At 37.3% G+C, this 57,671-nt stretch carries 46 protein-coding genes, 4 tRNA genes, 2 rRNA genes and 5 pseudogenes (2 of these 57 only partly in view); 34 read left to right on the top strand and 23 right to left on the bottom strand.

Translation table 11 applies throughout. The features are described 5' to 3' along the window. The 7 genes and pseudogenes from dnaB to mnmA all read right to left on the bottom strand — a co-directional run. A protein-coding gene (dnaB, locus tag EL097_RS03235; RefSeq protein ID WP_003045827.1) for a replicative DNA helicase crosses the window boundary here: on the bottom strand, positions 1-728 show its 5' portion. 634 nt of this gene lie to the left of the window's left edge; 728 of the gene's 1,362 nt are visible here — the first part of the coding sequence; its start codon is at positions 726-728; its stop codon lies beyond the left edge, outside the window. A gap of 34 nt (positions 729-762) precedes the next feature. After that, positions 763-1,215 (bottom strand): 50S ribosomal protein L9, encoded by a 453-nt coding sequence (gene rplI, locus EL097_RS03230; protein WP_003045828.1) that lies wholly within the window; start codon positions 1,213-1,215, stop codon positions 763-765. Beyond that, the gene (locus EL097_RS03225; RefSeq protein WP_003045829.1) at positions 1,212-3,188 is read right to left on the bottom strand and encodes a DHH family phosphoesterase; all 1,977 of its coding nucleotides are present in this window, start codon (positions 3,186-3,188) and stop codon (positions 1,212-1,214) included. Before EL097_RS03225 ends, rplI begins: the two co-directional genes overlap by 4 nt. A 90-nt stretch (positions 3,189-3,278) precedes the next feature. After that, positions 3,279-5,177, bottom strand: a complete 1,899-nt coding sequence (gene mnmG / locus EL097_RS03220; protein ID WP_003045830.1) for a tRNA uridine-5-carboxymethylaminomethyl(34) synthesis enzyme MnmG — start codon at positions 5,175-5,177, stop codon at positions 3,279-3,281. 51 nt (positions 5,178-5,228) lie between these two features. Then, positions 5,229-5,678, bottom strand: a pseudogene (locus tag EL097_RS03215) (NUDIX hydrolase). A gap of 202 nt (positions 5,679-5,880) precedes the next feature. Further along, positions 5,881-6,308: pseudogene (locus EL097_RS03210) on the bottom strand (MarC family protein). 58 nt (positions 6,309-6,366) lie between these two features. Then, the gene (mnmA, locus tag EL097_RS03205; protein ID WP_003045833.1) at positions 6,367-7,488 is read right to left on the bottom strand and encodes a tRNA 2-thiouridine(34) synthase MnmA; all 1,122 of its coding nucleotides are present in this window, start codon (positions 7,486-7,488) and stop codon (positions 6,367-6,369) included. Positions 7,489-7,782: 294 nt separating this feature from the next. Between mnmA and sdaAB the strand changes: the two genes are divergently transcribed. The 3 genes from sdaAB to EL097_RS10835 are packed head-to-tail and all read left to right on the top strand — an operon-like array spanning position 7,783 to position 9,538. Continuing rightward, positions 7,783-8,454, top strand: a complete 672-nt coding sequence (gene sdaAB, locus EL097_RS03200; RefSeq protein ID WP_003045834.1) for an L-serine ammonia-lyase, iron-sulfur-dependent subunit beta — start codon at positions 7,783-7,785, stop codon at positions 8,452-8,454. An 11-nt stretch (positions 8,455-8,465) separates the two neighbouring features. Further along, positions 8,466-9,338: an L-serine ammonia-lyase, iron-sulfur-dependent, subunit alpha gene (sdaAA, locus tag EL097_RS03195; protein WP_003045835.1), complete on the top strand. Its 873-nt coding sequence runs from the start codon at positions 8,466-8,468 to the stop codon at positions 9,336-9,338. A 17-nt stretch (positions 9,339-9,355) separates the two neighbouring features. Next, positions 9,356-9,538: an HAD hydrolase-like protein gene (locus EL097_RS10835; protein WP_003045836.1), complete on the top strand. Its 183-nt coding sequence runs from the start codon at positions 9,356-9,358 to the stop codon at positions 9,536-9,538. A gap of 520 nt (positions 9,539-10,058) precedes the next feature. Here the strand turns inward: EL097_RS10835 and EL097_RS03185 are convergent. The 8 genes from EL097_RS03185 to yfmF all read right to left on the bottom strand — a co-directional run bounded on the left by EL097_RS03185 (position 10,059) and on the right by yfmF (position 17,458). Then, positions 10,059-10,667, bottom strand: coding sequence for a transglycosylase SLT domain-containing protein (locus EL097_RS03185; protein ID WP_003045837.1), 609 nt, complete (start codon positions 10,665-10,667; stop codon positions 10,059-10,061). Between the two features lie 174 nt (positions 10,668-10,841). Beyond that, complete coding sequence (locus EL097_RS03180) at positions 10,842-11,642, bottom strand: energy-coupling factor transporter transmembrane component T family protein (RefSeq protein ID WP_003045838.1); 801 nt, start codon at positions 11,640-11,642, stop codon at positions 10,842-10,844. Continuing rightward, positions 11,635-12,477 carry an energy-coupling factor transporter ATPase gene (locus EL097_RS03175; RefSeq protein WP_003045839.1) on the bottom strand — a complete coding sequence of 281 codons (843 nt, stop codon included), beginning with the start codon at positions 12,475-12,477 and terminating at the stop codon, positions 11,635-11,637. Before EL097_RS03175 ends, EL097_RS03180 begins: the two co-directional genes overlap by 8 nt. Next, positions 12,453-13,292: an energy-coupling factor ABC transporter ATP-binding protein gene (locus EL097_RS03170; RefSeq protein ID WP_003045840.1), complete on the bottom strand. Its 840-nt coding sequence runs from the start codon at positions 13,290-13,292 to the stop codon at positions 12,453-12,455. The genes EL097_RS03175 and EL097_RS03170 overlap by 25 nt, the downstream gene beginning before the upstream one ends. Positions 13,293-13,294: 2 nt before the next feature. Next, positions 13,295-13,837, bottom strand: a complete 543-nt coding sequence (pgsA, locus tag EL097_RS03165; RefSeq protein ID WP_003045841.1) for a CDP-diacylglycerol--glycerol-3-phosphate 3-phosphatidyltransferase — start codon at positions 13,835-13,837, stop codon at positions 13,295-13,297. Positions 13,838-13,850: 13 nt separating this feature from the next. Then, positions 13,851-14,879, bottom strand: coding sequence for a helix-turn-helix domain-containing protein (locus tag EL097_RS03160; RefSeq protein WP_003045842.1), 1,029 nt, complete (start codon positions 14,877-14,879; stop codon positions 13,851-13,853). 49 nt (positions 14,880-14,928) lie between these two features. After that, positions 14,929-16,212: an EF-P 5-aminopentanol modification-associated protein YfmH gene (gene yfmH, locus EL097_RS03155; protein WP_003045843.1), complete on the bottom strand. Its 1,284-nt coding sequence runs from the start codon at positions 16,210-16,212 to the stop codon at positions 14,929-14,931. Between the two features lies 1 nt (position 16,213). Further along, positions 16,214-17,458: an EF-P 5-aminopentanol modification-associated protein YfmF gene (gene yfmF / locus EL097_RS03150; RefSeq protein ID WP_003045845.1), complete on the bottom strand. Its 1,245-nt coding sequence runs from the start codon at positions 17,456-17,458 to the stop codon at positions 16,214-16,216. A 426-nt stretch (positions 17,459-17,884) separates the two neighbouring features. On the opposite strand from yfmF, the gene EL097_RS03145 reads away from it, so the two are divergent. After that, positions 17,885-17,956 (top strand) — tRNA-Glu (locus tag EL097_RS03145). Between the two features lie 33 nt (positions 17,957-17,989). Next, positions 17,990-18,063, top strand: a tRNA-Asn gene (locus EL097_RS03140). A gap of 138 nt (positions 18,064-18,201) precedes the next feature. On the opposite strand, the gene EL097_RS03135 is transcribed toward EL097_RS03140, so the two are convergent. The 3 genes from EL097_RS03135 to EL097_RS03125 all read right to left on the bottom strand — a co-directional run bounded on the left by EL097_RS03135 (position 18,202) and on the right by EL097_RS03125 (position 23,434). Then, positions 18,202-20,778, bottom strand: coding sequence for a YfhO family protein (locus EL097_RS03135; RefSeq protein WP_003045847.1), 2,577 nt, complete (start codon positions 20,776-20,778; stop codon positions 18,202-18,204). A gap of 82 nt (positions 20,779-20,860) precedes the next feature. Beyond that, entirely contained in the window at positions 20,861-22,480 is a 1,620-nt protein-coding gene (locus EL097_RS03130) for an ATP-binding cassette domain-containing protein (protein WP_003045849.1), read from the bottom strand. A gap of 81 nt (positions 22,481-22,561) precedes the next feature. Next, positions 22,562-23,434 (bottom strand): YitT family protein, encoded by an 873-nt coding sequence (locus tag EL097_RS03125; RefSeq protein ID WP_003045851.1) that lies wholly within the window; start codon positions 23,432-23,434, stop codon positions 22,562-22,564. A 420-nt stretch (positions 23,435-23,854) separates the two neighbouring features. Between EL097_RS03125 and trpS the strand changes: the two genes are divergently transcribed. The 3 genes from trpS (at position 23,855) to EL097_RS03110 (ending at position 27,760) form a co-directional block, all read left to right on the top strand. Continuing rightward, complete coding sequence (trpS, locus tag EL097_RS03120; protein WP_129544933.1) at positions 23,855-24,877, top strand: tryptophan--tRNA ligase; 1,023 nt, start codon at positions 23,855-23,857, stop codon at positions 24,875-24,877. Positions 24,878-25,252: 375 nt separating this feature from the next. After that, positions 25,253-26,734 (top strand): IMP dehydrogenase, encoded by a 1,482-nt coding sequence (gene guaB / locus EL097_RS03115; protein ID WP_003045855.1) that lies wholly within the window; start codon positions 25,253-25,255, stop codon positions 26,732-26,734. A gap of 162 nt (positions 26,735-26,896) precedes the next feature. Next, positions 26,897-27,760 carry a GRP family sugar transporter gene (locus EL097_RS03110; RefSeq protein WP_003045857.1) on the top strand — a complete coding sequence of 288 codons (864 nt, stop codon included), beginning with the start codon at positions 26,897-26,899 and terminating at the stop codon, positions 27,758-27,760. Between the two features lie 111 nt (positions 27,761-27,871). Here EL097_RS03110 and recF read toward each other — a convergent pair whose 3' ends face one another. The 4 genes and pseudogenes from recF to EL097_RS03090 form a co-directional block, all read right to left on the bottom strand. Beyond that, positions 27,872-28,975 carry a DNA replication/repair protein RecF gene (gene recF / locus EL097_RS03105; protein ID WP_003045859.1) on the bottom strand — a complete coding sequence of 368 codons (1,104 nt, stop codon included), beginning with the start codon at positions 28,973-28,975 and terminating at the stop codon, positions 27,872-27,874. Between the two features lies 1 nt (position 28,976). Next, positions 28,977-29,390: a S4 domain-containing protein YaaA gene (gene yaaA / locus EL097_RS03100; protein WP_003045861.1), complete on the bottom strand. Its 414-nt coding sequence runs from the start codon at positions 29,388-29,390 to the stop codon at positions 28,977-28,979. 79 nt (positions 29,391-29,469) lie between these two features. After that, positions 29,470-30,370 (bottom strand): annotated as a pseudogene (locus tag EL097_RS03095) (IS30 family transposase). Between the two features lie 225 nt (positions 30,371-30,595). After that, positions 30,596-31,420: pseudogene (locus tag EL097_RS03090) on the bottom strand (DDE-type integrase/transposase/recombinase). Between the two features lie 167 nt (positions 31,421-31,587). Between EL097_RS03090 and EL097_RS03085 the strand changes: the two are divergent. Beyond that, positions 31,588-31,661 (top strand) — tRNA-Arg (locus EL097_RS03085). A gap of 78 nt (positions 31,662-31,739) precedes the next feature. On the opposite strand, the gene rlmH is transcribed toward EL097_RS03085, so the two are convergent. After that, entirely contained in the window at positions 31,740-32,219 is a 480-nt protein-coding gene (rlmH, locus tag EL097_RS03080; protein ID WP_003045866.1) for a 23S rRNA (pseudouridine(1915)-N(3))-methyltransferase RlmH, read from the bottom strand. A 212-nt stretch (positions 32,220-32,431) separates the two neighbouring features. Here rlmH and EL097_RS03075 point away from each other — a divergent pair, with 212 nt between their 5' ends. From EL097_RS03075 to EL097_RS02950, 25 genes and pseudogenes are all read left to right on the top strand, one after another. After that, positions 32,432-33,655, top strand: coding sequence for a S1C family serine protease (locus EL097_RS03075; RefSeq protein ID WP_099983153.1), 1,224 nt, complete (start codon positions 32,432-32,434; stop codon positions 33,653-33,655). A gap of 96 nt (positions 33,656-33,751) precedes the next feature. After that, complete coding sequence (locus EL097_RS03070) at positions 33,752-34,519, top strand: ParB/RepB/Spo0J family partition protein (protein ID WP_003045869.1); 768 nt, start codon at positions 33,752-33,754, stop codon at positions 34,517-34,519. A gap of 233 nt (positions 34,520-34,752) precedes the next feature. After that, entirely contained in the window at positions 34,753-36,108 is a 1,356-nt protein-coding gene (gene dnaA / locus EL097_RS03065; RefSeq protein WP_099983154.1) for a chromosomal replication initiator protein DnaA, read from the top strand. A 153-nt stretch (positions 36,109-36,261) separates the two neighbouring features. Beyond that, on the top strand, positions 36,262-37,398 hold the full coding sequence (dnaN, locus tag EL097_RS03060; protein ID WP_003043739.1) for a DNA polymerase III subunit beta: 1,137 nt from the start codon (positions 36,262-36,264) through the stop codon (positions 37,396-37,398). A gap of 72 nt (positions 37,399-37,470) precedes the next feature. Continuing rightward, complete coding sequence (locus tag EL097_RS03055) at positions 37,471-37,662, top strand: DUF951 domain-containing protein (protein ID WP_003043741.1); 192 nt, start codon at positions 37,471-37,473, stop codon at positions 37,660-37,662. Positions 37,663-37,789: 127 nt separating this feature from the next. Then, complete coding sequence (locus tag EL097_RS03050; RefSeq protein WP_003043743.1) at positions 37,790-38,188, top strand: helix-turn-helix domain-containing protein; 399 nt, start codon at positions 37,790-37,792, stop codon at positions 38,186-38,188. Between the two features lie 95 nt (positions 38,189-38,283). Continuing rightward, a complete protein-coding gene (ychF, locus tag EL097_RS03045; protein ID WP_003043745.1) occupies positions 38,284-39,399 on the top strand; it encodes a redox-regulated ATPase YchF in 1,116 nt (371 codons plus the stop codon). Positions 39,400-39,468: 69 nt separating this feature from the next. Further along, positions 39,469-40,038 (top strand): aminoacyl-tRNA hydrolase, encoded by a 570-nt coding sequence (pth, locus tag EL097_RS03040; RefSeq protein ID WP_003043747.1) that lies wholly within the window; start codon positions 39,469-39,471, stop codon positions 40,036-40,038. Positions 40,039-40,040: 2 nt separating this feature from the next. After that, positions 40,041-43,541 (top strand): transcription-repair coupling factor, encoded by a 3,501-nt coding sequence (gene mfd, locus EL097_RS03035; RefSeq protein ID WP_129544932.1) that lies wholly within the window; start codon positions 40,041-40,043, stop codon positions 43,539-43,541. After that, positions 43,504-45,009, top strand: a complete 1,506-nt coding sequence (locus tag EL097_RS03030; protein WP_003043750.1) for an oligosaccharide flippase family protein — start codon at positions 43,504-43,506, stop codon at positions 45,007-45,009. The genes mfd and EL097_RS03030 overlap by 38 nt, the downstream gene beginning before the upstream one ends. Positions 45,010-45,043: 34 nt before the next feature. Next, positions 45,044-45,316, top strand: a complete 273-nt coding sequence (locus tag EL097_RS03025) for an RNA-binding S4 domain-containing protein (protein WP_003043753.1) — start codon at positions 45,044-45,046, stop codon at positions 45,314-45,316. Further along, positions 45,303-45,674, top strand: coding sequence for an FtsB family cell division protein (locus EL097_RS03020; RefSeq protein WP_003043756.1), 372 nt, complete (start codon positions 45,303-45,305; stop codon positions 45,672-45,674). Before EL097_RS03025 ends, EL097_RS03020 begins: the two co-directional genes overlap by 14 nt. Further along, entirely contained in the window at positions 45,674-45,796 is a 123-nt protein-coding gene (locus tag EL097_RS11020) for an SP_0009 family protein (RefSeq protein ID WP_003043758.1), read from the top strand. The genes EL097_RS03020 and EL097_RS11020 overlap by 1 nt, the downstream gene beginning before the upstream one ends. A 12-nt stretch (positions 45,797-45,808) precedes the next feature. Next, positions 45,809-47,095, top strand: a complete 1,287-nt coding sequence (locus EL097_RS03015; protein ID WP_003043761.1) for a serine hydrolase — start codon at positions 45,809-45,811, stop codon at positions 47,093-47,095. Continuing rightward, positions 47,092-48,378 (top strand): tRNA lysidine(34) synthetase TilS, encoded by a 1,287-nt coding sequence (gene tilS / locus EL097_RS03010; RefSeq protein ID WP_003043766.1) that lies wholly within the window; start codon positions 47,092-47,094, stop codon positions 48,376-48,378. Before EL097_RS03015 ends, tilS begins: the two co-directional genes overlap by 4 nt. 4 nt (positions 48,379-48,382) lie before the next feature. Beyond that, on the top strand, positions 48,383-48,925 hold the full coding sequence (gene hpt, locus EL097_RS03005) for a hypoxanthine phosphoribosyltransferase (RefSeq protein WP_003043769.1): 543 nt from the start codon (positions 48,383-48,385) through the stop codon (positions 48,923-48,925). A gap of 21 nt (positions 48,926-48,946) precedes the next feature. Continuing rightward, a complete protein-coding gene (gene ftsH, locus EL097_RS03000) occupies positions 48,947-50,926 on the top strand; it encodes an ATP-dependent zinc metalloprotease FtsH (protein ID WP_003043772.1) in 1,980 nt (659 codons plus the stop codon). A 156-nt stretch (positions 50,927-51,082) separates the two neighbouring features. Beyond that, positions 51,083-52,474, top strand: coding sequence for an APC family permease (locus EL097_RS02995; protein ID WP_003043775.1), 1,392 nt, complete (start codon positions 51,083-51,085; stop codon positions 52,472-52,474). A 210-nt stretch (positions 52,475-52,684) separates the two neighbouring features. Beyond that, complete coding sequence (locus tag EL097_RS02990; protein WP_003043778.1) at positions 52,685-52,870, top strand: hypothetical protein; 186 nt, start codon at positions 52,685-52,687, stop codon at positions 52,868-52,870. Further along, positions 52,851-53,201, top strand: coding sequence for an IS66 family insertion sequence element accessory protein TnpB (gene tnpB / locus EL097_RS02985; protein ID WP_003043781.1), 351 nt, complete (start codon positions 52,851-52,853; stop codon positions 53,199-53,201). Before EL097_RS02990 ends, tnpB begins: the two co-directional genes overlap by 20 nt. Before the next feature lie 50 nt (positions 53,202-53,251). After that, on the top strand, positions 53,252-53,479 hold the full coding sequence (locus tag EL097_RS02980; RefSeq protein ID WP_003043784.1) for an IS66 family transposase: 228 nt from the start codon (positions 53,252-53,254) through the stop codon (positions 53,477-53,479). Next, a pseudogene (gene tnpC / locus EL097_RS10830) lies at positions 53,412-54,509 on the top strand (IS66 family transposase). The gene EL097_RS02980 and the pseudogene tnpC overlap by 68 nt, the downstream one beginning before the upstream one ends. Before the next feature lie 462 nt (positions 54,510-54,971). After that, positions 54,972-56,520: ribosomal RNA gene (locus EL097_RS02960) — 16S ribosomal RNA — on the top strand. A gap of 53 nt (positions 56,521-56,573) precedes the next feature. Continuing rightward, a tRNA-Ala gene (locus EL097_RS02955) sits at positions 56,574-56,646 on the top strand. 161 nt (positions 56,647-56,807) lie between these two features. Then, positions 56,808-57,671 (top strand): 23S ribosomal RNA (locus EL097_RS02950) (it continues 2,039 nt past the right edge of the window). The 16S and 23S rRNA genes sit together here with 1 tRNA gene alongside, the layout of an rRNA operon.

The raw sequence follows: 57,671 nt of genomic DNA, 5'->3' as shown, positions 1-57,671 counted from the left end.
CCCATCTCCAAAGAAAAAATAGCCACGGCCCTTTTTTGCTTGGTTCCAACATTCTGGGCAATATTCAGCACAAAAGCTGTTTTACCAACTGCTGGACGAGCTGCTAAAATAATTAACTGATCAGGGTGTAAACCTGTTGTAATCTTGTCAAGATCTCTAAAACCAGTTGGTAAACCTGTAACGTCTGAGGTCTGCTTGGAGCGAACTTCTAAGTTTTCATAATTAACTTTTAAAACGTCGGAAATTTTTCGAAAACCGCTACGATTACTATGCTCTTTAATCTCAATGAGCGCTTTTTCAGCTCCAGCGATAATATCTTCTGGACCAGAAGCACCCTCATAAGCTAGGTTGACAGTATCTGTCAATCTGGCAATAATTTCGCGTAACATTGCCTTCTCAGCTACAATTTTAGCATAATATTCCGCATTGGCACTTGTTGGGACACTATTAACTAATTCAACTATATAGGAGAGACCACCAATGTTTTGCAGGTCTCCCTGATTATCTAAAATCGCTCTAACAGTTGTTGCATCAATGGCATCATTGCGATCACTGAGGGTAATCATTGCCCGAAAAATAATTTTATGAGCATACTTGTAAAAATCGTCTGAGCTGATAAATTCTCTCACTGCAATGAGCTTATCAGGTGAGATAAAGATTGAGCCTAGGACAGATTGTTCCGCTAGTAAATCTTGCGGTTGAACTCGTAATTCAGCTACTTCAGGCAACCTCAACACCTCCAAATCTTATTTCATTTATGCATTATGCTTCTGTAATGGCTAATTTAATTTCAGCTGTCACTTCCTTGTGTAGTTTAACAGGAACCTCAACTAACCCAATGGCACGAATAGGGTGATCCAAGATAATATGGCGTTTATCAATTTTTAGTCCAAATTGCTTTTTCAACTCTTCTGAAATCTTTTTAGCGGTAATTGAACCGAATGTTCTCCCATCTGGGCCAACCTTTTCTTGAAATTGAACGCGTGTTTTTTCATCATCCAAAGCAGCTTTTACGGCTTTAGCTTCTGCTAAAATTTCAGCTTGGGCCTTTTCTTCCGCCTTTTGTTTTCCTTTTAACTCACCAATACTTTGATTTGTAGCTTCTTTAGCTAGGTTTTTCTTAATAAGGAAATTTTGAGCATAACCTGTTGGAACTTCTTTGATTTCTCCTTTTTTTCCTTTTCCTTTGACATCTGCTAAGAAAATAACTTTCATGATTCCACCTCTCCTGTTTCTTTCATTGTACTATCAATCGTTTCTAATAATAACGCTTTAGCTTGGGGGAGGCTAATATTAGTTAACTGACAAGCAGCCAGATTAAAGTGTCCTCCGCCTCCTAATTTTTCCATCACCCGCTGAACATTAATCTTACTTCGACTTCTAGCTGAAATAGCAATCTTATGAGATGCTGTCTCAACCAAGACAAAACTAGCTTCAACGTGAGCCATTGACAAGATAGTGTCCGCTGCTTTGCTGGCAATCACATTACTGTAAAGATTACCATTATCTCCTGCTGCCACAATGATGCTATCACCAAGGCGCTCGCCACGTAAGATGATTTCATTAACCTGCTTATACTCATCAAAATCAGTTGCTGATATTGTCTGAATTTCGACGCTGTCACTTCCTTTACTTCTCAAATAGCTAGCAACATCAAAGGTTCGGCTCGTTACCCTAGTAGAAAAGTTTTTAGTATCAAGCATAATACCAGCCATCAAAACACTGGCTTGTATTTTATTCAAGCGTTTTTTCGCATTTTGAAATTGAATTAATTCAGTTACCAGCTCAGCTGCACTACTTGCTCCACTTTCGATAAAGGTTAAAATGGCATTGTCAGGAAAGTCATCATCTCTTCTATGATGATCCACGACGATAACATCCTCAAATTGTTCATAAAACTCCTTAGAGAGCGTCAGTGATATTTTAGAGTGGTCAACCATTACCAAAAGGGATCTTGGGGTTACCAAGCCCATGGCTTGCGAAATGCTAATGAGACGAGTTTTTCCATCAGCTTGAAGGCGTTCGATAGCTCTCTCAATATCGGGACTCATTTCATCTGGATTGTAAACAGCAAAGCTATTTTCAATGATATTACTTGCAAAGAATTGCATCCCAACAGCAGACCCCAGAGCGTCCATATCAAGCTTTCTATGTCCGACAATAAAGACGTTATCCACCATTTTAATACGGTCTGAAATAGCCGTCATCATCGCCCGGGTACGTGTTCTTGAACGTTTAACGGTTGACACAGAGCCTCCACCAAAATAAACTGGATTGGTATGATCGGCATTTTCCCGAATAACAATCTGATCCCCACCACGAACAAGAGCGATATTGAGATTCTCAAGCGCTACCTGACCAATTTGGCTATGTTTCTTCTCGCCAAATGAAATCCCCATACTTAGGGTTAAGGGACGCTGAGCTTCCTGAGCTTCTTTGCGGAATTCTTCCAGAACAGAAAATTTATCATCCATTAAACCTTTTAACGTTTTAAAATCCGTAAAGAAGTAATAACGATCCATGTTGACACGACGGTAAAAAATCTGTTTTGACTCCATAAACTCATCAATGAAATTCGCCACAAATGAATTGATTTTGGAAGTATCTGCATCAGATAAACCATCGGTAATGTCATCATAATTATCAACAGAGATAATACCGACAACAGGCCTTAGCATACTAGCATCAGCAGATTGTCGATTCCCTACAAAACTATCAAAAAAGTAGAAAATCCCTGATGTCACATCAATGTAGGACGTATACTTATTACCAGAGACTTCAAATGTCTGCGAAATATCTCCTCGACGCTTTTCAGTGAGTATTTGTTGTATTAAATGATTTTGCAAAAGGCCATCTTCTGTTGTAAAAATCAATTCTGCATAAGGATTATACCACTCAACAGCATTGGTCTCTTGATCAAATTGAACCACCCCAACAGGCATTTTATCTAAAAGTGTTTTTAGATTATCTTCAGTCTGCTCATTTAATAATTCAATATGGTCTAAATCTGATAATTCATAAACTTCTTTTTGATACCAAAGAAGTGCAACAACAAATAATAAAACGAGAAAAATGGCTGATAATATCAGCATTTTTGATTGCATGATTCTAACACAAAGTGCTAGTAATCCAAATAAAATCAAGCCCATCATAATTAAATGAATGGTTTCAAAACGAAATCTTTTCATCCTCTAACCTCTTAAGCCCTTATTATACCATAAAACAGCCCTGAAATACAGAGCTGTCAGTCGCTTTGAGATTACAATTTCATGTCTGATTTAGGGTTTACGACGTGCCTTGCTATTTCCTTCTAAATAGACCATTAAAATACTAATATCAGCAGGATTTACCCCTGAAATACGGCTAGCTTGACCAATAGTTTCGGGATTAATCTTTTTAAATTTTTGACGCGCTTCAGTCGCAATGGAATCAATAGCATCCCAATCAATATTAGCAGGAATACGTTTTTCTTCCATGCGTTTCATCTTAGCAACCTGATCTAAGGCTTTGCGAATATAACCTTCATATTTGATTTCTGTTTCCAAAAGTTCAATAATTTTAGCATCTAAATCCTCAGCCGCAGGGCCAACAAAAGAAACTGCCGTAGCATAATCAATTTCTGGACGACGCATAAACTCTTTAGCTGTCATCGCATCGGTTAGTGGTTTAAACCCAAGTTCCTGCACACGATCATTCGTTGCTTTTACTGGTTTTAATTTGATACTGTCCAGACGTTTTAGTTCGTTATCAAATTGGTTTTTCTTAATTTCAAAAGCATTCCAACGGTCATCATCAACCAACCCAATTTTGCGGCCAATCTCTGTCAACCGCATGTCAGCATTATCATGACGTAAAATCAAACGGTACTCTGCGCGTGATGTCAATAAACGGTAAGGTTCCAAGGTTCCTTTCGTAACCAAATCATCAATCATAACACCAATATAAGCATCACTTCGCTTCAAAATAAGTTCTGGCTTACCTTGAACTTTAAGGGCAGCATTGATACCAGCAATAATCCCTTGACCAGCAGCCTCCTCATAACCAGATGTTCCATTGGTTTGCCCAGCTGTAAAGAGTCCTGAAATTAATTTGGTTTCAAGTGTCGCACGTAATTGATGAGGCAAAACAATATCATATTCAATAGCATAACCAGTGCGCATCATTTCAGCCTTCTCAAGTCCCTTGATAGAATGAATCAATTCTTTTTGAACATCTTCTGGAAGACTCGTTGACAACCCTTGAACATACACTTCCTCTGTATCACGTCCTTCTGGCTCTAGGAAAAGTTGATGACGTTCTTTATCAGCAAAGCGAACAATCTTATCCTCAATAGATGGGCAATAACGAGGGCCTACACCCTTAACAATCCCAGAAAACATCGGAGCTCTGTAAAGGTTCTGATTAATAATATCATGACTGGTTTGATTCGTATAAGTCAACCAGCATGGAATTTGATCTTTGAGATAGTCAGCATCTTTTGACATAAATGAAAAATGATTAGGTTTGTCATCGCCTGGCTGAATTTCCGTTTGATCGTAATCAATAGAAGATGCTTTGACACGAGGAGGCGTTCCTGTTTTGAATCTACCGATTTCTAAGCCAAGTTTTTTCAAATTATCTGCCAAGGTCACTGACGCTAAACTGTTATTAGGCCCAGATGAATATTTGAGTTCTCCTAAAATAATTTCCCCACGTAGAGCTGTTCCTGTTGTCACTACAACAGCCTTAGCCGCAAATTTTTGCCCTGTGGCTGTTAAAACACCTACAACTCGTCCATCTTCAACCAGAATATCATCAATCATGGTCTGACGAAGAGTCAAATTGTCTTGTTTTTCAACCGTATGTTTCATTTCACGAGCATAGAGAGATTTGTCTGCCTGAGCGCGTAGGGCACGAACAGCTGGACCCTTACCTGTATTAAGCATTTTCATCTGGATGTAAGTTTTATCAATATTTTTCCCCATCTCACCGCCAAGAGCATCAATCTCTCTTACCACTATCCCTTTGGCAGATCCTCCAATGGAAGGATTACACGGCATAAAAGCCAACATATCCAGATTAATTGTTGCTAGTAAAGTTTTACAGCCCATACGACTGGTAGCTAAACTCGCTTCAACACCCGCATGACCTGCTCCTACGACAATAACATCATAGCTTTCTGTAAATTCATGTGTCATTTTTTCAAATCCTTTATTTAAGTCTATTAATTAAAAATAATGTTCTTCAGTTTACCCTTCAATATGAACAATATGACCCGACCATTTAGCCAACTCGGTTTGTAAAAACTCAGGGACTAAATTAATCTGATCCAGCTCATGAATTGGAACCTATTCACAAACCTGTTGCTTGGTATTCTCCATCATCTCAAGTTTGGGTTCTTCTAAAGGCCGTACAAGATAATGAAATTCAATATTGTGCCAAAAAACATCGTTGATATAAAACCGATTTTCAACAACAAAAGCTAATTGTTCCACTTCAATGGAGATACCAATTTCTTCCAAAGTTTCACGTAAAACAGTCTCACGTGTTTTTTCACCTACTAGGCTTGCACCACCAATCGTGTAATATTTACCAGTTGCATCTCTGGTTAAAAAAATCTTATCATCTCTAACAATCAAAGCACTAGCTCGTAAACTAAAAGTTGTTTTGCCCCGAGTCGTTCTAAAATCTTGTTTCATTTGTTTCCTCGCTACATAGACCAAACCATAAAAAGAGCCAAAACCCGAGAAGATTGCAGGACAAAAAACCTACAATTTTCATGAGCTTTGACCATCATTCCGATTGTTACAATCTATTCTAAAGAATTACTTGGTAATTGTCAATCTTGGCTATTGTTAAATGGTTGACAATTCTATCAACCCTGTTTACAACTGTGTCAAGTTATTTAAATACACCTTGAATACCAATCAGGAGCATTTGAACTCCTATGACTGTTAACATCAAGCCCATCTTTCGTGTGATAACGCCCGTGATATTTTTGCCTAAAAAGTGAGCAATTTGTTTAGCACTGAGCAAAAGAAGATAGGTTAATAAACAAAGGAGCAAAAAACTGTCAATGTTAGGATACGGTATTCCCAATCTCCTTGAAATAAGGTAATAGCAGTTGCTATTGTACCAAATCCAGCAAATAATAGTATGTCCAAAGAAAAAATAGCATGCTCTGTCAATACAACCACTGCTATAATCACAAAAGCAATGGTTAAACTCTTACCAGCTATCCTTTTTGAAATCATCTGGTCATCATCTGTCTCAAGGAAAATGTAAGCTGGTAAATTAGACAAAGGATGCATAATGGTAAAGAAAACCATAAAGGTCAGGATAAATCTTGAAACCTTCTATATCTCCTCTTATCTCACGATGACAGTCTTAAATGTATTGACAAGCTTGTCCATCTTTATAGGCTATATCAATCATACCGCCACCAAGGCATTCTTCCCCATCATAGAAAACAACAGCTTGACCAGGAGTGATTGCTCGTTGAGGCTCTGCAAAAACAACTTCTGCCTTATCTCCTCTAACATGGACCGTCACTTGTGAATCTGGTTGACGATAGCGAAATTTAGCCGTACATTCTAATGTAAACTCTTCTGGCATATCACGTGTAAAGTGGATGACTGAGGCGTCAAGACTAGTTGACATCAAAGATTCATGGTAGAAACCTTGACCAACGTATAAAATGTTTTGTGATAAATCTTTACCAACAACAAACCATGGTTGATTATCACCACCATGCTGACCACCAATGCCCAGACCACCACGCTGACCAATAGTATAATACATGAGACCGGCATGTTCTCCCATATCACGACCATCAACAGTCATCATGCGACCTTTTTGTGCCGGTAAATATTGACTCAAAAATTGTTTAAAATTCTTTTCACCAATAAAACAAATACCTGTTGAATCTTTCTTTTTAGCCGTTGCAAGCCCTGCTCTCTCAGCAATTTCCCTAACTTCTGGCTTTTGCAAATGACCAAGGGGGAATAACGTTTTTTGTAGTTGTTCCTGTGACAGTTGGCTTAGAAAGTAGGTTTGATCTTTGCCATTATCAGCCCCACGTAACATGTGAACCGTACCATTTTCATCACGCTTGACTTGAGCATAGTGTCCCGTTGCTACATAATCTGCTCCTAAAGTCATTGCATAGTCAAGGAAAGCTTTAAATTTAATTTCCTTATTACACATGACATCGGGATTTGGGGTACGGCCTGCTCGGTATTCAGCCAAGAAATATTCAAATACTCTATCCCAATATTCTTTTTCAAAATTTACAGAGTAATAAGGAATGCCAATTTGATCAGCAACAGCTGCTACGTCTTTATAATCCTCAGTTGCCGTGCACACACCAAATTCATCTGTATCGTCCCAGTTTTTCATGAAGACACCGATAACATCGTAACCTTGTTCCTTTAAAAGCAGAGCTGTTACAGATGAGTCAACGCCACCACTCATACCAACGACAACACGTGTCTTTGAGTTATCTGTCATAAAAAATTCTCCCATCAATATAAGATAGAAAAAGATAATCATCATACAATAAATATATGATTCTTTTTCTTATCAGTTAACGTACGATTGAAGGTCGTCGTTTTCAAAAGTCGATTTGAAGGTCGATTTTGAAGCGCCGTTAGCGCAAATCTTATTATAACAATTACTGGTTGGAATGCCAATCATTTTACTGCTCGATAATTTTTTATTATAAAAATAATTTTTTATAATAAAATTGATATTTTTTGACTTTTTTCTGTTATAATAAACGTAGAAATAAAAACGGAGTTGCCTATGAACACACAAAAATTTCAATCAGTTTTTGACATCATTGGACCAGTTATGATTGGCCCATCAAGTAGTCACACCGCTGGTGCTGTCAGAATCGGCAGAGTAGTTCATTCCATCTTTGGAGAAATTCCTGATGAAGTGACCTTCCACCTCTACAATTCTTTTGCCAAAACCTACCAAGGACATGGCACTGACAAGGCACTTGTGGCAGGAATTATGGGAATGGATACTGATAATCCCGACATCAAACATTCTATGGAGATTGCCTATCAAAAAGGAATTAAGATTTACTGGGACATTTTAAAAGACAGTAATGCGCCTCATCCCAATACCGTTAAAATCAGTGTTAAAAAGGGTGATAAAAGCATGAGTGTTACTGGTGTTTCAATTGGTGGAGGAAATATCCAAGTGACAGAACTAAATGGTTTTTCTGTCTCGCTATCCATGAATACTCCTACTATCATTACAGTTCATCAAGATATTCCTGGAATGATTGCTAAAGTGACCGACATCTTATCTTCCAATGATATTAACATTGCGACTATGACTGTTACTCGTGAATCTGCTGGCGAAAAGGCCATCATGATCATGGAAGTTGATTCTAGAGAGTGTCAAGAAGTTGTCAAGCTTATTGCCAAAATCCCTAATATTCACAATGTCAACTTCTTTGACTAGAAAGGAAAGTTATGTTTTATACCATTGAAGAACTTGTCAAACAAGCTGACCAACAATTTGGTGGGAATGTTGCTGAATTAATGATTGCTACAGAAATCGAGATGACTGGTCGAAGTCGACAGGACATCGTTACGATAATGTCACGCAATTTGCAGGTCATGAAAGACTCTGTCAAGGAAGGTTTAACCTCAACAAAATCCATTAGTGGTCTAACAGGTGGTGATGCCCTTAAAATGGATAACTATATTAAGAGAGAAAAAAGTCTTGCTGACAAAACCGTCCTTAATGCTGTTAGAAATGCTATGGCTGTCAATGAATTAAATGCCAAAATGGGGCTAGTTTGTGCAACACCAACTGCTGGTAGTGCAGGATGCTTGCCTGCTGTCCTTGCCACAGCAATTGACAAACTTGACTTATCAGAAAAAGAACAATTAGAATTTCTTTTCACAGCTGGTGCCTTTGGCCTTGTTATCGGGAACAATGCATCTATTTCTGGTGCAGAGGGTGGTTGTCAAGCAGAAGTTGGTTCTGCATCTGCCATGAGCGCTGCAGCTCTTGTTAAAGCAGCAGGTGGAACAGCTTACCAAGCTAGTCAAGCTATTGCCTTTGTCATTAAAAACTTATTGGGACTTATCTGTGATCCTGTCGCTGGCCTAGTAGAAGTTCCTTGCGTCAAACGCAATGCTCTTGGAGCAAGTTTTGCCCTCGTCGCTGCTGATATGGCTTTGGCTAATATTGAGTCTCAAATTCCTGTCGATGAAGTTATTGACGCTATGTATCAAGTCGGATCTGCGATGCCAACTGCCTTTCGTGAAACAGCTGAGGGAGGTCTTGCAGCAACTCCAACTGGTCGCCGTTACACTAAAGACATTTTTGGAGAATAGCAAAGCCCTAGAAGATTATGTTGAAAGCCATTTTATTTGATTTAGACGGTACCTTGGTCGATTCAAGCTCTGGGATTTTAAATGCTTTTAGATACACATTTGACAACATGAATCAAATGTGCCCGACCAATAAAGTTCTGTCAACCTATATCGGTCCACCTTTAGAAACAACTTTTAAAGAATTTTTTGAAACCAAATAACCAATTGAGCAAGCTATCTCCTATTTTAGAATCTTTTATCAAAAACTGGCATTGAATAAGTAAGCTCTCTATGAAGGAATTGAAGCACTTTTAAAAGCTTCATTGAAGCTGACTTTGACCTATAGGTAACGACTAGTAAACATGAGTCGATGGCTATCCAAACGTTGACTAATCTAGACGTTGACAACTACTTTACAGCTATCTTTGGTCGCACTCCCAATCGTTGCCACAAGGTGATTCTTATCAAAGCTTGTTTAAAAACATGTCACTCAAAATGAAAGCGCACTCATTTTTGGTGACACTAATTTTGACTTTATTGGAGAAAAACAAGCTGAGATTAAAACACTTGGCATCACACGGGGGGACGTCAAGAAGAATTAGAAGTTAGTAGGGAGACTATATTATCACGCATCCCAATGATATTCTAAGTCTTATTAAATCCCTATAACAACATAATCTAAAAAAAGCCTACCATCAATTAATTTTTGATGATAGACTTTTTTGTTGGTATTACTTTTTCTTAGTAACCCCAAGCTGACAACCCTTGTGCACGATAAGCATTCAAAGCTGAATTCACTTGGTCTTGAACAGTTGCTGTTGAACCCCAGCCTGGCATCGTTTGGAATAAACCTGATGCACCAGAAGCATTGGCTGCACTCGGATTTCCATTTGACTCACGCGCAATGATGTGCTCCCATGTTGATTGTGGTACACCTGTTGCAGCTGCCATTTGTGCCGCTGCTTGACTCCCTACAGCGCCAGCAGTGTTCCCATTTGAAAGAACAACACCGCCTCCACTATAAGCAACTGGAGCTGCTGTGTATTGAACAGCCTGAGTGGCTTCTTGTTGTACCACTTGAGTTTCTTGTGTTGCTGCAGTCACTGTTGTTTCAGGAGTTGGAGCTGCCTCTGAAGAGGCACTTGTTGGTGCTTCTTTAGGTTCTTCCTTAGTCATTTCTGGGCTAGATTTTTTAGTTTTTTTGACGACTTTAGTTTCAGATTTCTTAGCGTATGATTCAGTATCAACATTTTTACTTGAAAAAGCAAAAATCACAGCTAACATAGCTACAGCAAATGCTATAACCCCAAAACTAAAATAACGTTGTTTTAAATTTTCTTTTTTAAACATTTAAATAAATACCTCACTTTTCTCTGTTATCCATAATATCTTTTAATTATTACCTCACCGTTGAAGATATATTAAAAATATTACAGAAATATTGATATTACAAGAATTTCTGGGGTATTTAAAAACCCTTCTATTCCTTTAAATGAAATTGAAGAGCTTTACTATTATTTAGAGTTATAGGGGATTCTTTAAGAAAAAAAGAAGACTCCCTAATAAGAAAACGGAACTAACTGCTAAACTATCTTTCAGTTGCCAATTTAATTGACGGTATTTCGTACGACCTTCTCCCCCCTGATAACCTCTTGCTTCCATAGCAACGGCTAAGGCATCAGCTCTTTTAAAACTTGATGCAAAGAGTGGAATTAAAATAGGGATAATAGACTTTACTTTTTGAATCAGATTCCCCTCACCAAAATCAACACCGCGCGCTTTTTGAGCATTCATGATACGAGTTGTATCATCCATTAAAGTTGGCACAAACCGTAAACTTAAAGAAAGCATTAACCCAATTTCATGAGCTGGAACCCTAAATCTTACCAAAGGGTTTAACAAAGATTCTACTGCATCGGATAAACTTAAAGGGGTTGTCGTTAATGTTAACAATGTTGAAAAGAAAATAATTAAAACAAAGCGCATAAAAATTAAAATGGCTTGACTTAATCCTAAATTAGTAATAATCAGTATTCCCAAACGAAAGATAACGATTCCTCCTTGGGTAAAAAACATCTGAAATAAAGTGGTAAAGAGGATAATACCAATCATTGGTTTCACCCCATTTAAAAAGAAAGATAATTTAATTTTTGATAAACAAACAATGACTAAGGTAAAGGTCAGTATCAATACATTTGTTACGACATTATTAGCCCAAAAGATAATGATAATATAAATAATCATTGCTAACAATTTACTTCTTGGGTCAAGACGATGAATGATAGAATTCCCAGGAATATAACGACCAAGAATCAATTTATCCATGCTTCAATACCTCTCTCAATTCTTCTAAAGTAACAGGTAAAGAAGAGATAGGCATACCTCTGTCAACCAGTCTTTGAGCAAATTTAGTCACCTTAGGAACACCTAACTGTTTTTCCTCCAAAAAATGAACTCGCTGAAAAACAGACTTAGGTCTACCTGATAAAATAATTTTTCCCTCTTCAAGCACATAGACAAAATCTGCATAATTCGCCACATCATCCATCAAATGAGTTACCAAAACAATGGTCATTCCTAATTGATGAAGCTTTTTAAACAGAGTCATTAACTCCTTGCGACCTTTTGGATCAAGACCAGCAGTTGGCTCATCTAAAACCAAAACATTCGGTTGCATTGCCAAGATGCCAGCAATAGCTACACGTCGCATTTGCCCTCCTGAGAGTTCAAAGGGATTCTTTTCAAAAAGATTTTCTGAAATCCCAACAAGAGCTAGTTTTTCACGTGCTAAAGCTTCTGCTTTCTCCTGAGAGACTCCGAAATTTTGAGGTCCAAAGGCCACATCTTTCAAAACTGTCTCTTCAAATAGCTGACTTTCTGGAAATTGAAACACCAGCCCCACATGCTTACGAACAGACTTGATTTCTTTATTTTTAGACTGATTAGTAATTTCCTGCTTGCCAACCCTAACAGTTCCCTGTGTCGGAATATGTAGCCCATTTAACAATTGCATAATGGTTGACTTTCCAGACCCCGTATGTCCAATAAAAGCTGTGTAAGAGTTATCTAAAATATCTAAATCAATGTCAAAAAGGGCACGCCCTTCAAAAGGAGTCCCTACTTGATATGTATAACTTACATTTTGGAAATTAATTGACATAATTGATTTTCTAATTCCTTTTCTGTGAGATAGTCAGCCTCAATCGGGTACCCCTCTTCTTTAAGCATTCGCACAACCGAAGCGGTAAAGGGAATATCAAGTCCCAACTGGAGAAGGTCATCCCCTCTTGCAAATAATTGTTCTGGTGTGGATGCCGATTCTACTTGTCCATCTTTCATTACTAAAACTCTGTCACTAAGAGCGACTTCATCTAAATCATGGGTAATGGAAATCACTGTTAACTGATAATCCTCACGAATCGACTGAATGGTCCGAATCAACTCTAAGCGTCCCTTAGGATCAAGCATACTAGTGGCTTCATCTAAAATAATGATTTTTGGCCTCATAGCAACAGCCCCTGCGATAGCAACACGCTGTTTTTGTCCACCAGACAAACGAGATGGTTCTCTATGTTTGAAATCTTGCATACCCACGAGTTGTAACGCATGGTTGACACGTTCTTTCATCTCTTGATGAGGAATTCCTTTATTTTCAAGACCAAAAGCAACATCATCTTCAACTGTTGCCCCTACAAATTGGTTATCAGGGTTCTGGAATACCATACCAATCTTATGACGAATGTCCCAGATATTTTTTTTCGTTAACAAATCGCCATCAACAAAAATGTCTCCGGACTCTGGCTCTAATAGACCATCAATCAAACGGACAGTAGTTGATTTTCCAGAACCATTGTGCCCAATAATAGATAACCATTCGCCTTGTTTCACATGAAACGAAACCTGATTTAACGTTGGCTTTTCTTGGTTAGGGTTGTAGCTAAATGTGACTTGCTTGAGTTCAATAATAGTTGTCATGGTTATTTAAAGGTATCCTTAAAAAGAAAGCTTGCTCCTTTGAAATAGTCATAACCAGAGTAAATGGTAAAGAAAAGAGCAATGTAGAGGAAGACATTTCCTAGAAATGTCCAATGGCACAGTAAGAAAATGACAGATAGCATTTGTGTCGTTGTCTTGATTTTTCCCGGCATAGCAGCAGCAAGAACCTTTCCACCTGTTTCAACAAGTAATAATCGAAGGCCTGTTACTGCCAATTCTCGACAAATAATAACAGCTGATACCCACGCAGGAGACAAGTCAAGTCCAACTAACATGATAAAAGCGGTCATGACAAGCATCTTATCTGCTAAAGGATCGGCAAACTTCCCAAAATTAGTAACCACATGCCACTTCCTTGCAAGATACCCATCTAAATAGTCTGTCAAGCTAGCAATTGCAAAAATAATCGCCGCAAAAATATGCCACCCAATTTCGCTAGAGAAAGAAGTAACAAGAAGAAAGAGGGGAACCATGATAATGCGAACAAGCGTTAATAAATTGGGAATGTTTTCTTTTTTTGTCATTTTCGTACCTTAATTATTGAATCTTAAATGTAATATAACTTAAATCAGTACTTGTCAAAGCAGATAAATCAACAGGTTGCCCATCAACAGTCACAGAGACACCTTTTGTAATACCAAGTGTCAAGAGAGACTCTGTGACGTCAGCAGGTAAAGTTGCAGTGTAAGTTGGAGAATCTTGTGTTAAGGTGATGCCACTTTCACCAATTTCCGAATTTGTTAAAGAAATCCAGCTATTTTCCGCCTCTGTCAATGAAACCGTAATGTCAACAGTTTCTTTTGATTTAGTAATTGTTGCTTCCAAATAGTTATCGGCACCTTCAGTCGTAATCTGAGTTTTAGGCTCACTGGAACTTGCTTTTGATGCTTCTTTGGCCTTTTTAGAAGCTTTCATTAAAGCTATTTCAGCCTCTTTAGCTCGTTGACCTTTTTCAAATTGCTGCCAAACAGCAAAAAAGATAAAGCTCACGATAGCCAAAGCAACCAAGCTTAAAATAACAACTGGAATTACCGTTTTTTTAGACCTATCATCATTGCTATAACGGCTTAAACGTGACACCTTTGCCTTCTTAGGAACTAAACGGTCATCCGCTTTAAAATGACTCATCGATGGCATAACCTTAGGAGGTGTTTTAGAATCCAAACCAACAGTTTTCACAGGAATAACCAGCGTTTCTTGAGCTTTAGAAGTCTCTGACAGCTTCACATATTCCGTACGCTGCTCGGCGGCTCGTTTTTCCTGCAAACGTTTCTGGCTCAACTTCTCTTCAACAATTTCTGTTACGGACTTGGTATCACTATTTTTTTTAGCGTTCACTTGATAATGATAACGCCGCTTTAAAGTAATAAAATCTAATTCGACAATATCAGCGTATTCTTTCAAAAATTGATCAAACTTTTCTTCTGGAATAATCTTAAATTGATCTAATTCCATCGCTAACAAGTAATGGGAAGAAATCCCCGTTTTCGATTCGATGTCATCTAGCGTGATATTTTTTCCAACACGTGATTCTCTTAAAACTTCACCGAGACTTTTGTCACTCATACAGGTACCTCAAAAATATTATAATAACTCCATTATAGCAGATTTTAACCTATTTTGGAAAGACAGTGAAATCTGAAATATCTGCTTTCTCAAAAAAGGCTTTACCAATAGCTAAAATATCTTTCAAGGTTATGGATTCTATAATTCTTGGAAGATCAAAATAAGTTTCTTTATCCGTCAAGTAAAGATTGAACTGACTGGTTAAGTGTTCAATAGAATCTAAGCTTTGAATAAAATCACCATACATTTCTTGCTTCAAGAGGATTAGATGCTTAGCAGTCAAATCTTTTGAATGGTTCAAATGTGTTAATTGTCGTCGAATCTGGTTAGACATGGCAATTGGTTCAGCAGTGTCAAGTGATACTAACACAAACTGAAATTTATCTTGAATATCAACTTCAATATCAAAAGAATCATCTATTTTCCCATCCTCATACCACTCATGATAGGTTTTAGAAGTCCATCCCAAAAGCATCGCCAACAATAGCTTTAAAGCTACACGATAAGTTAGTAAAGAATACTGATCTAAAGCTAAATGTCCTCGGAAACCAACTACTAATTTGGCAGTCGTGACCTCCATATCAATAGAAGATGATGTGACAACAGGATAATAATGTAGGGGCTCGATAGCAACCATCTTCTTCTCAGGACAAGGAAGAGTCTCTTGAAAGGTTTTAATGGCTAAAAAGTTTGCTTCAACATCAATGTCACCAACCACTAATAAACTCATATTGGAAGGGTGGTAAAAGTAAGAATGATGTGTGTCCAATAAACGTTTCGTTATCTCTTGAATAGAGTCCTTAGTCCCAGCAATATCATGAGCTAAACTTGTCTTTGGAAATAAATTTTGGAGGATACCGCTATAAGCCCGATAGTCAGGATCATCCTGATACATATCAATTTCTTGTTCAATGATTTTCCTTTCTCGATTAACAGACTCATCTGTAAAATTAGCAGATAGAACAAAAGACTGAAGAAGCTCTAAGCCTTTTTGAAACTCTTTAGCTGTTGAAAAGAAATAACTAGTTTGTTCAAAGGTGGTAAAGGCATTTGTTTCTGCTCCTAACTGTGTAAACTTTAGTGAGATATCCTCACCAGCCTTATCTTCAAAGAGTTTATGTTCTAAAAAGTGAGCAATGCCTTCTGGAGCATTTTGTAGTTTACCATCAACTGTCAACTTATTATCAAGCGAACCAAAATCGACTGTCAACATAGCCATTTTTTCTGAGTACCCTGATTTCTTTATAAAATAGACTGTTAAGCCATTAACCAGCCTTCCATAATAGAGAGTTTCGTCAATATTAGGATAATCTATCTTTACTAATTGTGTCATCTTATTTCCCCTCTAAAAAGTAAACCGTCTGGAGTTTTAAAAGATTCGCCATCTTAATGATATCTATTTTACTAACCTTGTCAATCTCCTCCATCCATTTTTCAATAGAGTAAGTTGGATCAATATAAGAAGACATATAGACCATCTCAATCATCGTTTTACTATAATCTTCTGATAGTAAGGCATTGCTCACCAGCATCAACTTTGTTTTTTTAACGAGTTGTCCTGAAAATCGGCCCATTTTAATATCATTTAATTCCTTGACAATTAATTGTAGGGTTTTGGTTCGATTTTGACTGTCAATCCCTGCGTAAACATCAAATAAACCTGTGTAAACATCAAAACGACACCCTATACTGTAAGCAAGTCCCTCCTCTTCTCTAATTTTTGTAAAAAAACGAGAATGTGCAAAGGAACCTAACAAACCATTTAAGACCACCAAAGCATAGTATTCTCTTTGTCCAAAAACCAAGGGAAAATGATAGGCTAGCTGTAAAATCGATTGGTTAACTGCTTTCTTTTCAATAGATTCTCTGATAAGATTACCCGCATCTTGTAAATAAAAGAAGTCTAATTTTTTCTTTCGGTTGTTAAAAGGAAATTGATGAAGTAATTGAACAACACGATAGTCATCGAAATCTCCTAGAACAAAAATATCAATCTGATCTTCATTGAGCATTTTATGAAATTCTTGATAGCTAGTATAGGCAGTTTCTTTCGCTATTAATTCAGGACTACCATATTTTGATACCTGTAAATCCTTATTAAGGTAAAACAACTCTTTTGCCTTGAGAGAACTGTAATAAAAAGAATCTTCTTTGTCCGATTCGACGTAACTAATTAAATTAGCTTTCTCAATATCAAAAACTTTAGGTTGGTACTGAGCAATTGACAACAAAGGAGAAAATAAAATGTCTTTTAACAAGTGAATCATCTCATCTAATACTTTCTCCCCCTGGAAGGCATATTTGTCTTGGACAAAGGTAATATCAATATCAACAATGTGTACTAACCCTTTAGTTGACACATTAGTTGACAGACTGGCACCATAAAGTTGTGCCAATTTCTCTCTAAAAAGTTTAGCGGTAGGGTAACTGTCATTAGCTGTTGCTAACATTTGGGCAACTAAGACCCTTTTTGCCACTGTCTTTTGGTTCAAATCACCCGAAAAGCGAAAAGTAATATGATTCGTTTTAAAACGTTTAGTCTTTATCAGATGAAGTTGAACTCCCTGAACAATTTTCATAATGTTTCCTTAATAAATAGTATGATCCTTACGATTATACCATTTTTATTCAACTTAGGTGAGTGATAACCTTCCCAATCCTTTACTCCTAAATAAAAAAGAAGCAGACTACTCGCTTCTTAGGTTTACTATAAAACAAGGACAATAACGCCTCTTAAAAAGTTCAAGATACTTTTTATTTTTAAAAATACAGACTATATTATATCAAATAAATTCTCACTTGGAAATAGGTTAATTCACTTCTTTTTTAGTTTATTTTGACTGGTTAAATTCTCAGTATAATTTCTAGTTTTCAACGACACCTAGAAGTTACTTTGAGATTTAACCTGTACAAAAAGTTTAAACTTTTTTTAAAAAAAGTATAGACAAATAGAATTAATCTGCTATAATAATAAGAGTGTTAAGGAGAACTTCTCTAAAACTTCTGGTCCGTTGGTCAAGGGGTTAAGACACCGCCTTTTCACGGCGGTAACACGGGTTCGAATCCCGTACGGACTATCAGAATTGTCATCGTGGCAATTTTTTTATTTTTCCGGCATAGCTCAGTTGGTAGTAGCGCATGACTGTTAATCATGATGTCGTAGGTTCGAGTCCTACTGCCGGAGTGATAAGACATTTCCTGAGATTTTCTTAGGATTTTTTTATTTAGTAAGACTAAGATAAAAGAGGTTATTCAATGTGAACAGCCTCTTTTATGCTATGCAAAACAAATAGAAGAAGCTATTCTTATTCGTTTCATCAAGTCACTTAAGATTCTTTCTTCTTCTCTGATAAAAAGTAAAAAAATAGTATAAGGTCATTCCTAGACAGGAAAAGAATAATCCTAATTTAAAACCATTTGGAATAAAAGTAAGAATGACTTGTCCGCTTCCTTTGGGGACAGTAATTTTGAGAAAGCCTCCTTGAGCTTTAGTAATAGGAATGACTTTTCCATCTTTTTGAGCTGACCACCCCTTATCATAAGGAATTGTAAAGACAAGTGAGCCAACTGATTTAGTCTTATAATTAGCAACAATCTTATTAGCTCTAGTCTGAACACGGACATCTTTTTGATTAATTTGATTAACAGCTTTGAGATATGATGCAATAGATAAACTATAAAAATGAGGTTCTTTAAAGCTAATCTGTTTGTTTTTTGGGAAAATAAAGGAGACTGTCGCCATCTTAGCTTCTTTAAAATAACCTAAATCAAAAAAGGAATAGGCATTATCTGTGGTGTATATGTAGCTATGATTATCAATACGGACACGGACCTCCTTTGTATCTGGATTTGAAAAAATAATATGAGGCATGCTCACATAGAGCTGACTGTGTTTGGGAATACTAACCTGATAAGTAATAATAGTTGATTGCTGAAAATTAGAAGCTTGTCCCGATACTTGTTGATTCAGCTGTTTAGCACCTGATACCAGATGAGAAGGTTGAAGATGAAAATAAGATAATGATTGGCCACTTAATTGGTTTAACAATCTGGTCTGGTTGTCAAGTGTGTTGACACTTAAATTGACATCTTTGTAAACACCATCTGTAAGCAAAGCTAAAGGACTACTATAATGATTTTGTGATAAAATCATGTTGCCACTGGTAGTCACTTTCGTAAACCCGAATTTAGTGATGGGTTTGTCACTAAGATTATATTTGACACCGAGTAAACTATCCATAATAAGGGTGTTGTTCTGGTACCTAAGGTTTAAATTTGTTCCTAGAGATTGAAAACCTAATCGATCGAGCAAAGAACTGGACAGGCGATTTCGAACAGACGAAAATTGTGATATTCCATGATAGTTATATTTCATGCTATCATTTCCGGTTTGAGGGGTTAACAGTTCCATCCTAAAAAAAGGTTGACTCTGTTTTGACACTGACTTAACAAGTTTATCAATGTCTTTTAGGTGTCTATTATAACCTTGACGGGTAGGAAATCCCCATTCTTGATGGATGCCGTTGAGTTGGTAGTAGGTATTTAAACTAGCTTCTAAGACTGTAAAGATAAGTGTAAAACTTATTAAAAAAGAGAGAGGGATCTGTTTATTTTTTGAGGCAATTAATAAAATAATATAGGCTGTTAGAAAAGCAAAATTAAGGAAAAAAAGACTAGGTGTTAAGAAATCATAATGTTGAGTGAAAAAATAAGGACTTGTCAATAGGAGACTTAGAAGAAGAAAAGCAATCCCTATTTTTTGTCTAGTAAATTCTTCTTGTCTTGAAAGGGCCTCACAAGCTAGTAGGATAAGTATTACCGAAAAAGCCCAGGCGTAACGATGTAAAAACATGTTTGGAGCATGCATGCCCTGCCAGAAAAGGTCTAAAGGTTGTAAATAGAAACTTGACACAATGAAAGCTAATAAAATGGCATTAGCTAATTTGACTTTTAAAGGAACACTTTTCAAAGTAAAATAAATGAGACTGAGTAGGAGAGGAAATAAACCTGTGTAGATCATAGGAAGAGCATTGAATTTGGTAGTATCATAAACTCCTAAAGACAGCTTAGCAGGAATATCTAAATACCAAGCATTACTAGTGATTAATTGTTTGATGGGAGAAAAAGTTTCTCCGTAGCTTGATAAATCTAAATAGGTAGGAAGTAGCATGACAGCACTTGTTAAGACAGCCATTAGTGACACTGTTGTAAATCTCAAAAAAGCAGTTAAGGCTAGTTTGAAACTTTTGAGTTGTAGAAGACAAATAAGAGCATATAGCAAAGAGAAGATAGCAACCATATAGCCAAAGTAGTAATTTTGGATAAATAATAGGCTGATGCTGAAGTAATATAAGTTCGTTTTCTTTTCTATGATGAGTTTAGTTAGCCCTAACAAAATCAATGGAAGAAGAATAAAAACGTCCAACCAAGAATTGAGTTCAAGTTGACTAGTTAAAAAACTCATTAAACTATAGGAAAGAGAGAGGGTCACTATTAAATAAGCTTTTATAGTAGGATAAAGCTTATGGAAAGCATAACAAGCTGTTAAACCAATGAGCCCAAATTTTATTAAGGTAAAAAAGTAGAGGGCGTCAGGCATAGAAGTTAAATTGAAAAAGAAAAGAAGAGGAGAAAGAAAACTCCCTAAATAATAACTTATTAGAGCATAAAAGTTTAGGCCTAAGCCGCTGGTAAAAGTGTAAAAGAGACTGTCAGAACCATGAAGAATATTTCTAAAATTTTGAGCAAAAATAACATATTGGTGAAAGGCATCGCTGGCTAGAATCGTTTTGTCACCATGATAAGTAATCCCCATTGATAGTAAAACAATAAACATGATGCTTAATGGTAAAAAGAAACTAGCAAAACCAGCAATTACCCATTTATGACGATGTTTCATAAGCTAGATAATCTTTCATTAAAGAGATTTAAAAAAGAGGCTAGGAAGAAGTCTTCTTAGCCACCTAATTTGTCGTAAGGTTTTATTTCCAAAGTTCCGCAACTCGAGTTTGAACTTCTGGATTGTCAAGGAATTCATCATAAGTTTCGTCAATACGGTCGATAACACCATTTTTGGAAATGACAACGATATGGTTAGCAATAGTTTGAATAAATTCATGGTCATGACTGGCAAAGATAACAGATTCTTTGAAGTCTTTGATACCATCGTTAAGACTTGAAATAGATTCTAAATCTAAGTGATTTGTTGGATCATCAAGAATAAGAACGTTTGATTTCAATAGCATCAACTTAGAGAGCATGACACGGACTTTCTCACCACCAGAAAGAACGTTAACTGATTTTTTAACTTCATCTCCAGAAAAGAGCATTCGTCCTAAGAACCCACGTAAAAAGGTGTCATCGTCTTCCCCTTTTGAGGCAAATTGACGTAACCATTCAAGAATAGATTCTTCCGTGGCAAAATCTTTTGAATTATCTTTTGGAAGGTAAGAACGGCTTGTTGTTACTCCCCATTTGATAGTTCCTTCGTAATCAATGTCACCAGCAAGGGCACGCATGAGAGCAGTTGTTTGGATATCATTTTGTCCAATAATAGCAGTTTTATCACCTGGACGTAGAATAAAACTAATATTATCAATGATTTTTTCACCATCAACAGTGACAGAAAGGTTTTCAACGGTTAGGAAGTCATTTCCCATTTCACGTTCTGCTTTAAAATTAATAAATGGGTATTTACGGCTAGATGGGACGATTTCCTCTAATTCAATCTTATCAAGCATTTTTTTACGAGAAGTAGCTTGTTTTGATTTAGAGGCGTTAGCTGAGAAACGAGCAACGAATTCTTGTAGTTCCTTGATTTTTTCTTCTGCTTTGGCGTTACGATCAGCTTGCAAACGAGCAGCTAGTTCAGAAGATTGTTTCCAGAAATCGTAGTTACCTACGAAGAGTTTGATTTTACCAAAATCAAGATCAGCCATGTGGGTACATACTTTATTTAAGAAGTGACGGTCATGGGAAACAACGATAACTGTATTTTCAAAATCAATCAAGAAATCTTCTAACCATGAAATAGACTGAATATCAAGACCGTTGGTTGGCTCGTCAAGTAATAGAACATCTGGTTTACCAAATAATGCTTTAGCAAGAAGAACTTTCACCTTGTCTCCATTAGCTAATTCACTCATATTTTGGTAGTGAAGGTCTTCTGGAATATTTAGATTTTGGAGAAGCTGTGAGGCTTCACTCTCTGCTTCCCAGCCACCTAATTCAGCAAAGATACCTTCTAATTCAGCAGCACGGACACCATCTTCTTCTGAAAAGTCAGCTTTCATGTAAATGGCATCTTTTTCTTTCATGATGCTGTAAAGCTGTTCGTTTCCCATAATAACTACATCAATAGCACGCTCTTCTTCATAGTCAAAGTGATTTTGTCGAAGAACAGAAAGGCGTTCGTCAGAGCCTAAAGAGATATGACCAGTACTTGGTTCAATATCTCCGGCAAGGATTTTAAGGAAGGTTGATTTTCCGGCACCATTGGCACCGATTAAGCCGTAAGTATTACCAGCTGTGAATTTGATATTAACATCATCAAAAAGTTTTCGATCACTAAAGCGTAGTGATACATCAGAAACTGTAAGCAATTTGTCACCTCATCTTATTTATCTAATCTTCATTGTATCTAAAAAAGCCCCTTTTTTCAATCAGAAAGGGACTAATCGCTACTACATCGGTAATAAAACATCTTTGTCTTCACGTTTGTATTGTTTGGTTAAACTGAATCCTCGTCCCATTACTTGAGCTGCTGGCATGACAATGGTAAAAGCGGTATCGTCAATTTCAAGGATTTTTTCTTGAAGTGCGGGTAATTCATAAGTGGACACGATAGCCATCAACATGACTTTGTCTGATGTGGTATAACCACCACGAATAGGGATTTTGGTCACTCCACGGTCCATAACAGTTGTGATATATTCTTGGATAGCTTGATAATCTTTGGAAATTATCATGACATTCTTTGATGAATCGAAACCATTTTCCATGATACTAATTACATATCCGATGATTAATAAACCAATAGTTGAATACATGACGTCATCTGCAGAGAGAGCCATTAACCCCATGAGAACACTAATACCGTCAATAATAGTCATGGCAACTCCTAGAGACAAAGGAGAGTATTTGTGAAGGATTTGGGTCAAAATACCTGTTCCTCCCGTTGAGGAATTTCCCCAAAAAACCATTCCTAGACCAATTCCACAAATAATGCCGCCAAAAATCGCTGCTAACAATTGATTGTGCGTTAAGGTAGGTAATTGATTGGTTAACCGAATAGCAATAGGATAAATCCATGAACCGTAAAGTGTTTTGATGACATTTTGTTTCCCAAGAAAGAAATAGCACATTAATAATAGAGGAATATTACTCAGCATTAAAAAGAGTGATGGACTGATGCCAAAAAGGGCTTTCATGACTACTGAAATACCGACCATACCACCAGAAGCAATATGATTATTAACAAACATGGTGTTAAAACCAATGGCGGCGATAAAGGTTCCAATGGTAACAAGTAGCAAATCAATAACTCGTTTTTTCATGCTTTTAAAAGCTCCTTTTCTAATGCTTAAAAATGGTAGATTCATTATCTCTTAAATGGGCTGAGACCGTCAAGACTTATTTTTTAAAAATTTAAGGAACTTGACAAATAACCCGAAATTTCATAGAATAATGCTACGTTAGAAAAGTAATCTTTTCCTTGTTTTTAGAGAGTTAGCGATTGGTGGAAGCTGACAACAAGCAAGATGAAATGGGCTAATGGTTATTTTGAGAGGAAAACATAACTTTCAGGTCGGCACCCCTTATCGTGCAACTTCTTAATTATAGAGAAGATTGAGATACTATCCTGTTTTATCAGAGATATTAATTGAGGTGGTACCGCGTATTACTTGTCATGACGCCCTCACGCTGTTTTAGCGTGGGGATTTTTTAATGTGAAGGAAAAAACTGGGGAGAAATTGATGACAAAACCAATTATTTTAACTGGAGATAGGCCAACCGGTAAATTACATTTAGGGCACTATGTTGGAAGTTTAAAGAATCGTGTCATTTTACAAAATGAAGACAGATACAATATGTTTGTTTTCTTGGCTGACCAACAAGCTTTGACAGATCATGCTAAGGAATCAGAGTTGATTAAAGAATCTATAGGGAATGTCGCTTTGGATTACCTTTCTGTAGGTTTGGATCCAAGCCGATCAACGATTTTTATTCAAAGTCAGATTCCAGAATTAGCTGAATTGACCATGTATTATATGAATCTAGTATCGTTGGCACGTTTGGAAAGAAACCCAACCGTTAAAACCGAAATTGCTCAGAAAGGTTTTGGCGAAAGCATTCCATCTGGTTTCCTTGTTTACCCTATCTCACAAGCAGCTGATATTACAGCTTTTAAAGCTAATTTTGTTCCCGTTGGAAATGACCAAAAGCCAATGATTGAACAAACACGTGAAATTGTGAGAAGTTTCAATCATACTTATCACACGGAATGCTTAGTAGAACCTGAGGGGATTTACCCAGAAAATGAAAAAGCTGGGCGTTTACCTGGTCTTGATGGCAATGCCAAAATGTCTAAATCATTGGGAAATGGAATCTATCTTTCAGATGATGCTGATACTGTCCGCAAGAAAGTCATGAGTATGTACACCGATCCAAATCATATTAGAATAGAAGATCCGGGTCAAATTGTAGGCAATATGGTTTTCCACTACTTAGATATTTTTGGGAGAGAAGAAGACCAAGCTGATATTGAGGCTATGAAAGAACATTATCAGAGAGGTGGTTTAGGAGACGTCAAAACAAAACGTTACCTTTTAGATATTTTGGAACGCGAATTGGCTCCAATTCGTGAAAAACGTTTAGAATATGCCAAAGATATGGGAGAAGTCTTCCGTATGTTACAAGAAGGAAGTCAAAAAGCTCAGGCTGTAGCGGCTCAAACGTTATCAGAAGTCAAGTCAGCAATGGGAATTCATTATTTCTAAACACTTGGGAGTGGGAAAGAATTTATAGCAATCAACAAAGAGTTCGTTTTCCCACCCCCGCACAGTTGATTAGGCTATCTTTGAAGATTGACAAGAGAACAAAGATGCCAATCAACCACTGCGTCTTGCAATGCTAGCTTAAATAAAATTAGGAGTTGGACTTTTTACCCAGCTCCTTTTTAGCTGCTAAAAAATAAACCTGACTTTTGACATTAGGTTTGATAAAGAAAAAGTCTGATAATTTAGTTATTCTAGCTGTTATGAGAGATATAGAAACATTTTGTTGACAAATGATTTTAGCGTGATATGATAGTAACAATAAAAAAATAGACTAGGGAAGTATTCCCTAAACTAAGAGAAAAGAGGATTATCTTAATGTCAAATTGGGACACTAAATTTTTGAAAAAAGGCTACACCTTTGATGATGTCTTGCTCATTCCGGCAGAAAGTCATGTTCTTCCAAATGAGGTCAGTCTAAAAACGAAACTTGCAAACAATTTGACATTAAATATCCCAATTATTACAGCAGCTATGGATACTGTTACTGACAGTAAAATGGCTATTGCAATTGCGCGTGCAGGTGGTTTAGGTGTCATTCATAAAAACATGTCTATTGCTGAGCAAGCAGAAGAAGTTCGCAAGGTAAAACGTTCTGAAAATGGTGTCATCATTGATCCATTCTTTTTAACGCCTGAACACAAGGTTTCCGAAGCAGAAGAATTGATGCAACGTTACCGTATCAGTGGTGTACCAATTGTTGAAACTTTAACAAACCGTAAGTTGGTTGGTATCATTACTAACCGTGATATGCGTTTTATTTCTGATTACGATGCTCCTATTTCCGCTCACATGACCAGTGAACAACTGGTTACGGCTGCTGTTGGAACAGATCTTGAAACTGCAGAGCGTATTCTTCATGAACACCGTATCGAAAAGCTTCCTTTGGTTGATGATAGCGGTCGTCTGTCTGGTTTAATCACCATCAAAGATATTGAAAAAGTTATCGAATTTCCACATGCTGCTAAAGATGAATTTGGTCGTCTTCTGGTCGCTGCTGCGGTAGGTGTTACCTCAGATACTTTTGAACGTGCTGAGGCCTTGTTTGAAGCTGGGGCAGATGCGATTGTTATTGATACAGCACATGGTCATTCGGCTGGTGTTCTTAGAAAAATTGCTGAAATTCGTGCTCACTTCCCAAATCGTACCTTGATTGCTGGAAATATTGCCACTGCTGAGGGAGCGCGTGCTCTTTATGATGCAGGTGTCGATGTTGTTAAAGTGGGTATTGGTCCAGGATCTATCTGTACCACTCGTGTGGTTGCAGGTGTTGGTGTTCCTCAAGTTACTGCTATTTACGATGCTGCTGCTGTTGCTCGTGAATATGGTAAAACCATTATTGCCGATGGTGGTATTAAATACTCTGGTGATATTGTGAAGGCTCTCGCAGCTGGTGGAAATGCTGTTATGCTTGGTTCAATGTTTGCAGGTACTGATGAGGCACCAGGAGAAACTGAAATCTATCAAGGTCGTAAATTCAAAACTTACCGTGGAATGGGCTCTATTGCAGCGATGAAAAAAGGGTCAAGCGACCGTTACTTCCAAGGTTCTGTCAATGAAGCTAATAAGCTAGTTCCAGAAGGTATTGAAGGACGTGTAGCATACAAAGGAGCCGCTTCAGATATTGTTTTCCAAATGTTAGGTGGTATCCGCTCAGGTATGGGCTATGTTGGAGCAGGTGATATTCAAGAATTACATGACAATGCTCAGTTTGTTGAAATGTCAGGTGCAGGTTTGATTGAAAGCCATCCGCATGATGTCCAAATTACAAATGAAGCACCAAATTATTCTGTTCACTAAGATGAGAGTAAACTAATCTAGAGGCTGAGACTAGACTCAGCCTTTTTTAGTGAATCATATTGTATTTTCCTACCAAATAAGCTATAATTAGTTCTCGTGTGAAAACACTTTAATGATAGAAAATTTATAATGTTGTAAACTTACTGTAAAGGAGATAGCATTTTGGAAGGTATTTTGTATGCACTTGTTCCCATGTTTGCTTGGGGAAGTATTGGTTTTGTCAGTAATAAAATTGGTGGTAAACCCTCACAACAAACGTTTGGAATGACTTTAGGGGCTTTACTATTTGCACTGGTTGTTTGGTTGATAGTTAGACCTGAAATGACCTTGCAGCTTTGGATTTTTGGTATTCTAGGTGGTTTTATCTGGTCGATTGGTCAAACAGGTCAATTTCACGCCATGCAATACATGGGGGTCTCCGTTGCTAATCCCTTGTCAAGTGGCTCTCAACTTGTCTTGGGAAGTTTAATCGGAGTTCTTGTTTTTCACGAGTGGACGAGGCCTATGCAATTTATAATAGGAAGTTTAGCCCTCTTGCTTTTAATTATTGGTTTCTACTTTTCAAGTAAACAAGATGATGCTAATGCACAAGTAAATCATCTCCACAATTTCTCAAAAGGATTTAGAGCGCTCACTTATTCAACTATTGGTTATGTGATGTATGCGGTATTATTTAATAACATCATGAAATTTGATGTGCTCTCTGTTATCTTACCGATGGCAGTTGGTATGGTGCTTGGTGCCGCAACCTTTATGTCATTTAAAGTATCGTTTGATCACTATGTGATTAAAAATAGCGTTGTTGGATTACTTTGGGGAATTGGGAATATTTTCATGTTGTTAGCTGCTTCAAAAGCAGGATTAGCAATTGCCTTTAGTTTCTCACAGTTAGGTGCTATCATTTCTATTGTTGGAGGCATTTTATTCCTAGGTGAAAGCAAAACTAAAAAAGAAATGCGTTGGGTTGTGACAGGTATTATCTGTTTCATCGTAGGTGCCATTTTATTAGGTATTGTCAAGTCTTGATCATATTGTTATAGTAAAAGAGGATTCAGCAAGCTGGATCCTCTTTCTATTATGAAAAGTTAGTCTCCCAAAGTTAATTTTTGGGATGTAGTACAATTTTCTTTTGTTATTTTACATTTTGGAATCAACTCGAATGGTTCCTTTTGTCACCTGAAAAATACGGATATTTTTTGGTAATTGTGATAGATGATCCAAGCTTGTTGTTGTGATAAAAGTTTGGACATTTTCTTTCATCACTGTTTTAAGTAGCTTTGTTTGCCGTGTATTGTCTAACTCACTCATGACATCATCCAATAAAAGGATAGGATTATCTCCTGTCAAGTCTTTCATTAAACTGACTTCAGCCATTTTTAAAGAGAGTATAAGGCTACGGTGTTGTCCTTGGCTTGCAAAATTAGCATTCATATCATTAATGTAAAAAGCCAGATCATCTCGATGTGGGCCCACACTGGTAGTTTTACGGAAGGAATCTTTCTGATGATTTTTTTTAAGTAGCTGTAAGAATTGCTTGTAAATTTCCCCTTTGTTTTCAAAAGGAACTGAGGAGTCATAAGCAAGTGAAAGGTTTTCTAAATCATTTGAGATGGCTTGATGGTGCCTATTAGCCTCTTTTTCTAGGGCATTGATAAAATCACTGCGATGTTCCATTACTCGGCTGCCATAATCAGCTAATTGTTCATCTAAAACAGCTAGAAAATCTGCGTCAATATGTTGGGCACTCTTTAAATAAGTGTTACGTTGCTTCAGTACATGATTGTAATGTGTCAAATCTGATAAATAAATAGGCTTGATTTGTCCCAAATCAACGTCAATGAATTTGCGGCGCAGACTAGGAGCTCCTTTGACCAGTTGTAAATCTTCTGGTGCAAAGAGCACAACCATCATGATTCCAATGTAGTCAGACAATTTCGCTTGCTTTAAGGAATTGATTTTTGTCACACGTCCTTTGTCTGAAAGGTTAATTTCCAAATCAACAGTACCACTAATGCGGCTAATCTTACCAGAAAGGGAGACACTTGACTGGTCAAAGTGGATTAATTCTTTATCAATCCTCGTTCGATGGCTTCTTGTGAGCGATAAAAAATAGATGGCTTCCAGAAAATTGGTTTTTCCTTGAGCATTATTACCAATAAAGACATTTAAACCAGAAGAAAATTCGGCAGAAAGCTGGTTGTAATTACGATAATGTTTTAGTTGTAATTCTTTGATCCACATATTAAATCCCCGGAAAGCGGACAGGTACGGCGGTTTTCCCTTTTGTTTTAGTGTCAGATTTTCGTGACTTTCTTTTATCAGTTTGACGTTTTTGTGGCTTAGAAGCTGATTTTTTATTGGTTTGGTTCATTTGTTTGACTAAGGCAGCAACACGTCCCTTTTCAGCCATTTCTTCAGCAAATTCTTCTTTTTCTTCTTGACTTGGTTCAATAATAGTAATAGTTATATCTTGATCAGGCAGAGAAATCGTATCACCAATTCTAATTTTTTTACCGCGGCGTTTTTCATTTTCTCCATTAAATAGAACAGTTGTTTCAGCAAGGAATTTCTTAACAGCCCCCCCACTTTGGATAATTCCTAATTCTTTTAGTAAAGCTTGAAGGGTAATAAATTCTGTAAATAATTTGTATGTCATACTTATCTCCATTTTATAATTCAAGTCATTATAGCATAAAAAGAGAATAAATAATAATAGGCCAAATTTCAAGTGTAAGTTAGCCAGTCTGTAAAAACTCTTTAGGAGATTTGTAATCAAGTAGTTTCTTTGGGTAGTTATTAATCCCATTTTCAATAAATGCGACTTGTTGTTGAGTCGCATTTTTACTTCCCTTTGGTAACCAACGCCGAATGAGTCTGTTGTGATTCTCGTTAGTTCCACGCTCCCAAGAAGAATACGGGTGGGTATAGTAGATATAATCAGGATCAAAAACTTCTGCTAAACAACTGAATTCAGTACCATTATCAGCTGTGATAGAGTTAATCTGATAGACTTTCAGAATAGACTTCAAGGCTTGATTCACTGAAGAAGCCGACTTATCTGGAATGAGTCGGATGATTTGGTAGCGGCTTTTTCTGTCTGTCAGCGTCAGTAGACACTCGTTTTTTGCCCGAGTTTGAATAACCGTATCAATTTCAAAATCACCGCTATGCTCACGATTGTTAATGCTTTCAGGTCGTTCCTCAATAGACTTTCCAGCAGGCTTAAAATTGGGGCTAGCTTGCTTTTTTTGAAGCTACATTCTTTCGAGGATAAAGCCTGTCAGCCTTGGTCAAGCCTAGTTGTCCATGATGAATCCAGTAATATATCGTTGAAATAGGAACGTTGACACCTTTTGCCTTCACCATCATCTCAGGAGAGTATTTTTGTTTGATGTAGTGAGTCATCTTTTCCTTAAGTTCTTTGGTTAGAGTCATCTGCTTAACAGAACGTTTACGATTGTTTTGATAGGCTTTTTGAGCGAAGTCAGCAGAGTAAACTTGTTCATATTTCCCCTGACGTACTTATTGTCTAACTTGCCCACGTTTGACTTCGTTGTGAATGGTTTGAGGAGCTTTAGCTAATCTTCTCGCTATTTCACGATTTGACTGTCCTTCTAGAAGCCAATGGTCAATCATTCGACGTTCAGCTAGTGTCAACTGTTTACTTTTTGGTGTATAATAGTCTTGCCTCTCAGAGCCTTTCTAATTGTTGTTGTGGTGATGACAATTATACCTCTCTGAGATGTTTTTTGATACCCTTAGGTGGCTAACTTCATTTTAGAACTTTCTAACTTTTTGTACAATTGTCAATGATGTGAGACCGAAAGTGAAAGAAAGTAAAACATGATATGATATTGTCTACTAGGAACTAGCTCCTAGTAGACTTTTTCTGATTTCAATAGGTGACTTCCAATTAAGCGTCTGCATAGGAAGCCTGTTGGAGAGATAGAGCTAGCGTTTCATCTGTTTGATGAGGTCGTCGTAGGAGTAAAATTTCAAGTGGCGGTAGAAGCGTCTGTTGTCATTTCGATGGCTGCGTTCGACTTTCCCATTATGTCTAGGCGTACGAGGACGAATACATTTGTGTTCGATGCCCAGTTGTTGGCAGAGAATATCCAGAGGGTGTACTTGCTTGGTTTCTTTAAAATGTGTGAACTCAACGCCATTGTCAGTTTGTATGATTTGAGGCTTATAACCGAAGTGTTTGATAGCCATTTTGACAAAGAGAACAGTAGAATGAGAACTCTGTTCTTTGAAAGGGAAGATCAATCGTTCTCTGGAAGCTTCATCCATCATATTTTTCAGGTTTTCTTTGAAGAATCCTAGCTTTCTCAAGACACGAAAGAGCGCGCAAGGCTGTCGGTCACAACCTTTTTTGGTTTTCAGCTTGTAGAAGATTTCAATGAGAGTGGCAGTTGGATTTCTGCGGATACAGTTTTGAATTCAGGTCAACTCTTGCATGGTATGTGCCTTTGGATGAGGTTTGAGCGGTCTATGGGATTTGTCTCTGAGAGACTCTTTCGTTCCATCGAAATGCTTATTCCAACGCATGAGAGAGGCTTTTGAAACGTTGTATCTTCTGCAGAGGAAGTTGACAGAGGCACCGTTACGATAGGTTAGAACGGCATGATAGCGTGTATCAATTGTATGTGGCAAATAACGAAGATTTTGTGATACACTAGTCACGAGAAGATTCCTTCATGATGGTTGTGTGGTTACTATTATCATATCAAGGTTTCTTCTTTTTTGGTACCTAAGGTCTCACATCTATTGTAACGCTACACCTGCTCATCAACACTATCAAAATAACCGTTGACAGGCTTAGATGATTTTTGTTAAAATAAGGGAGCTAAGGTCTCATAGCTCAGCTGGATAGAGCATTCGCCTTCTAAGCGAACGGTCGCAGGTTCGAATCCTGCTGGGATCAGATAATAAAAAAGCACTGATTTGTCAGTGCTTTTTTGGTCTTTGAATCATTCCTCTTTTGTTTCACACGAAACCCACTTTATTTATGATAGGGACTTCCTTGTGCAATCATAAAAGCGCGATAAATCTGCTCAGTAAGAACCAGCCGCATTAGCTGATGAGGTAGGGTTAATAAACCAAAGCTCATTAATACGTTGGCCCTTTTTTTAATTTTAAGATCAAGTCCAAGACTTCCTCCAATAATAAACGTAATATTTGAATATCCCTTAGTAGTTGTTTCTGATAGTAATTGACTGAACTTTTCTGAAGGAAATTGTTTTCCTTCAATGGCTAAGACAATGACGAAATCACGTTGCCCAATTTTCTTTTCAATGCGCTGAGCTTCTTTCGCCATAATCAATTGATTTTCAGCTTCACTGGCCTTATCCGGTGTTTTTTCATCAGCTAACTCAATCATTTCAAATTGACAAAAACGTGAGAGTCTTTTCTGATATTCTAAAATGCCATCTTTCAAGTACTTTTCTTTTAATTTTCCAACACAAATTAGTTTTACTTTCATACCTGTCATTGTACCATAGAAGCTAAACTTTTTACACAGTTTATCCACATGTTTATTTCTTTTCATCTTATAAAAAAGCCTTTATTACTAGCTTTTATTTCCCATCAGAAAAAGTTTTCCACAAGTTGTGGATTACTTTTCTTTTTCCTTTTTTTAAGGTATAATTAAGCAAAGTTTTATAAGCTATGGGAAAATTATTCGGAGGTAAGAACATGCCCACTATGAAACATATCTTAAAATTCTTAGGTATTACACTCATCGGATTTTTAGGAGGAATCTTGGCTATTGTTACAGTTAATAATACTAGTCAACAATCTTCTTCTACGTCACACTCAGGTAGTGCAACAACCAGTAAAATGGTTTTCAATAATACCACTGATACTACAAAAGCTGTTAACGTTATTCAAAATGCAGTGGTATCCGTTATTAATTATCAAGATGATCCTTCTTCATCTTTGTCTAATCCTTACATAAAACTTTTTGGAGAGGATCAGGCAAAAGAAAATAAGGATGCTGAACTAACAATTTTTAGCGAAGGTTCTGGTGTCATTTATCGAAAAGACGGTAATTCTGCCTATGTTGTTACTAATAATCACGTTATTGATGGTGCTAAGCGCATTGAAATCCTTATGGCTGATGGATCTAAAGTGGTTGGGGAATTAGTCGGCGCTGATACCTATTCTGACTTAGCAGTTGTCAAAATTTCTTCTGATAAGATTAAAACAATCGCGGAATTTGCTGATTCAAGCAAACTTAATGTTGGAGAAGTAGCTATTGCTATAGGTAGTCCTTTAGGAACTCAATATGCCAATTCTGTCACCGAAGGGATTGTTTCAAGTCTCAGTCGTACTGTTACCTTAAAAAATGAAAATGGTGAAACTATTTCAACCAATGCTATTCAAACAGACGCTGCCATTAATCCAGGAAACTCTGGTGGTCCACTCATTAATATCGAAGGACAAGTCATCGGAATTAATTCAAGTAAAATTTCCTCTACACCAACTGGTAATAATGGTAATAGCGGAGCTGTCGAAGGAATCGGCTTTGCTATTCCATCTAGTGATGTTATCAAAATTATCAAGCAATTAGAAACCAATGGAGAAGTCATCAGACCTGCCCTTGGTATCTCTATGGTTAACTTAAATGATTTATCAACCAATGCCCTTCGTCAAATCAATATTCCAACCAGTGTGACAAGTGGGATTGTAGTCGCTTCTGTTCAAGCTGGCATGCCAGCTACAGGTAAACTTACTCAGTACGATGTGATTACCGAAATCGATGGTAAAGCCGTCAACTCAATTAGTGATCTTCAAAGTAATTTATATGGACATAACATTAATGATACTATCAAAGTAACCTTTTACAGAGGGACAGCAAAGAAAAAAGCAGACATCAAATTAACGAAGACTACACAAGATTTAAGTAAAGCGCAATAAGCTTTCTGCTATCTGATAAAAGATTAAGTAAAGCAGCCCAGAAGGCTGCTTTACATTGGTATTGTTAGCATTAATCTTAGCCGTTGAGAGAGGTTTATGACAGAATTATTGATACAAATTCCCATTGAAGATATTGTGGCAAATCCCTATCAGCCAAGACTTCAATTTAATCAAAAAGAGCTTGAAGACTTAGCAAGGTCAATCAAAGCAAATGGACTTATTCAACCTATTATCGTTCGAAAATCTGATATTTTTGGTTATGAACTAGTCGCTGGAGAACGACGATTTAAAGCTTCAAAAATAGCAGGACTAACCAAAGTACCAGCTATTGTCAAAACAATATCAGCACTTGAAAGCATGCAACAAGCCATTGTTGAAAATTTACAACGAGCTGACCTAAATGCCATCGAAGAAGCCAAAGCCTACCAGTTACTTATTGACAAAAATAAGATGACTCATGAAGAGGTTGCCAAATATATGGGGAAATCCAGACCCTATATTAGCAATACCTTGCGCTTGTTACAACTACCAGATTCTATCCAGAGAGCCGTAGAAAATGGGGACATTAGTGCTGGTCACGCGCGAGCCTTATTGGCTTTTTCTAATGAAAAAGAACAATTACTATATGCCACTAAAATCAAAAATGAAGGCATGAGTGTTCGACAAATTGAACAATTGGTTACTCCGAAACCAAAAAAATCAAAAAATGACAAGGATATTTTTGTCACTTCTTTAGAAAAACAACTCGCCAAATCTCTTGGCTTAAAAGCAACTATTAAGTTGATATCACATCAGACTGGCCACTTGCAATTACCTTTTGCTAATGAAGATGAACTAAACAGAATTATCAACAAGTTACTTTAGCTTGTTGATAGTCTGTTTTTTTAGCTTTACTTTTCCACAAAAAAAATTAGCCAAGACCCCTTTATTCTCAGCTATCTTTTTGTTTTCCACAGCTTGTGGAAAAGTATCATTCACACTGTGAACTCTCTTTCCACAAGCTGTGGGTAAGTGCAACTCTTCTTCTAGGATTTGTGGAAAACTAGAATGATTTATGATAGAATAGTCCTAGAATTATCCACAAGAAGGAACCACGTATGACTGAAAATGAACAAATTTTTTGGAATAGGATCTTGGAGTTAGCTCAAAGCCAGTTAAAACAGGCAACGTATGAATTTTTTGTTCATGATGCACGCTTATTAAAAGTTGACAATCATGTCGCAACCATTTACTTAGATCAAATGAAGGAACTTTTTTGGGAAAAAAACCTCAAAGATGTGATTCTAACAGCTGGTTTTGAAGTTTATAATGCCCAAATTGCCGTTGACTATGTTTTTGAAGAAGATCTGATTATTGAACAGAACCAAGTCTCAGCAAATCAAAACTACCAGCAGCAAGTGGTAACTCCTCTACCTGCTGTCACTTCAGATTTAAACCCTAAATATAGTTTTGAAAATTTTATTCAAGGTGATGAGAATCGTTGGGCTGTTGCAGCCTCAATAGCAGTAGCTAATACGCCTGGAACAACTTATAACCCTTTATTTATTTGGGGAGGGCCTGGTCTTGGAAAAACTCACCTATTGAATGCCATTGGCAATTCTGTACTTTTGGAAAATCCAAATGCTCGCATCAAGTACATCACAGCTGAAAACTTTATTAATGAATTTGTTATTCATATTCGCCTTGATACCATGGATGAATTGAAAGAAAAATTTCGTAATCTAGATTTACTCCTTATCGATGATATCCAATCTTTGGCTAAAAAAACGCTCTCTGGGACACAAGAAGAATTCTTTAATACCTTCAACGCTCTCCATAATAATAACAAACAAATTGTCCTAACCAGCGATCGGACACCAGATCATCTCAATGATTTAGAAGATCGATTAGTAACTCGCTTCAAATGGGGATTGACAGTTAACATTACCCCACCTGATTTTGAGACTCGTGTGGCCATCTTAACCAATAAGATTCAAGAATATAACTTTATTTTCCCTCAAGACACCATTGAATATTTAGCTGGACAATTTGATTCTAATGTCAGAGATTTAGAAGGTGCCTTAAAAGATATTAGTCTGGTTGCTAATTTCAAACAAATTGACACGATTACCGTTGACATTGCTGCTGAAGCTATTCGCGCCAGAAAGCAAGATGGTCCTAAAATGACGGTTATTCCCATTGAAGAAATTCAAACGCAAGTTGGAAAATTTTACGGTGTTACCGTCAAAGAAATTAAGGCTACGAAACGAACACAGGATATTGTTTTAGCAAGGCAAGTTGCCATGTTCTTAGCGCGTGAAATGACTGATAACAGCCTACCTAAAATTGGGAAAGAATTTGGAGGCAGAGACCATTCAACAGTCCTTCATGCCTACAATAAAATCAAAAATATGATTAGTCAGGATGAAAGTCTTCGCATTGAAATTGAGACCATCAAAAATAAAATAAAATAACTTGTGGAAAAGTCCCTAGGTTGACCACAACTTATCCACAAGTTGTGAACAATCTCTTTTGTCCATGATAAATGGGATTCGTGAACTTATCCACGATATACACAAGACCTACTACTACTACTAAATATTATACTTATAGATAAAGGAGTCCTCATGATTCAATTTTCCATAAATCGTACCTTATTCATTCAAGCTTTAAATGCGACTAAACGTGCTATTAGCAGTAAAAATGCTATTCCTATCCTTTCTACCATAAAAATCGATGTTAGCCCGTCAGATATTACCTTAATAGGCTCTAATGGTCAAATCTCAATTGAAAATACCATTCCTGTTAGCAATGATAATGCTGGCTTGTTAATTACGTCTCCTGGCTCTATTCTTTTAGAAGCTAATTTCTTTATTAATATCATTTCAAGCTTGCCAGATGTGAGTTTGGAGTTTAAAGAAATTGAGCAGCACCAAGTTGTTCTAACCAGTGGCAAATCAGAAATTACTCTAAAAGGAAAAGACGTAGAACAATATCCTCGTCTCCAAGAAGTCTCAACAGAAAATCCTTTGGTTCTCAAAACAAAAGTATTGAAATCGATTATTGCTGAGACAGCTTTTGCGGCTAGTTTGCAAGAAAGTCGTCCTATTTTAACAGGAGTACATATTGTTTTAAGCAATCATAAAGATTTCAAAGCTGTTGCAACGGACTCACACCGTATGAGTCAACGTGTTATTACCTTAGATAATACCTCAACAGACTTTGATGTGGTTATTCCAAGTAAATCATTGAGAGAGTTCTCTGCGGTATTCACAGATGATATTGAAACCGTTGAGGTTTTCTTCTCGTCAAGTCAGATTTTATTCAGAAGTGATCACATTTCTTTTTACACACGTCTCTTGGAAGGAAATTATCCTGACACAGATCGTTTATTAATGACAGACTTTGAAACAGAGGTTGTTTTCAATACACAATCGCTTCGCCATGCTATGGAACGTGCCTTTTTGATTTCAAATGCCACTCAAAATGGTACCGTTAAACTTGAAATTACTCAACATCATATTTCAGCTCATGTTAATTCTCCAGAAGTTGGTAAAGTAAACGAAGATTTGGATATTGTTAGCCAATCTGGTAGTGATTTGACTATTAGTTTCAATCCAACTTATCTTATTGAATCTCTAAAAGCTATCAAGAGTGAAACAGTTAAAATTCATTTCTTGTCACCAGTACGACCATTTACCTTGACACCAGGTGATGATGAAGAAAGTTTTATCCAGTTAATCACCCCAGTCCGTACTAACTAAGAGAAAAGCTTCCCATCTGGGAGCTTTTTTTGTTATCATAAGACATAGCAACTAAGATAAGTGAGGAAAGTTATGTACCAATTGGGATCACTAGTTGAAATGAAAAAACCGCATGCCTGTACAGTAAAAGCAACAGGAAAAAAAGCCAATGAGTGGAAAATTATCAGATTGGGAGCCGATATTAAGATTCAATGTATCAATTGTGATCATATTGTTATGATGAGCCGGTTCGATTTTGAACGAAAATTAAAAAAAGTGTTGTAACCTTAAAAAGCTTTAGGGATACATTGTTGAGAATGGCTCGCAACCATTGGTTGCCTCTATAAGTGCTGGACTCTGTTTGAAGTCAGATGTTATAATAAAGCTACTAAGAGAGAGGTAGACAAAGAAAATGTCAGTATTTGCCAGACAATTAAAGAAATACCGGTTAAACAAGAATTTGTCACAAGTTGCCTTAGCTGAACAACTTTTCATTTCTCGACAAGCTATCTCAAAATGGGAAAATGGAGATGCGACACCAGATTTAGATCATGTGGTGAGATTAGCAGAGATTTTAGAAGTATCACTAGATGAATTGGTCTTAGGTGAACCGATTGACGAATCGATAAAAAATAAAAATGATGAAGATAATTTAAATCTTTTAAAGGGGAAAGAGTTTGTTTTAAATCCTGAAACTGGCAAGTATGAGAAACGAGATGGCCTCACGATTTTGCTTGCTTTATTATCAGAACTTTGGTGGTATATTTTTTTCATTCCAATTATTTTGATATGGATTTCAGCTTTTTTCTAAAAAAATAAAGAGTCTACGGCTTCATGGTAGGCTTTTTTAGATACATTTATGCTATAATAGTTGTGATTGAAATTTTGAACGGAGACTTAGTAAATATGGCTTTAACAGCAGGTATTGTGGGCTTACCTAATGTTGGTAAATCAACTTTATTTAATGCAATTACAAAAGCAGGAGCAGAGGCTGCTAACTATCCTTTTGCAACTATCGATCCTAATGTGGGAATGGTTGAAGTACCAGATGAACGTCTGCAAAAATTAACAGAGCTTATTACGCCTAAAAAGACAATTCCAACTACATTTGAATTTACTGATATTGCGGGTATTGTTAAAGGAGCATCTAGAGGGGAAGGTTTAGGTAATAAATTCTTGGCCAATATCCGTGAAGTGGATGCTATTGTTCACGTGGTTCGTGCTTTTGATGATGAAAATGTTATGCGTGAACAAGGTCGTGAGGCTGCTTTCGTGGATCCAATGGCTGATATTGAGACCATCAATCTTGAATTGATTTTGGCTGACTTAGAGTCTATCAATAAACGTTATGCGCGTGTTGAAAAAATGGCTCGTACCCAAAAAGATAAAGATTCCGTGGCCGAATTTGCTGTTCTTGAAAAAATCAAACCTGTCTTAGAAGATGGTAAGTCTGCTCGAACGATTGCGTTTACAGAAGAAGAACAGCGTATTGTCAAGCAATTATTTCTATTAACAACAAAACCAGTCCTCTATGTGGCTAATGTTGATGAAGACAAAGTTGCTGATCCAGGCGATATTGATTATGTCAAACAAATTCGTGACTTTGCGGCTACTGAAAATGCAGAAGTAGTTGTGATTTCAGCGCGTGCGGAGGAAGAAATCTCAGAATTGGACGATGACGATAAGACAGAATTCTTAGAAGCCATCGGTTTAACAGAGTCTGGCGTTGATAAATTAACGCGTGCTGCCTACCATTTACTTGGTCTTGGAACCTATTTTACAGCCGGTGAAAAGGAAGTCCGTGCTTGGACATTTAAACGTGGAATCAAAGCGCCGCAGGCTGCTGGTATTATTCACTCTGACTTTGAGAGAGGATTTATCCGTGCAGTAACTATGTCTTATGACGATTTAATGGCTTATGGATCAGAAAAAGCAGTTAAAGAAGCAGGACGCTTGCGTGAAGAAGGAAAAGAGTATATCGTCCAAGATGGTGACATCATGGAATTCAGATTTAATGTGTAGTCACACTAAAATAATATCAGAAGGTTGGAAGAAGATTCCAGCCCTTTTGGCATTCTAGAAAGAGAAAATATGGTAAAAATGATTGTTGGTCTGGGAAACCCAGGCTCTAAATATGAAAAAACAAAACATAATATAGGCTTTATGGCTGTTGACAAGATTGTCAATAATCTTGACGTTACCTTTACAGAGGATAAAAATTTTAAAGCGCAAATAGGAAGTACCTTTATTAATCACGAAAAAGTTTATTTTGTAAAACCAACAACTTTTATGAATAATAGTGGCATAGCAGTAAAAGCATTATTAACCTACTATAATATCTCAGTGGAAGACTTAATTGTTATTTACGATGATTTGGATATGGAAGTTGGTAAATTACGCTTACGTAGTAAAGGTTCAGCAGGAGGACATAATGGTATTAAGTCGATTATTGCTCATATTGGTACGCAGGAGTTTAACCGAATTAAAGTAGGTATTGGACGACCATTAAAAGGTATGACTGTTATTAACCATGTGATGGGGCAATTCAATACTGAAGATAATATTGTTATCTCTTTAACCCTTGACAGGGTTGTCAATGCTGTCAATTTTTATTTACAAGAGAATGATTTTGAAAAAACAATGCAAAAATTTAACGGGTAATCATGAATATTTTAGAATTAGTTAGTCAGAACAAGAAAATCCAAGCTTGGCATTCCGAGTTGACTACCTTAGGAAGGCAGTTAGTAATGGGACTGTCAGGTTCAAGTAAAGCAATAGCTATGGCGTCAGCTTACTTGGATTATCAAGAAAAACTAGTTATTGTCACTTCAACACAAAATGAGGTTGAAAAATTATCTAGTGACTTATCCGAGCTACTTGGTGAAGAACTTGTTTTTCAATTCTTTTCGGATGACGTAGCAGCTGCGGAATTTATTTTTGCTTCAATGGATAAGACATTGTCAAGGATAGAAGCTCTGCAATTTTTATTAGATCCTAAGACTAGAGGAATTTTACTGGTTAGTCTGTCAGGGTTAAGAACCTTATTACCTAATCCCAAGGTTTTTGAAAGAAGCCAAGTAAGCCTTAAGGTGGGACAAGAATATGATAGTGATACTCTGACCAAACAGCTTATTACTATTGGTTATCAAAAAGTGTCACAAGTTATTAGCCCTGGAGAATTTAGTCGCCGAGGTGATATTCTTGATATTTATGAGATAACGCAAGAACTTCCTTATCGATTGGAATTTTTTGGTGATGATATTGATGGTATCAGAAAATTTAATCCAGAAACTCAAACGTCATTTGAACAAGTAGAAGAGTTATTGGTTTACCCAGCTAGTGATCTTATTTTTGAAGTTAGTGATTTTCAGAGAGGAATTGAACACCTTGAGGAGGCTCTAAAGACGGCAAAAACTGAGAAAAAAGCCTATTTAGAAGATTTATTAGCTGTTTCAAAAGATGGGTTTAAGCACTCAGACATTCGCAAATTTCAATCTCTGTTTTACGAAAAAGAATGGACCTTATTAGATTATATCCCAAAAGGAACTCCTCTCTTTTTCGATGATTTTCAAAAATTAGTGGATAAAAACGCAAGATTTGATTTAGAAGTTGCTAACCTCTTGACAGAAGATTTACAGCAGGGTAAAGCTCTCTCTAATCTTCACTATTTTGCGGATAACTATCGCGATTTTCGTCATTATAAGCCAGCTACTTTCTTTTCAAACTTTCACAAGGGTCTCGGTAATATTAAATTTGATCAGTTGTATCAACTGACCCAATATGCCATGCAGGAATTTTTCAATCAATTTCCGTTGCTAATTGATGAGATTAAACGGTATCAAAAAAATCAAGCTACAGTTATTGTTCAAGTTGAGTCTCAGCAGGCTTATGAACGCCTTCAAAAATCCTTTCAAGACTATGGCTTCCACCTTCCTTTAGTGAGTGCTGATCAGATTGTTTCACGTGAATCACAGATGATGATTGGGACTATTTCTAGTGGCTTTTATTTTGCAGATGAGAAATTAGCTCTAATAACAGAGCATGAAATCTATCATAAAAAAATCAAACGCCGTCTTAGACGTACTAATATCAGTAATGCGGAGCGTTTAAAGGATTATAATGAATTGGCTGCAGGCGATTATGTGGTTCATAATGTCCATGGTATTGGCCGATTTCTTGGAATCGAAACGATTCAGATTCAGGGAATTCATAGAGATTATGTGACCATTCAGTATCAAAACTCTGATCGCATTTCTTTACCAGTTGATCAAATTAGCAGCTTATCAAAATATGTTTCTGCTGATGGAAAAGAACCTAAAATTAATAAACTCAATGATGGTCGTTTTCAAAAGACAAAGAAAAAGGTCGCTAAGCAAGTAGAAGATATTGCTGATGACCTTCTAAAATTATATGCTGAAAGAAGTCAGCAAAAAGGATTTTCATTTTCACCAGACGATGAGTTGCAACGAGCTTTTGATGATGATTTTGCTTTTGTGGAAACGGAGGATCAAATTAGGTCCATTAAAGAAATTAAAGCTGATATGGAAAGCACACAGCCAATGGATCGTTTGCTGGTAGGCGATGTTGGATTTGGTAAAACAGAAGTAGCTATGAGAGCAGCCTTTAAAGCGGTGAATGACCACAAACAAGTAGCTGTCTTAGTTCCAACCACAGTCTTGGCCCAGCAGCACTATGAAAATTTCAAGGCTCGCTTTGAAAATTACCCTGTCGAAATAGATGTCCTAAGTCGTTTCCGTAGTAAAAAAGAGCAGGCTGAAACGCTAGAACGTGTTCGAAAAGGTCAAATTGATATTATTATTGGAACCCATAGACTCTTATCAAAAGATGTGGTTTTCTCAGATTTAGGATTGATTGTGATTGACGAGGAACAACGATTTGGCGTTAAACATAAAGAAACGCTAAAAGAATTGAAAACCAAGGTTGATGTCTTGACATTGACAGCGACTCCGATTCCTCGAACCTTACACATGTCAATGCTTGGAATTAGAGATTTATCTGTCATTGAAACACCACCAACCAATCGTTACCCTGTTCAAACCTATGTTTTGGAAAATAATCCAGGTCTCGTTAGAGAAGCTATTATTCGTGAAATGGATCGTGGTGGACAAGTTTTCTACGTTTACAATAAAGTTGATACGATTGACAAGAAGGTTGCAGATCTAAAAGAATTAGTTCCGGAAGCTTCTATCGGTTTTGTTCATGGGCAAATGAGTGAAATTCAACTAGAAAATACTCTAATAGACTTTATTAATGGGGATTATGATGTGCTTGTTGCAACGACAATTATTGAAACAGGGGTTGATATTTCTAATGTAAATACTTTGTTTATTGAAAATGCTGATCACATGGGACTGTCAACCTTGTATCAACTTAGAGGTCGTGTAGGAAGAAGTAATCGTATTGCCTATGCCTACCTTATGTACCGTCCAGATAAGGTTCTAACAGAGGTGTCAGAAAAACGTTTAGAAGCAATCAAAGGCTTTACCGAGCTAGGTTCAGGATTTAAGATTGCTATGCGAGATCTATCTATCCGAGGAGCAGGTAATATTTTAGGGGCATCTCAGAGTGGTTTTATTGATTCTGTCGGATTTGAGATGTATTCTCAATTATTGGAACAGGCTATTGCAACTAAGCAAGGAAAAACGACTATTCGTCAAAAAGGTAATGCTGAAATCAATCTTCAGATTGATGCCTATTTGCCAGCTGATTACATTGCAGATGAGCACCAAAAAATTGATATTTACAAACGTATTCGAGAAATGGAATCTAAGGAAGATTACCTCAACCTCCAAGATGAAATAATGGACCGGTTTGGTGAGTATCCTGATCAAGTGGCTTATTTGCTGGAAATTGGTCTGTTAAAATATTACATGGACAATGCTTTTGCAGAATTACTTGAACGAAAAAATAATCAAGTAACTGTTAGGTTTGAAAATACTTCTTTACATTATTTCTTGACACAAGATTATTTTGAAGCCTTATCAAAAACACATTTAAAAGCAAAAATCAGTGAATATCATGGTAAAATTGATATTGTTTTTGATGTTCGTCATCAAAAAGATTACACGATTTTAGAAGAATTGATGTTATTTGGAGAAAGCCTTAGTGAGATTAAATTTAGAAAAGCAGCCTCATCTTCTTAAACAAGCGAGTCTTTTGATTACTGTCAGTGGTTTGGCATCAAAAATTTTGGCTGCTATTTACCGCATCCCTTATCAGAATTTAGTAGGAGACAGGGGATTTTATGCCTATCAGCAAGTTTACCCTTTTCTTGCTATTATTTCTGCGCTTAGCTTGACGGCTTTACCAAATCTTGTTGCTAGCCTATCACAAAAAAAAGATGAAGTTCAACTGACAGCTTTTATGAAGTTACAATTATTGGCTAGTTTGGGACTTTCTCTTGTTTTTTTCCTTGGACATCAGCAAATTGCCGAATGGATGGGAGCTCCCAAATTAGGAACAGCCATTTACTTAACTAGTCTTATATTATTAACAGTCCCTTTTATCTCTTTTTATCGAGGCTTAGCACAGGCAGATTTAAATATGGGACCAACTGCTATTAGCCAAATACTTGAACAAATTATCCGTGTTGCCATTATTATGCTAGCAGCTATCTGTTATGTCCGTTTTGATTGGTCAATTTATAGGACTGCTACGGTGGCTGCTAGTGGTAATTTAGTAGCTAGTGGAATTGTTTTAGCTTACTTGGCAAAACATAGTTCTTTTTCCTTAAGACAGTATGTAAAACAATTTTCTTTCTCATTAGGAGATTGCCGTCAGCTAGGCCAATCAAGTTTTGTTTTCATTCTTTTTTCCATTTATTTACTGCTGTTTCAGTTACTAGATTCTCTATTTGTTAAGAATAGTTTAGTCAATGCTGGTTATTCTAATCAATTAGCTGAAATCAGTAAAGGAATTTTTGACAGAGGGCAACCCCTTATTCAATTTGGATTAATTTTTTCAACGGCCTTGTTTACCAGTTATTTGCCTAAGTTGACCCAGTTATATCATTATAATCAAAAAGCTTATCAGACTCAAAATCAAGACTTTTTGGCATTTCTCTTTTATTTCAATGTGACTTTGACCGCTGGTTTTATGAGTATTTTGCATTTGATGAATCGTGTTTTATTTCAAGATAATAAGGGATGGCTGGCATTAGTGTGTTACCTCCTCACCATTATTTTATCCAGTACTATTCAGTTTTTTCATCAAAAATGTTTTATTGAAAATCGAGTAGGTCAATCACTCGCTATTTTATTGATAGGGTTAGCCTGTAAATTAGGATTGACACCTTTGTTAACATATCACTACGGCATTGTAGGGAGTTCTTTGTCAACTGTAATTCCTTTGTTTGTAGTATTTAGCTGTTATATTTTGTCAATGCCAATGAAGTGGACTTTTATTTGTAATGGCAAATTTTGGCTAACAGTACTTTTAATGGTGTCTTTAATCACTGTCTGTCAAGCTATGTTGCCTTTTCAAGGCAGACTAGGCGCTCTGATAAATTTGTTATTATCAACGGGAGTTGGCTTTGTTAGCTTTTGGGTGACGTGTCGAAAAAGCCATGTGTTTGATGAGAAACTATGGTCTTTTCTACCATTTAAGGAATAAAAATGATAAAATAGAGAAGATTGCGAGGTAAATCATGAGACTAGATAAATATTTAAAAGTATCACGTATTATAAAACGTCGTCCAGTCGCAAAAGAAGTTGCTGATAAGGGACGTATTAAAGTCAATGGCATTCTAGCTAAAAGTTCGACGGATTTGAAACTCAATGATGAAATTGAAATTCGATTTGGAAATAAACTGTTAACCGTGCGTGTTCTTGAGCTGAAAGATAGTACAAAAAAAGAAGATGCCCTTAGCATGTATGATATTCTCAGTGAAACAAGGATAGAAGCCAATGAAGAATCCTAGCATTGTTCAATTAAACAATCACTACATCAACGAGGAAAACCTAAAAAAGCGCTTTGAAGAAGAAGAGATTCAAAAACGAAATCGTTTTATGGGATGGATTCTTGTTAGTATGATGTTTTTGTTTATTTTACCAGCTTATAACCTTGTCAAAAGCTATGTGGGTTTTGAGAAACAAAATAAGCAGGTTATCAAATTACAAAAAGAATATAAAGCGTTGGAAAAAAGTACAAAGAGTGAGAAGAAATTGGCTGAGCAGTTAAAAAATGATGACTTCGTCAAAAAGTATGCTAGAGCTAAATACTATTTATCACGAGAAGGAGAAATCATTTACCCGATTCCAGGGTTATTACCAAAATAATGATGGACAATATTGTAAAAAAAATTGAAACATTTCTAGCTTTTTCTGATGAGAAATTAGCAGAGCTAGAAAAAGAAAACCAGAAGCTTAAAGAAGAAAATAAGTATATCGAAATGATTTAGAAAGGAGCAAACATGAAAAAATTATTAGCAGCTATGTTAATGACCTTTTTCTTGACTCCTTTGACAGTTATTAGCACGGAAAAGACAAATCAGTTTTCAAAAGCAACTCTTTACCAATTACGTCAAGATGTTGTTCAATCAACAACTTATTATCATCAGCTTCCTATCAACCCAAATCTTTATCAAACAACGACAGTTTATACGGACCCTGAGTTGACACTGCCTGCAAAATCTTTAGAACCTAATCATAAATTAGAAATCAAATCACTTGTCATCAATAAACAGACAGTTCCTATTTTTGAGTTATCAGATGGAACCTATCTTGAAGCTAATCGACGTGTGATTTATGAGGATATCATCCTTAATCAAGTAGATACTGATCTCACTTTTTGGACGCAAAAACAAATGACTCTTTATTCAGCGCCTTATGTATTAGGAACACAGGAACTCCCATCTCCGTTTACTGTTGCTCAAAAAGTTCATGCTAGCCAAATGGCACAAACAGAGCATGGGATTTATTATCTCATTGATTATAAAGGCTGGGTATCCCAAGATGATTTATCTCGTTTTGACAATCGCATGCAAAAAGTTCAGGAAATGCTATCTCAAAAATACAATAAAAGTAATTATTCTATTTTTGTAAAGCAACTTGATACACAAGCCAGCGCCGGTATTAATGCTGATAAACAGATGTACGCAGCCAGTATTTCCAAGTTAGCACCGCTTTATAGTGTTCAAAAACAAATTCAAGAACACAAACTAACAGAAAACAAATCACTGAAATACATTGATGATGTTAATCACTTTTATGGGGATTATGACCCGTCAGGAAGTGGTAAAATTAGTAAAAAAGCTGATAAGGATGATTATAAAGTTGGCACGCTTTTAAAAGCAGTTGCGCAACAATCGGACAATGTGGCCACTAATATTTTAGGGTACTACCTATGTCATCAGTATGATCAAGCTTTCCAATCAGAAATAAAAGCCTTATCAGGAAGCAATTGGGATATGGAAAAACGGTTATTATCTTCCCGTGCTGCTGCCAATATGATGGAGGCTATCTATTATCAAAAAGGTCAGATTATTTCCTATCTTTCCGATACAGCATTTGATCAAGAACGTATTTCAAAAAATATTACTGTTCCTGTGGCTCATAAAATCGGTGACGCTTATGATTATAAACATGATGTCGCTATCATTTACGGGGAAACTCCATTTGTCTTGTCTATTTTTACAGATCAAGCTACCTATGATGACATTACAGCTATTGCAGATGATGTTTATGGTATTCTAAAATGATGACTTATCAAGAAATTTACAATGAGATTCAAAAACAAGCTTATTTTGACAAGCATCACCGTGTTTTAATAGCTGTATCTGGTGGAGTAGATTCAATGAATTTACTGCACTTTTTGCACCTTTATCAAGAGAATTTCCAAATTAGGATTGGAATTGCCCATGTTAATCATAAACAAAGGGCTGAATCAGACATGGAGGAAACTTATTTACGAGCATGGGCCCAGGATCACAATATTCCCATTTATATATCGTATTTTGAAGGAAAATTTTCAGAAAAAGCTGCGCGTGACTGGCGCTACAAATTCTTTCAAAAAATTATGAAAAGAGAAGGGTATTCAGCTTTAGTTACGGCTCATCACTTAGATGACCAGGCAGAAACTATTATGATGCGACTTATTAGAGGTAGTCGTTTAAGGCATTTATCGGGTATAAAAAGCGTTCAATCATTTGGAACTGGACAACTTATAAGACCTTTTTTATCTTTTTCAAAAACTGACTTGCCAAAAATTTTTCACTTTGAAGATACTTCAAACGAGAAAACAGATTTTTTGAGGAATCGGATTCGAAAAAACTATTTGCCTTTATTAAATCAAGAAAATCCTCAATTTGTACAAGGGCTTAACCAACTAGCGTTCGAAAACAACTTATTGTTCCAAGCCTTTACAGCTTTGACAAGCAAAATCACTGTCACTAATTTAGTAGAATTTCATAACCAACCCATCTCAGTACAGTATTTTCTCTTGCAGAATTATTTGGAAAATTTCCCAGATTTACACGTCAAAAAATCTCAGTTTAAGCAGTTGCTACATCTTATTCAAACAGCTAAGCAAGGTTATTACCCACTAAAAAGTGGTTATTATCTTTTACTGGACCAACTGTCATTTAAAATTGATAAAATCCTTCCTGAGACTGAGTTTATTGAAGTAGAAAAAGTGTTAAAATACAATAATGTTCTTCAATATAGAGATTATCGTTTTAGATTTACAGAAGAAGATAGTCAACCTCCAAACCAGATAGGTATCCCTTTATATCATTTATCCCCTATCACTCTTCGAAAACGGCAAAAAGGAGATCGTATTTCTTTTGGTCATTTCTCCAAAAAATTAAGACGTCTTTTCATAGATGGTAAATTCAGTATAGCAGATCGACAAAAGGCTATTATCGGAGAGCAGGAAGGAAAGATTATTTTTGTGCTAATAGGTGATAAAACTTATTTGAGAAAAGCTTGTAAACATGATATAATGTTGGCTAAACTGTATATTGATAAATTAGAAAAAAGGTGACAGCATGCTCGAGCAAGATATTCAAAAAATTCTTTACTCTGAAGAAGAAATTATTCAAAAAACAAAAGAACTAGGAGAACAATTAACAAAGGATTATCAAGGGAAAAATCCTTTGATGGTTGGGGTATTGAAAGGCTCAGTTCCTTTTATGGCTGAATTAATGAAACATATTGATACCCATGTTGAAATTGATTTTATGGTCGTTTCAAGTTATCATGGTGGTACCACTAGTAGTGGTGAAGTAAAGATTTTAAAAGACGTGGATACCAATGTTGAAGGTAGAGATATTATTTTTGTTGAAGATATTATCGACACTGGTCGTACCCTAAAATACTTACGTGATATGTTTAAGTATCGTAAAGCGAATACTATTAAAATTGCAACGCTTTTTGATAAGCCAGAAGGTCGCGTTGTAGATATTGAGGCAGACTATATTTGTTACGATGTGCCAAACGAGTTTATTGTAGGCTTTGGTTTGGATTATGCTGAAAATTATCGTAACCTTCCTTATGTAGGTGTCTTAAAAGAAGAAGTCTATTCAAAATAGAAAAAGGTCATTAATTACTGTATGAAAAATAATAAAAATAATGGTTTTGTTAAAAACTCCTTTATCTATATATTGATGATTATTATTGTTATCACAGGATTTCAATTTTATCTCAAAGGAACAAGTACACAAAGTCAACAGATTAGTTATTCAAAATTAATCAAACATCTTAAAGCAGGGGATATTAAATCTCTAAGTTATCAGCCTAGTGGTAGTATTATTGAGGTTAAAGGTAAATATGAGAAACCTCAAAAGGTGTCAGCTGAGCCAGGTTTATCATTTTTGGGTGGCAATGCTACGACACAGGTATCAGAGTTTTCAGCTTTAGTACTACCTAGTGATTCAATTTTAAAAGAGATGACAGCGGCTGCTGATAAAAACGGAACAGACATTACTGTCAAACAAGAAAGTTCTAGTGGTACTTGGATTACTTTCTTAATGAGTTTCTTACCGATTGTTATTTTCGCTGCTTTCATGATGATGATGATGAATCAAGGTGGCGGCGGAGCCCGTGGAGCTATGAGTTTTGGTAAAAATAAAGCAAAATCTCAAGCAAAAGGTGATGTCAAAGTAAGATTTACCGATGTTGCAGGTGCCGAGGAAGAAAAACAAGAACTTGTAGAAGTTGTTGATTTTTTGAAAAATCCTAAAAAATATAAGGCATTAGGTGCGCGTATTCCTGCTGGTGTTCTTTTAGAGGGGCCTCCAGGGACAGGTAAAACCTTACTGGCCAAAGCTGTAGCTGGTGAAGCTGGTGTACCATTCTTTAGTATTTCAGGTTCAGATTTCGTTGAAATGTTTGTTGGTGTAGGTGCTAGTCGAGTACGTTCCTTATTTGAGGATGCTAAAAAGGCTGAGCGTGCTATTATTTTTATTGACGAAATTGACGCAGTTGGCCGTCGTCGTGGTGCTGGTATGGGTGGCGGCAATGATGAGCGCGAGCAGACCTTAAACCAATTATTGATCGAGATGGATGGATTTGAAGGAAACGAAAACATTATTGTTATTGCTGCAACCAACCGTAGCGATGTTCTAGATCCAGCTTTACTAAGACCTGGACGTTTTGACCGTAAGGTTCTAGTTGGGCGTCCTGATGTTAAAGGACGTGAAGCGATTTTACGTGTTCATGCTAAAAATAAACCCCTTGCAGATGACGTTAATTTGAAAGTTGTCGCACAACAAACACCAGGTTTTGTAGGTGCAGATCTTGAGAATGTTTTGAATGAAGCTGCTCTTGTTGCTGCTCGTCGAAACAAAATTAAAATTGATGCTAGTGATATTGACGAAGCAGAAGACCGTGTGATTGCTGGACCTTCTAAAAAAGACCGTACGATTTCGAAAAGAGAACGCGAAATGGTTGCTTATCATGAAGCTGGTCATACTATCGTTGGGTTAGTGTTATCCAATGCGCGCGTGGTTCATAAAGTAACTATTGTACCTCGTGGACGAGCAGGTGGTTATATGATTGCTCTGCCTAAAGAAGATCAGATGCTTCTGTCTAAGAATGATTTGAAAGAACAGTTAGCAGGTCTAATGGGTGGTCGTGTTGCTGAAGAAATCATTTTCAATGCTCAGACAACTGGCGCATCAAATGACTTTGAACAAGCTACTCAGATGGCAAGAGCCATGGTTACAGAATACGGTATGAGTGACAAACTTGGGCCTGTTCAATATGAGGGGAATCATGCCATGATGCCGGGACAATTATCTCCCGAAAAATCATACTCGGCACAAACAGCACAGATGATTGATGATGAAGTTCGTGAGCTCTTAAATCAAGCTCGTAACCAAGCTGCTGATATCATTAATGAAAACCGTGAAATTCATAAATTAATTGCCGAAGCCCTTCTTAAATACGAAACCTTGGATGCGGCACAAATTAAATCAATTTACGAGACTGGTAAAATGCCAAATGATCCAGAAGCTGACGACAAAGAAGTGCATGCTTTGTCTTATGATGAGATTAAAGATAAAATGGCTGAGTCAGAGTCTGCTGACTAATCATGATGATATAAAAAAAGTTAAGTTTGAGACCTCTCAGCTTAACTTTTTAATTAGCGAGTAACTGCAATTAATTATGGAGATGAAATTTACAATCATTACTAACTATGATAAACTTAGTAAATATAACTCTTTACTATTATAGAAAGTGATACTATGACTATTTTTCGTAAAAAAAAGAAAGACCTCAATAAAACAGAAATGCATAGACACCTTAAGGTTACTGATTTAGTCTTCTTAGGACTAGGCTCAATGGTCGGAACAGGGATTTTTACCATTACAGGGATTGGTGCTGCCAATTATGCTGGACCTGCCTTAACGATTTCGATTATCATTTCAGCAATCGCAATTGGGATTTTAGCCTTATTTTATGCAGAATTTGCGTCACGAATTCCTTCTAATGGTGGGGCTTATAGTTATGTTTATGCAACGTTAGGTGAATTTCCAGCATGGATTGTTGGTTGGTATATTATCATGGAGTTCTTAACAGCAGTGTCTAGCGTTGCGGTTGGATGGGGAAGTTACTTAAAGGGGCTACTAGCTAATTATGGTTTGGCTTTACCAAATGCTTTAAATGGGACTTTTAATCCTAAAAATGGGACTTATATCGATCTCTTACCTGTTCTAGTCATGATTTTTGTTACCAGTATTGTGCTAATGAATTCTAAAGCGGCTTTAAGATTTAATAGTTTTTTAGTACTTTTGAAATTCTCAGCACTAGCCTTATTTATCATCGTGGGGCTCTTCTTTATTAATGGCCACAATTGGTCACAATTTGCTCCTTACGGATTAGGGCAGATTTATGGAGGAAAATCAGGTATATTTGCAGGAGCTTCTGTCATGTTCTTTGCCTTCTTAGGATTTGAATCGATCTCAATGACAGTTGACGAAGTAAAAGAACCACAAAAAACAATCCCAAAAGGAATCGTTCTATCATTGACGATTGTTACTATACTGTATGTAGTAGTTACAATAATTCTAACTGGTATTGTTCACTACACCAAATTAAATGTACCTGATGCAGTTGCTTTTGCTCTACGAAGTGTTGGTCTTTATTGGGCAGCAGACTATGTTTCAGTCGTTGCTATTTTAACCCTTATCACGGTATGTATCTCAATGACTTATGCATTAGCTAGAACTGTTTATAGCATCAGTAGAGATGGTTTATTACCAAAATCACTTTCTGTCCTTACTGAAAAGAGTAAAATTCCGAAAAATGCCACTGTCGTTGTCGGTATTCTGGCTATGATTTGTGCTGGATTGTTTCCGTTAGCAAGTTTAGCAGAATTTGTTAATATTTGTACTTTAGCCTATTTGATTATCATGTCATTTGCAATCATTAGACTTAGAAAAATCGAAGGAAAACCAAAAACTGGTGAATTTAAAACCCCTCTAGTCCCTTTCTTGCCAGCCTTAGCAATCGTCATTTGTGCTTCATTTATGAGCCAATACATGATTTTTACTTGGATTGCTTTTGCAGTTACAACTATTTTAGGGGCCTTGGTATATATTGCTTATGGTTATAAGCATTCAAAAGAAAATAAATAAAAACTATATTCAGAACGTAGATAAAGTCTATTTTTAAAAGCTGTAAATTAAAATGATTCAATGATCATGATCTCAATTAACTCTTGAAACGCTTATTTTATCGTGTTTCACGAGTTTTCTTTTGTAAGCGTCCAATAACAGGGTATCTACCGTGATTCTCAATCCTCCAGTATACTGTTAGTAAAACTCGTCTATCGGAGGATGATTTACATGTCACAGCCTATTGTTCCTTTGGAAGTTCCCCAATCTCGTCGATTTGAGAAGAAAAACAGAAATGATATCTTGCTTAACGTTCGCCTTGGAAAACTGGAACTTAGTTTATGTCAAGCACTCACTCAGGACTTGTTGGAAAGCATTTTGGATAAGGTACTGAACGATGACTATTCGGCTAAATGACCTAGGACAAGTTTATCTGGTTTGTGGAAAAACAGATATGCGACAAGGCATTGATTCCCTAGCTTATCTTGTCACATCCCAACATGAGTTAGATCCCTTTTCAGGTGCTGTTTATCTCTTATGTGGTGGACGACGAGATCGGTTCAAAGCGCTTTACTGGGATGGTCAAGGTTTCTGGTTACTTTATAAACACTTTAAAAACGGGAAACTAGCCTGGCCAAGAAATAGTGATGAGGTCAAATCCTTGACAGCTGAACAGGTGGACTGGCTTATGAAGGGATTTTCCATTAGTCCTAACATAAAAATTTCAAAAAGTCGTGATTTCTATTGAACTCATGGCTTTTCTTTCGGTATAATGTAGAAAATATCAGTAGGAAGACCATGAGTTCACAAGATAAAGTTATTGAAAGTTTAACCAAAACTATTGAAACAATGTCCAATGAGCTAGCCCTCCTGCGTGAACAAGTGGCTTATTTAACGCAAAAGATTTATGGGAAATCTTCTGAAAAAGCTATGCCTATGACCGGTCAACTCAGTCTCTTTGATCAGGACCAATTACCTGAAGAAGCGGATGACTTACCCAGTAGAAACAGAAGCCATTACTTATAGACGCAAGAAAATCAAAGGAAGACGTCAAGCTATTCTAGCTCAGTTTGAACCTGAGCTTGTTCACCACGAATTAATTGGTGACAGCTGTACTTGTCTGGATTGTCATGGAACATTGACAGAAATTGGCTCGGTGGTTCAACGTCAAGAATTAGTCTTTATCCCAGCACAATTGAAACGTATAAATCATGTGCAACACGCTTATAAGTGCCAAACGTGTAGCGATAATAGCCTCAGTGACAAAATCATCAAAGCGCCTGTTCCTAAGGCACCATTAGCTCATAGCCTAGGCTCTGCTTCCATTATTGCCCATACCATTCATCAAAAGTTCACCCTTAAAGTTCCTAACTACAGGCAGTAAGAGGATTGGAATAAGTTAGGACTGTCCATTAGTCGCAAGGAAATCGCTAACTGGCATGTCAAGCTAGCCAGTATTATTTTGAACCTCTTTATGACTTGCTTCGTGACATCTTATTAAGTCAAGAGGTCATTCATGCGGATGAAACTTCTTATAGAGTTCTTGAAAGTGACACACAGCTGGCTTATTACTGGACGTTTTTGTCTGGTAAGCATGAACAGAAAGGGATCACCCTTTACCATCATGATAAAAGGCGCAGTGGCTTAGTTGCCTAAGAGGTTCTCGGTCATTACTCAGGTTATGTGCATTGTGATATGCATTGGGCTTATCGTCAATTAGAGCATGCCAAGCTTGTTGGTTGTTGGGCACATGTGAGACGGAAGTTCTTTGAGGCCACCCCGAAGCAGGCTGATAAGACCTCTCTAGGGTGTAAAGGACTTGTTTACTGTAGTGATGGGCCGAAAAAATTGGTTGTTTTCTCAAAGTTTTGAAGAAGCCAAAGTGACAGCTATCGTCATGAGTTTGCTTGAAACGGCTAAGCGACATGGACTGAACTCGGAAAAATATATGAGTTACCTTCTAGACCACCTTCCTAATGAAGAAACTCTCGCAAAAAGAGAAGTGCTAGAAGCTTATTTGCCATGGGCTAAAGAAGTACAAACAAATTGTCAATAATCAAAACCTCCAGAGTCAATTGGAAATTTTGGAGGTTGTCAATATACCCTGTTATTGGACGGTTACGATTCAATAGTGGCACATTAGCTAGCTCATATTTCATAAGAAGATTTTCAAGAATGAAATGGAGAAATTAGAAGGCTTTAACATAGATTTATTAAGATGATAAGCAACTCCAACAGAACTGTAAAAAAGTATTGACAGGTAGGTATGAAATATCGTATACTAATAAAGCTGTCAGCGATGAATCTGCAAGGGAGTCAGTTGAAAAAACTTTAAAAAAAGGGTTGACAAACGGTCAGGAAGTTGATAGAATAAAATAGTTGTCTCGAAAGAGATGCAAGACCTTTGAGAACTGAATAAGACGAACCAAACGTGAGGGTGATATGGAGACATATTACCCGTCAAAGAAACGAGAAATAAATCTGTCAGCGACAGAAAGACGAGACAGAACAAACAGAAATTAAAGAGAGTTTGATCCTGGCTCAGGACGAACGCTGGCGGCGTGCCTAATACATGCAAGTAGAACGCTGAGGACAGGTGCTTGCACTAGTCTAAGGAGTTGCGAACGGGTGAGTAACGCGTAGGTAACCTACCTGATAGCGGGGGATAACTATTGGAAACGATAGCTAATACCGCATAAAAGTGCTTAACACATGTTAAGAACTTAAAAGGGGCAACTGCTCCACTATGAGATGGACCTGCGTTGTATTAGCTAGTTGGTGAGGTAAAGGCTCACCAAGGCGACGATACATAGCCGACCTGAGAGGGTGATCGGCCACACTGGGACTGAGACACGGCCCAGACTCCTACGGGAGGCAGCAGTAGGGAATCTTCGGCAATGGGGGGAACCCTGACCGAGCAACGCCGCGTGAGTGAAGAAGGTTTTCGGATCGTAAAGCTCTGTTGTTAGAGAAGAACGGTAATGGGAGTGGAAAACCCATTATGTGACGGTAACTAACCAGAAAGGGACGGCTAACTACGTGCCAGCAGCCGCGGTAATACGTAGGTCCCGAGCGTTGTCCGGATTTATTGGGCGTAAAGCGAGCGCAGGCGGTTCTTTAAGTCTGAAGTTAAAGGCATTGGCTCAACCAATGTATGCTTTGGAAACTGGAGAACTTGAGTGCAGAAGGGGAGAGTGGAATTCCATGTGTAGCGGTGAAATGCGTAGATATATGGAGGAACACCGGTGGCGAAAGCGGCTCTCTGGTCTGTAACTGACGCTGAGGCTCGAAAGCGTGGGGAGCAAACAGGATTAGATACCCTGGTAGTCCACGCCGTAAACGATGAGTGCTAGGTGTTAGGCCCTTTCCGGGGCTTAGTGCCGGAGCTAACGCATTAAGCACTCCGCCTGGGGAGTACGACCGCAAGGTTGAAACTCAAAGGAATTGACGGGGGCCCGCACAAGCGGTGGAGCATGTGGTTTAATTCGAAGCAACGCGAAGAACCTTACCAGGTCTTGACATCCCGATGCCCGCTCTAGAGATAGAGTTTTACTTCGGTACATCGGTGACAGGTGGTGCATGGTTGTCGTCAGCTCGTGTCGTGAGATGTTGGGTTAAGTCCCGCAACGAGCGCAACCCCTATTGTTAGTTGCCATCATTAAGTTGGGCACTCTAGCGAGACTGCCGGTAATAAACCGGAGGAAGGTGGGGATGACGTCAAATCATCATGCCCCTTATGACCTGGGCTACACACGTGCTACAATGGTTGGTACAACGAGTCGCAAGCCGGTGACGGCAAGCTAATCTCTGAAAGCCAATCTCAGTTCGGATTGTAGGCTGCAACTCGCCTACATGAAGTCGGAATCGCTAGTAATCGCGGATCAGCACGCCGCGGTGAATACGTTCCCGGGCCTTGTACACACCGCCCGTCACACCACGAGAGTTTGTAACACCCGAAGTCGGTGAGGTAACCTATTAGGAGCCAGCCGCCTAAGGTGGGATAGATGATTGGGGTGAAGTCGTAACAAGGTAGCCGTATCGGAAGGTGCGGCTGGATCACCTCCTTTCTAAGGAAAAGGAACACGTTAGGGACGTCTTATTTAGTTTTGAGAGGTCTTGTGGGGCCTTAGCTCAGCTGGGAGAGCGCCTGCTTTGCACGCAGGAGGTCAGCGGTTCGATCCCGCTAGGCTCCATTAGGATAGAGATATCCTAAAAACTGTCCATTGAAAATTGAATATCTATATCAAATTCCACGATCAAGAAATTGATTGTAAGAATAGTAACAAGAAATAAACCGAAAACGCTGTAAGTATTAAAGAGTTTTTTCTAGTTAAGATATACTAGTAAAAGATAAGGTTAAGTTAATAAGGGCGCACGGTGGATGCCTTGGCACTAGAAGCCGAAGAAGGACGTGACAAACGACGAAATGCTTTGGGGAGCTGTAAGTAAGCGCTGATCCAGAGATGTCCGAATGGGGGAACCCACTAACTAATGGTTAGTATCCATAACTGTTAAGGTTATGAGAAGGAAGACGCAGTGAACTGAAACATCTAAGTAGCTGCAGGAAGAGAAAGCAAAAGCGATTGCCTGAGTAGCGGCGAGCGAAACGGCAGGAGGGCAAACCGAGAAGTTTACTTTTCGGGGTTGTAGGACTGCGACGTGGGACTTTAAAAGGATAGAAGAATTACCTGGGAAGGTAAGCCAAAGAGAGTAAAAGCCTCGTATTTAAAATTTTTTTGAGCCCTAGCAGAATCCTGAGTACGGCGAGACACGCGAAATCTCGTCGGAATCTGGGAGGACCATCTCCCAACCCTAAATACTCTCTAGTGACCGATAGTGAACCAGTACCGTGAGGGAAAGGTGAAAAGCACCCCGGGAGGGGAGTGAAATAGAACCTGAAACCGTGTGCCTACAACAAGTTCGAGCCCGTTAATGGGTGAGAGCGTGCCTTTTGTAGAATGAACCGGCGAGTTACGATATGATGCGAGGTTAAGTTGAAGAGACGGAGCCGCAGGGAAACCGAGTCTTAATAGGGCGACTTAGTATCATGTTGTAGACCCGAAACCATGTGACCTACCCATGAGCAGGTTGAAGGTGCGGTAAGACGCACTGGAGGACCGAACCAGGGCACGTTGAAAAGTGCTTGGATGACTTGTGGGTAGCGGAGAAATTCCAAACGAACTTGGAGATAGCTGGTTCTCTCCGAAATAGCTTTAGG

This window comes from Streptococcus canis, assembly GCF_900636575.1.
Taxonomy (GTDB): Bacteria; Bacillota; Bacilli; order Lactobacillales; family Streptococcaceae; genus Streptococcus; species Streptococcus canis.
This window is presented reverse-complemented; position numbering and strand designations above follow the sequence as displayed.

Excerpts from the sequence above, each read along its gene's own strand:
- EL097_RS10835 (WP_003045836.1), top strand. The coding sequence starts at position 9,356 with ATGTTGAAAGCCATTTTATTTGATTTAGACGGTACCTTGGTCGATTCA.
- tilS (WP_003043766.1), top strand. The coding sequence starts at position 47,092 with ATGATGACTTATCAAGAAATTTACAATGAGATTCAAAAACAAGCTTAT.
- EL097_RS03225 (WP_003045829.1), bottom strand. The coding sequence starts at position 3,188 with ATGAAAAGATTTCGTTTTGAAACCATTCATTTAATTATGATGGGCTTG.
- pgsA (WP_003045841.1), bottom strand. The coding sequence starts at position 13,837 with ATGACAAAAAAAGAAAACATTCCCAATTTATTAACGCTTGTTCGCATT.
- rplI (WP_003045828.1), bottom strand. The coding sequence starts at position 1,215 with ATGAAAGTTATTTTCTTAGCAGATGTCAAAGGAAAAGGAAAAAAAGGA.
- mnmA (WP_003045833.1), bottom strand. The coding sequence starts at position 7,488 with ATGACAGATAACTCAAAGACACGTGTTGTCGTTGGTATGAGTGGTGGC.
- EL097_RS03020 (WP_003043756.1), top strand. The coding sequence starts at position 45,303 with ATGAAGAATCCTAGCATTGTTCAATTAAACAATCACTACATCAACGAG.
- EL097_RS03175 (WP_003045839.1), bottom strand. The coding sequence starts at position 12,477 with ATGTCAATTAATTTCCAAAATGTAAGTTATACATATCAAGTAGGGACT.
- yaaA (WP_003045861.1), bottom strand. The coding sequence starts at position 29,390 with ATGACATACAAATTATTTACAGAATTTATTACCCTTCAAGCTTTACTA.
- rlmH (WP_003045866.1), bottom strand. The coding sequence starts at position 32,219 with ATGAAAGTAAAACTAATTTGTGTTGGAAAATTAAAAGAAAAGTACTTG.
- tnpB (WP_003043781.1), top strand. The coding sequence starts at position 52,851 with ATGACTATTCGGCTAAATGACCTAGGACAAGTTTATCTGGTTTGTGGA.
- EL097_RS03050 (WP_003043743.1), top strand. The coding sequence starts at position 37,790 with ATGTCAGTATTTGCCAGACAATTAAAGAAATACCGGTTAAACAAGAAT.
- pth (WP_003043747.1), top strand. The coding sequence starts at position 39,469 with ATGGTAAAAATGATTGTTGGTCTGGGAAACCCAGGCTCTAAATATGAA.
- EL097_RS02980 (WP_003043784.1), top strand. The coding sequence starts at position 53,252 with ATGAGTTCACAAGATAAAGTTATTGAAAGTTTAACCAAAACTATTGAA.
- EL097_RS02990 (WP_003043778.1), top strand. The coding sequence starts at position 52,685 with ATGTCACAGCCTATTGTTCCTTTGGAAGTTCCCCAATCTCGTCGATTT.
- yfmH (WP_003045843.1), bottom strand. The coding sequence starts at position 16,212 with ATGACACAATTAGTAAAGATAGATTATCCTAATATTGACGAAACTCTC.
- yfmF (WP_003045845.1), bottom strand. The coding sequence starts at position 17,458 with ATGAAAATTGTTCAGGGAGTTCAACTTCATCTGATAAAGACTAAACGT.
- mnmG (WP_003045830.1), bottom strand. The coding sequence starts at position 5,177 with ATGACACATGAATTTACAGAAAGCTATGATGTTATTGTCGTAGGAGCA.
- EL097_RS03170 (WP_003045840.1), bottom strand. The coding sequence starts at position 13,292 with ATGACAACTATTATTGAACTCAAGCAAGTCACATTTAGCTACAACCCT.
- EL097_RS11020 (WP_003043758.1), top strand. The coding sequence starts at position 45,674 with ATGATGGACAATATTGTAAAAAAAATTGAAACATTTCTAGCTTTTTCT.
- EL097_RS03125 (WP_003045851.1), bottom strand. The coding sequence starts at position 23,434 with ATGAAAAAACGAGTTATTGATTTGCTACTTGTTACCATTGGAACCTTT.
- ychF (WP_003043745.1), top strand. The coding sequence starts at position 38,284 with ATGGCTTTAACAGCAGGTATTGTGGGCTTACCTAATGTTGGTAAATCA.
- EL097_RS03135 (WP_003045847.1), bottom strand. The coding sequence starts at position 20,778 with ATGAAACATCGTCATAAATGGGTAATTGCTGGTTTTGCTAGTTTCTTT.
- EL097_RS03185 (WP_003045837.1), bottom strand. The coding sequence starts at position 10,667 with ATGTTTAAAAAAGAAAATTTAAAACAACGTTATTTTAGTTTTGGGGTT.
- EL097_RS03070 (WP_003045869.1), top strand. The coding sequence starts at position 33,752 with ATGACAGAATTATTGATACAAATTCCCATTGAAGATATTGTGGCAAAT.
- EL097_RS03025 (WP_003043753.1), top strand. The coding sequence starts at position 45,044 with ATGAGACTAGATAAATATTTAAAAGTATCACGTATTATAAAACGTCGT.
- sdaAA (WP_003045835.1), top strand. The coding sequence starts at position 8,466 with ATGTTTTATACCATTGAAGAACTTGTCAAACAAGCTGACCAACAATTT.
- dnaA (WP_099983154.1), top strand. The coding sequence starts at position 34,753 with ATGACTGAAAATGAACAAATTTTTTGGAATAGGATCTTGGAGTTAGCT.
- mfd (WP_129544932.1), top strand. The coding sequence starts at position 40,041 with ATGAATATTTTAGAATTAGTTAGTCAGAACAAGAAAATCCAAGCTTGG.
- EL097_RS03180 (WP_003045838.1), bottom strand. The coding sequence starts at position 11,642 with ATGGATAAATTGATTCTTGGTCGTTATATTCCTGGGAATTCTATCATT.
- trpS (WP_129544933.1), top strand. The coding sequence starts at position 23,855 with ATGACAAAACCAATTATTTTAACTGGAGATAGGCCAACCGGTAAATTA.
- dnaN (WP_003043739.1), top strand. The coding sequence starts at position 36,262 with ATGATTCAATTTTCCATAAATCGTACCTTATTCATTCAAGCTTTAAAT.
- hpt (WP_003043769.1), top strand. The coding sequence starts at position 48,383 with ATGCTCGAGCAAGATATTCAAAAAATTCTTTACTCTGAAGAAGAAATT.
- EL097_RS03160 (WP_003045842.1), bottom strand. The coding sequence starts at position 14,879 with ATGAGTGACAAAAGTCTCGGTGAAGTTTTAAGAGAATCACGTGTTGGA.
- EL097_RS02995 (WP_003043775.1), top strand. The coding sequence starts at position 51,083 with ATGACTATTTTTCGTAAAAAAAAGAAAGACCTCAATAAAACAGAAATG.
- sdaAB (WP_003045834.1), top strand. The coding sequence starts at position 7,783 with ATGAACACACAAAAATTTCAATCAGTTTTTGACATCATTGGACCAGTT.
- recF (WP_003045859.1), bottom strand. The coding sequence starts at position 28,975 with ATGTGGATCAAAGAATTACAACTAAAACATTATCGTAATTACAACCAG.
- ftsH (WP_003043772.1), top strand. The coding sequence starts at position 48,947 with ATGAAAAATAATAAAAATAATGGTTTTGTTAAAAACTCCTTTATCTAT.
- EL097_RS03055 (WP_003043741.1), top strand. The coding sequence starts at position 37,471 with ATGTACCAATTGGGATCACTAGTTGAAATGAAAAAACCGCATGCCTGT.
- EL097_RS03015 (WP_003043761.1), top strand. The coding sequence starts at position 45,809 with ATGAAAAAATTATTAGCAGCTATGTTAATGACCTTTTTCTTGACTCCT.
- guaB (WP_003045855.1), top strand. The coding sequence starts at position 25,253 with ATGTCAAATTGGGACACTAAATTTTTGAAAAAAGGCTACACCTTTGAT.
- EL097_RS03075 (WP_099983153.1), top strand. The coding sequence starts at position 32,432 with ATGCCCACTATGAAACATATCTTAAAATTCTTAGGTATTACACTCATC.